The following is a 57,671-nucleotide window of genomic DNA, read 5'->3' as shown; positions in this document are numbered from 1 at the left end:
CGATCGCCAGTGCACCACCGGAACCGCCTTCACCAATCACAGTACAGATAACAGGTACCGTCAGGCGAGACATTTCACGCAGGTTGCGAGCGATGGCTTCAGACTGGCCGCGTTCTTCTGCACCGACACCTGGGTATGCACCCGGCGTGTCGATAAAGGTCACGATCGGCATGTTGAAGCGCTCAGCCATTTCCATCAGGCGCAGTGCCTTACGGTAACCTTCTGGCGCTGGCATACCAAAGTTGCGACGGATTTTCTCTTTGGTCTCACGGCCTTTCTGATGACCAATGATCATCACCGGGCGACCATCAAGACGCGCTATGCCGCCGACAATGGCTTTGTCGTCAGCATAAGCACGATCGCCAGCCAGTTCGTCAAATTCATCAAACGCCAGGCGGACATAATCCAGGGTGTACGGACGCTGTGGATGACGTGCCAACTGGGCAATCTGCCATGCGCCGAGATCGGCAAAGATTTTGCGCGTCAGTTCTACGCTTTTTTCACGCAGACGATGCACTTCTTCGTCGATGTTAATATCCAGTTTTTCATCCTGACGGCTCACCGCGGTCAGAGAATCGATTTTCGCTTCCAGCTCCGCAATCGGCTGTTCGAAATCAAGGAAATTCAGACTCATAGTATTCCTGTATTAGTCAAACTCCAGTTCCACCTGCTCCGAACCAATAAGGCCACGGAGATCGTTGAGTAAACGATCGCTCGGAGAGACACGCCACGTTGCACCAAAGCGCAACCGCGCGCGTGCATCCGCCCTCTGATAATAGAGATGTACTGGAATGGTCCCCGAACGATGGGGTTCCAGAGACTGACGGAGTCGGTTTAAAAGCTGGTCATCAATTTGCCTGTCCGTCAGCGAGATAGCAAGCCCGCGAGCATATTTTTCACGGGCTTCGTCAATATCCATCACTTCACGGGCCATCATTTTAAGCCCGCCGCTGAAGTCATCAAAGCTGACCTGTCCGCTGACGATAAGTATGCGGTCGTTTTCCAGCAAATGCTGGTATTTTTCCAGCGCTTCGGTGAATAACATCACCTCCAGCCGCCCGGAACGGTCATCCAACGTACAGATGCCGATGCGATTACCGCGCTTGGTGACCATAACCCGCGCTGCAATGACGAGCCCCGCTGCCGTAGTCATTTTACCACGTTCAGTTGGATGCATGTCTTTTAGCCTATTGCCGCCGACATAGCGCTCAATTTCTTTCAGATACTGGTTGATCGGGTGTCCCGTCAGATACAAGCCTAACGTTTCACGCTCCCCTTCCAGCACCGTATGTTCTGGCCACGGCTGGCAGTTGGCATAGGATTGTTCGATTTGTTCAGGCTCATCGGCGAGCACACCAAACATATCGGCCTGACCAATCGCTTCTGCTTTAGCGTGCTGATCGGCTGCTTTCAACGCCTCGCCGAGCGAATTCATCAGCGCTGCGCGATGCGGCCCGAGGCGGTCAAATGCCCCGGACATAATCAGTTTTTCCAGCACACGGCGGTTCAGCTTTTTGGTGTCAGTACGCGCACAAAGATCGAAAAGCTCACGGAAGTAGCCGCCATTATTACGCGCTTCCAGAATCGCTTCGATAGGACCTTCGCCCACACCTTTAATCGCCCCAATGCCGTAAACAATTTCACCGTCATCGTTAACGTGGAAATGGTACATCCCGGCATTAATATCCGGCGGCAGAATTTTCAGCCCCATTCGCCAGCATTCATCCACCAGACCGACAACCTTCTCGGTATTATCCATGTCGGCAGTCATTACGGCTGCCATAAATTCTGCCGGGTAGTGCGCTTTCAGCCACAGCGTTTGATAGGACACCAGGGCATAAGCCGCTGAGTGCGATTTGTTAAATCCGTAACCCGCGAATTTCTCCACCAGGTCAAAGATTTTTATCGCCAGTTCACCATCAATGCCGTTTTTCTTCGCGCCATCTTCAAAGGTGCCACGCTGCTTGGCCATCTCTTCCGGTTTTTTCTTACCCATCGCACGACGCAACATATCGGCGCCGCCAAGGGTATAGCCCGAAAGTTCCTGCGCAATCTGCATAACCTGTTCCTGATACAGGATAATGCCGTAGGTAGGCTCAAGCACCGGTTTCAGGCAATCATGCTGCCACTGCACATCAGGGTAGGAAATCGCTTCACGCCCGTGCTTACGGTCAATAAAGTTATCAACCATGCCCGACTGCAATGGGCCGGGGCGGAACAGCGCCACCAACGCGATCATGTCTTCGAAACAGTCGGGCTGAAGGCGCTTAATCAAGTCTTTCATACCGCGCGATTCAAGCTGGAATACCGCCGTGGTTTCCGAGCGCTGCAGCATGTCGAAACTTTTCTTGTCATCAAGCGGAATAGCAGCGATGTCAATCGGCTCCAGGCCCTGTTTGGCCCGACGCGGGTTGATCATCTTCAACGCCCAGTCAATGATAGTGAGTGTTCGCAAACCAAGGAAGTCAAACTTCACCAGGCCGGCGTACTCCACGTCATTCTTGTCGAACTGTGTGACCGGATGCTGTCCTGATTCATCACAATATAACGGCGCAAAATCGGTAATTTTGGTCGGTGCAATAACCACGCCGCCTGCGTGTTTACCGGCGTTACGCGTGACGCCTTCAAGCTTGCGCGCCATGTCGATAAGCGCTTTAACTTCTTCGTCAGCTTCGTAGATTTCCGGCAATTGCGGCTCGGCTTCAAACGCTTTTGCCAGCGTCATGCCCGGATCCGGTGGCACCAGTTTTGAGATGCGATCCACAAAGCCATACGGGTGACCCAGCACGCGGCCCACGTCGCGGATAACCGCTTTCGCCGCCATCGTACCGAAAGTAATGATCTGCGATACCGCATCACGCCCGTACATTTCTGCCACGTGATCAATAACCTGGTCTCGTTTCTCCATGCAGAAGTCAACGTCGAAGTCAGGCATCGAGACACGTTCCGGGTTAAGGAAACGTTCGAACAGCAGGTCGAATTCCAGCGGGTCAAGGTCGGTAATTTTCAGCGCGTAAGCCACGAGCGAACCCGCGCCTGAACCACGGCCCGGCCCCACCGGCACACCGTTGTCCTTCGACCATTGGATAAATTCCATCACGATCAGGAAGTAGCCCGGGAACCCCATCTGGTTGATAACCTGAAGTTCAATATCCAGGCGCTCATCATAAGGCGGGCGTTTCTCGTTGCGCTCAGCTTCATCCGGGAATAAAAACTCCAGACGATCTTCCAGACCCTCTTTCGATTTGAGGACCAGGAAATCTTCCGTACTCATCTCGCCGGTTGGGAACTGAGGCAAGAAATATTCACCCAGACGGACGGTAACGTTGCAGCGTCTGGCAATCTCGACACTGTTTTCCAGTGCTTCCGGAATATCAGCAAACAGCTCGCACATCTCATCTTCGGAGCGCATATATTGCTGCGCGGAGTAATTGCGCGGGCGTTTTGGATCGTCGAGCGTAAAACCGTCATGAATGGCAACACGGATTTCGTGCGCATCAAAGTCTTCAGCGTTAATAAACCGTACGTCATTGGTCGCGACAACCGGCAGGCCACGCTGCTCTGCAAGCGCCACCGCCGCATGAAGATAGTTTTCTTCATCGGGACGACCTGTACGAATCAGTTCCAGGTAGAAACGATCCGGGAAATGTTCTTCATAAAATGCAACGCACTGCTCAACCAAAACATTGTTGCCGCGTATCAGACTTTTGCCCACGTCACCCATGCGACCGCCAGAAATCAGCAGCAAACCTTCATTGAGTTCTGCAAGCCAGTCCCTGTCGATCCATGGCCCTGCAGCGCCATAGCCCCGCTGATAGGCGCGGGAAATCAGCAGCGTCAGATTCTGATAGCCGGTGTTGTTCATCGCCAGTACGGAAATTTGCGCCATTTCATCGCCGAGCAGCTCGCTCTGGACGTGAAAATCCGCACCGATAATCGGCTTAAGACCCGCGCCATGCGCCGCGCCATAGAACTTAACCAGACCACACAGGTTGGTGAAATCGGTGATCGCCAGCGCAGGCATGCCAAGAGCCGCTGCCTTTTTTACCAGCGGCCCGGTCTTCGCCAGCCCATCAATCATGGAGTAGTCGCTATGCACCCGCAGGTGTACGAAACGTGGTTCAGCCATCTTCAGATTCCGCGTGACTTAGTTGCTTGCGTATTGATTCAGCACATCAGTCCCAGTGCGCGTTTCACCGGACCAAAACTGCGTCGATGATGTTCAGTTGGGCCATGCTCAGACAGTCTTTCCAGATGGAAAGCGGTTGGATATCCCTTGTGCTGGGCGAAACCATACTGAGGATATGAAAGGTCCAGCGCCGCCATTTCGGCATCGCGTGTCACTTTGGCAATGATAGACGCTGCGCTGATCTCAGCCACACGGCTATCACCTTTTACGACCGCCAATGAACGCATCGGCAGTGCAGGACAGCGGTTACCGTCAATCAGCACATATTCTGGTACGATTTTTAGCCCAGCGACGGCACGCTGCATCGCCAACATGGTGGCGTGTAGAATGTTCAGCTCGTCAATCTCTTCGGGCTCTGCGCGGCCTAAACTCCAGGCCAGCGCTTTTTCTTTGATTTCATCAAAGAGCGCCAGACGGCGTTTTTCAGACAGTTTCTTCGAATCATTCAGCCCTACAATCGGGCGAGCGGGATCAAGGATGACGGCCGCCGTGACGACAGCGCCGACCAACGGCCCGCGTCCGACTTCGTCCACACCCGCCACAAGATGCGTGTGTGGGTAAACAAACTCAATCATTGCGCTAACTCCATCACGGCATCCGCTGCTTGCTCATCGGCGTTACAGCGGATCTGCTGATGCAGTTCCCGGAAGGTGTCGTGCATTTGATGACGGGTTTTACCGTCTGCCAGTAAAGGCAACAGCGCATCGGCTAATGCCTGCGGCTGACACTCATCCTGCAACAGCTCTTTGACTAGCTCACGGCCTGCCAGCAGATTGGGCAATGAAACATAATCCGTTTTGACCAGACGCTTCGCCAGCCAGAAGGTAAATGGCTTCATGCGATAGCCTACAACCATTGGGCATTTTGCCAGCATGCATTCCAGCGCAGCCGTGCCGGACGCCAGCAATGCGGCATCACTCGCCACCATCGCTTCACGCCCCTTGCCATCCAGAAGATGAATGTGCAGGTCAGGCGCGACTGCCGCTTTGATACGTTCAAACTGCTCACGGCGTTTGGCATTCACCAGCGGCACAACCACTTCCAGATCGGGATACGTCTGGCGAAGAATTTGCGCGGTTCTCAGAAAATCTGCGCTAAGCATTTCGACTTCTGCGCCACGGCTACCCGGCAAAAGAGCCAGACAGTGAGCGTCATGCGGAATACCAAGACTATCTCGCGCAGCATTTTTATCCGGATCAAGCGGCATGGCATCGGCCATGGTATGCCCGATAAAACGGCAGGGAACATTGAATCTGTCATAAAACGCTTTTTCGAAAGGCAGAAAAGCCAGCACCATATCGGTGGATCTGCCTATTTTGAAAACACGTTTCTGTCGCCATGCCCAGACGGACGGGCTGACGTAGTGAATCGTTTTAATACCCTGTTTTTTTAGGTTGCCTTCAAGGGTGATATTGAAATCTGGCGCATCAATGCCCACAAAGACATCGGGCTTAAGATCGGTAAAACGACGCGTGAGATCGGCGCGAATATGCAGTAAACGGCGTAAACGCCCCAGCACTTCAACGATGCCCATCACCGCGAGCTCTTCCATTTCGTACCAGACTTCACAGCCTTCGGCCTGCATTAGCGGGCCAGCAACACCCACAAAGCGAGCATTCGGTACGCGGGCCTTGAGTGCCCGGATGAGACCTGCACCAAGAATATCGCCGGAGGTTTCTCCGGCGACCAGGGCAATCGTTAGTGGACGGTTGTCGACCATTAACGAATCAGACCTCGAGTAGAGCGCTCAAAGAACTCAGTGAACGCTTTTACTTCCGGGTGCTGCTCTGCCAACGCTGCCACTTCTGGCTTGGCCTCTTCCAGCGTTTTGCCGCTACGGTACATCAGTTTGTACGCGTTGCGGATCGCTGTAATGGCTTCGCGGCTAAAGCCACGACGTTTGAGGCCTTCAATGTTAACGCCAAAAGGTGTTGCGTGGTTACCCTGCGCAATCACATACGGTGGCACGTCTTGCGCGACACCGGAGCAACCGCCGACCATGACGTGCGCACCAATAATGCAGAACTGATGGACTGCCGTCATGCCGCCAATGATCGCGAAATCATCAACCGATACGTGCCCCGCCAACGTTGCGTTGTTAGCGAGGATACAACGGCTCCCCACTGTACAGTCGTGCGCAATGTGCGCATTAACCATAAAGAGGTTGTCGCTGCCCACCTTCGTCAATCCACCACCCTGTACTGTGCCACGATGAATGGTGACGCTTTCGCGAATGCGGTTACGATCGCCGATTTCCAGACGGGTCGGCTCACCAGCATACTTAAGATCCTGGTTGACTTCGCCGATGGAGGCGAACTGATAGATCTCATTATCGCGGCCTATGGTCGTATGACCATTCACGACGACATGAGATTTCAGTACGGTACCCTCACCAATTACGACATGGGGTCCAACAATACAGAATGGGCCAATGTGAGCGTTGGCACCAATTACGGCACCCTCTTCCACAATGGCAGTTGGATGAATAAAGGCAGTTTTATCAATCACGTATCAGGCCTCCCGGCTACGCGCACACATCATGGTAGCTTCACAAACAACTTTGCCGTCAACTGAAGCAACGCCTTTGAAGCGCGTCAGTCCACGGCGCGTTTTTTCAAAAGTCACTTCCATGATCATCTGATCACCAGGTACGACTGGGCGCTTAAAGCGCGCTTCATCAATACCCGCGAAGTAATACAACTCACCTGGCTCAAGTTTGCCCACGCTTTTAAACGCGAGAATACCCGTAGCCTGTGCCATCGCTTCCAGGATCAACACACCCGGGAAGATAGGCTTACCAGGGAAATGTCCCTGGAAGAATGGCTCATTTACTGAAACATTTTTCACTGCGCGCAGAAAACGACCTTCTTCAAAATCCAGCACACGATCTACCAGCAAAAACGGGTAGCGGTGCGGCAGAAGTTCTAAAATCTCTTCAATATGCAGAGTATGAGTGTCGGTAGTCAAAATACTCTTCCTGTCAAAATGTACTGAATAGCAATAATAACACGGCCTGCCGGATTATAAGAAAGCCGACAGGCCGGGAAATTTAGCGTTAAAGGATGAACGCTTAGTCTTGTTGATTGATTTTGCGCTCAATAGACTTGAGGCGCTTACTCATATCATCAATATTCATCACCAGAGCTGCGGTTTTACGCCACATCTTATTCGGTTGCAACGGAATGCCGGAGGAGTAAACACCAGGTTCAGTGATAGGACGCATCACCATACCCATGCCCGTCACCGTGACTTTGTCGCATATTTCCATATGCCCATTGATCACGCTGGCTCCGCCGATCATGCAGTAGCGGCCAATTTTCAGGCTGCCTGCCATGATGACGCCGCCCGCAACTGCGGTATTGTCGCCAATCACGACGTTATGCGCAATCTGACATTGGTTATCGATGATAACACCATTACCAATAAGAGTGTCGTCGAGCGCGCCGCGGTCGATCGTCGTGCATGCACCGATCTCAACACGATCGCCGATAATCACGCGACCCAGCTGAGGGATCTTGATCCAATTACCACGATCGTTGGCATAGCCAAAACCATCCGAACCGATCACGGTACTGGACTGGATCAGGCAGTGTTCACCGATCTCAATTTCATGATAAACGGTGACATTGGCCCATAAGCGAGTGCCTGCACCAATTTTAGTGTGTTTGCCAACGAAGCAACCCGCACCGATCACCACGTTATCATCCAAAACAACATCGGACTCGATAACGGCGTTCGCACCAATTGATACGTTGCTACCCAGCTTCGCCGTTGAATCGATCACTGCACTTGGTGCAATGTTCTGTGCCGGCTGCGGCGTGGTATCTAAAATCTGAGCCATGCGCGCGTAAGTCAGGTAGGGATTTTTCACTACCAGCGCTGCACCTGTGGCAAAAGGAAGGTCGTCCTGTGTTAAAACCACAGCAGACGCCTGGCATTGTGCCAGGTGTTCACGGTACTTAGGACTTACGATGAACGTAATGTTGCCTGTTTTAGCAGATTGCATGGACGCAACAGCGGTGATGACGATATCGCCATCACCGTGTAATTCTGCATCCAACTGCTGAGCTAGATCAGCCAGTCGAATAGAAGGCATTACTTATTTAACCTGTTTCAGTACATCTGCAGTGATGTCTTTAACATCTTTGCTATTGAAAGCAACGGCATTCGCGTCAACAACCAGATCGATACTCTGATCGGCTGCCACGGATTTCACCGCAGACTGGATACGAGTGACCAGTTTGCCACGTTCTTCGTTAGAGCGACGCTGACGATCCTGCTCGAAAGCCTGCGCTTTCTGGGAGAAGGTCTGGCGCTGTGCCATCACGTCTTTTTCCAGCTTGCTGCGATCGCTTGCTTTCATGGTAGAACCATCACGCTGCAGACGCTGCATTTTGGACTGAAGATCGCTTTCCATACCTTGCAGTTCGCTAGCACGGCCTTTGAATTCATTTTCCAGCGTTGCAGAAACACCGGTTTTCTGTGCAACTTGCTGGAACAGGTTGCCCATGTTGACGATTGCAATTTTGTCCGCTGCCTGAGCAGAAGTCACCATCGCCAAACCAAGACCTGCCGCTAATAACCACTTTTTCACAATAAACTCCTTACCATCCCATTAGCACCCGAAGGTACCGTTCTTTGCGTGGCAAGGCGATCGTCTATGCGATCGCCGGTTGTCAGCGCTACACTGCAAACGCATTCCATCGCAACGGATTATTACCAAGTTTTACCAATGTTAAACTGGAATTGCTCCGCTTTGTCTCCATCGTATTTCTTAAACGGTTGGGCGTAAGAGAAGACCAACGGCCCCAACGGTGACATCCATTGTAATGCGATACCTGCAGACATGCGAATGTTGCTCGGATCGCTATAGTCCGGCACACCAGCCGCTTTCATCTGCGCAGTGTTTTCCCAGTTGGTATCCCATACCGTACCCGCATCCCAGAAGAACGAAGTACGCACTGAGTTCGCATACTTGTCGCTGATAAACGGCGTAGGTGTGATGATTTCCAGGCTGGCGACACCCATGGCGTTACCGCCTACTGCGTCATCAGAACTACATACTTCGCTGGAAGATGTCTTATTACAGTTATCTTTGTCGTTACCGCCGTAATACACCGCTTTCGGACCAATGTTATTGGACTGGAAGCCGCGCACCGTGCTGGAACCACCGGCATAGAAGTTTTCGTAGAATGGCAACTCTTTACCACCTAACCCGTCACCATAACCCCAACGCGTACGACCCAGAACCACCCATTTATGATCGTCATCGATCGGGAAATAGGATGCGGTATCAAGCGTCAATTTATAGAACTCGTTATCGGAGCCTGGGACGGTTACTTTACCGTTTAAATTGACACGAGAACCTTCGGTCGGGAAGAAACCACGGTCGAGACGGTTATACGTCCAGCCGTAGTTAAAGGTGAAGTCATCTGCAGCAAAACCATTGTTATCGCTGGATTTGCTGGCTGCTTGACCGATTGAGTCCAGATAACGCCACATCGCCACCTGCGGTTGCATATTGGACAGGTCGTTATGCACGTAACCTAAGCCAGCACGCAGGGTGTTGTATTCATTAATCGGGAAGCCAAGCGTTCCGTCTAAACCATAGCTTTTGTTGGTATAGGAAGACAGGTCCGCATCGTCAGCTTTAAAGTCGTTATAGAAAATACGACCGCCGAGACTCACACCATCAACAGTAAAGTATGGGTTAGTGACCGAGAATTCGGAATACGTCTGGTAATCGTTTTTGGTGCCGTTGATACCAACGGAATAGCCAGTACCTAACCAGTTATCCTGCTGAACGCCAACCTGGAAGCTAACACCACTCTCAGTACCGTAACCGACACCGAAGTTGAAGCTACCGGTGTTACGTTCTTTGACTTTGTAGACAACGTCTACCTGATCAGGACTGCCCGCAACACGCTGGGTATCCGTATCAACCGTTTCGAAATATCCCAAACGGTTCAGACGTTCTTTACCCTGATCGACCAGGTCGCTACCCAACCACGCGCCTTCCATCTGGCGCATTTCGCGGCGCAGTACGGAATCTTTGGAGGTATCGTTACCTTCAAAGCGGATTTTACGCACGTAGAAACGGTTACCGGCATCGACGTTGACGCGGAGTTTAACAGTCTTGTCGGTATCGTTGATTTCAGGCTGAGTCTGTACGCGCGGATAAGCATATCCATAACGGCCGAGCAGCTTTTTAATGCCGTCTTCCATTTTGGTTACTTTTGCACCGCTATACAGCTCACCCGGCTGAAGTTTAGTCAGACTCTCGATTTCAGCAGAATGACCCGCCAGGTTTCCACTCACTTCAACACCTGAAAGCTTGTATTGATCGCCTTCAGTGATGTTTACCGTAATGTAGATACCTTTCTTGTCCGGAGTCAGACTGACCTGAGTGGAATCGATATTGAAACGGGCGTAACCGCGATCCAGATAGTAGCTACGCAGGGTTTCAAGGTCGCCTGCAAGCTTTTGTTTCTGATATTTACGATCGCCAACCACGTTCCACCACGGCACTTCGTCGCGGAGCTGGAATGTAGAGATCAATTCGTCCGTAGTGAACGCGTGGTTACCCACGATATTGATCTGCTGAATTTTTGCGGAAACGCCTTCCTGGAAGACGAGCTTCAGATCGACACGGTTACGCGGCAGCGGTGTGACAACGGCTTTTACGCTCGCGCTGTATTTACCGACGCTATAGTAGAAATCTTCCAGTCCTTTTTCGATATCAGACAGGGTTGTGCGGTCAAGAGATTCACCGACACGAACACCCGATGCTTCAAGGTTTTGCTTGAGCATATCGTCTTTAACCGACTTATTACCGGAGAAAGTGATACTGGCAATCGTTGGGCGTTCCTTCACCTGTACCAGCAGCGTATCACCATCGCGAAGGACGCGGACATCCTCAAAGTTGCCAGTGGCAAACAATGCGCGAATGGTATTACTGATATCTTCATCATTAACCGTGTCGCCCTGGCGAACTGGCATGCTGAGGAGGGCCGCACCAACGGCGACACGCTGAAGACCTTCGAAATGAATATCCTTCACTACGAAACCTTCAGCACCGTATACGGTCGCGCTGCTAAACAGCAGCGACGCTATGAGCAACTTTTTCATCGCCATCGTTATTATGCGTTCTTCCTAACACTCTCTCTTACAACCGAGAGAAATCATTGAAAAGTGCAAGCCCCATTAACAACACTAGCAATATCGAGCCAATGCGATAACTAAAGTCTTGAACTCGCTCGGATACTGGTCCGCCTTTTAGCTTTTCAATCGCTAAAAACAGCAGATGCCCCCCATCTAAAACAGGAAGCGGGAACAGGTTGATTATCCCGAGATTCACGCTTATGAGCGCGAGAAACATGAGATAGTAGATCACCCCGAATTCCGCTGACATCCCAGCCCCTTGGGCGATAGAAATCGGCCCACTGAGGTTGTTCAGTTTTACGTCACCAGTTATCAATTTCCCCAACATAGTGACCGTAAGCTTCATCAATTGCCATGTTTTATCCGTGGCTTCAACGATTGCGCTAAACGGCCCATACTGGCGTATTGTCTTGTACTCATCTGGCAGTGGGATCACTTTTGGCACGACGCCAGCAAACCCCTCAGCCTTGCCACCGCCCGGTTTGGTATCAGGAATCAGCGTCAAAGAGAGCGGACTCCCCTGCCTTTCAACTTCCAGCGCTAACGGTGTGCCGGGATTATCGCGCACCAGATTAACAAAGGTTATCCATTGCGTTAAAGGCTGACCATCGACTTTAACGATCCTGTCGCCCGCTTGCAAACCTGCTTTTCGTGCCGCTGAATCATTTTGCACTTCAGCTAACACTGGCTCAATCTGCGCACCACGTGGGCGAATCCCCAACGCGGCAACGGGATCTTCTTTGTCTGGCTCAAAAGCCCACTGACGCAAATCTAGAATTTTTTCCTGACGCTGACTCTCACCCACCGGCGAAACGCTAACTGATGCTTTTTCATCGCCAATCTTAGAGACCAATTGCAGCCTTACGGCATCCCAATCAGGGGTTTCGATGCCATCGATCGCTTTAAGTTCCATGCCTGGCGTAATTTGCGCTGTTGCTGCGATGGAGTTGGCGGTAATTTCACCAACAACCGGACGAACACCAGGGACACCGATGATAAACACCAGCCAATAAGCGAAGACAGCAAAGATGAAGTTGGCTACCGGGCCGGCAGCGATGATAGCGGCGCGTTGGCTCACAGTTTTGTTGTTGAACGCGTAGTGTCGCATTTCGGGCGCGACAGATTCTACGCGTTCATCCAGCATTTTGACGTAGCCGCCAAGAGGGATCAGCGCGATGACAAACTCAGTGCCATGGCGATCGGTACGACGCCACAGCGATTTGCCAAAGCCAATAGAAAAACGCTCGACCCGCACTCCGCAGCGCCGGGCAACCCAGAAGTGGCCAAATTCATGCACGGTAATAAGTACACCCAGTGCAACTATGAACGCCGCCAGATTCCAGAGTATGCTCAGCATAAAACCTTCCGTTAAATCGTCCCGAATACCAGAAACAACAGGCATGCAAACACAGGAACCGCAGCCGTCAGGCTATCAATACGGTCCAATATTCCACCATGTCCTGGAATGAGGTGACCACTGTCTTTAATCCCTGCTTCACGCTTGAACATACTTTCGGTCAAATCACCTAATACGGATGCCAACGCAGCAAAGATAGAGCAAATCAGCAGTGTTGTCGGCGCGACGTCCAGATTCGCCCAGACGCCATATCCCCAGGAGATAATCGCTGCTGTGAACAGACCACCGATGAACCCCTGCCAGGTCTTACCAGGCGAAACTTTTGGCGCCAGTTTATGTTTGCCAAACAGTTTACCAAACATATAGGCACCTGAGTCAGCACCCCAGACGAGAATCATCACATAAAGTAGCCACAACGCGCCGCTGTAGTGGTTTTCGTCATAATGCCAGGCGCGCAACACGAGCATACCCCAGAAAAATGGAATAATAGTGAGCAGGCCAAAAATCAGACGCAGCGTTTTAGAGTTGCGCCAGATAGCCGCAGACTCAGGATAGAAAAGTACCAGCAGCAACGCGGCAATCCACCAACCCAGTGAGGCCCATAGCCAACCTGCCACCAACGGCTGATGAATATCGTGATGATACTCGGGCAACATAAACAGCATCAGGGCCAATAACAGACCACAGAGCACCGCCAGCCATACTCGCTGAGTGCGCGAGGTAAAGCCGCTAAGCTGTCCCCATTCCCACGCGGCAAGCATACACACCACCAGCGTGACAATAGCAAATCCCATCGGGGGCAGTAAAAACAGCGCCGCAATGACGATGGGTATTAATACAAAAGCGGAAATCAGGCGATACTTCAGCAAAAGCTACCCCCATCAGACTTTTTCGGTGCCTGGCTCAGTACCGCCGAAGCGACGCTCACGATTGGCAAAGGCATACAGCGCACCTTCAAAGTCTTGTTCATCAAAATCGGGCCAGAGCACATCCGTAAAGTAAAGTTCGGCGTAGGCAATTTGCCAAAGCAAAAAGTTACTGATGCGGTGTTCTCCCCCTGTCCTAATTACCAAATCCACGGGTGCGAGTTCATTCATGCAGATTTGCTGACCCAGCGCCTCTTCATCAATCTGGTCGGGTCTTAACAGCCCTTCCTGAACTTGCTCGGCCAGATGCCGAACCCCCTGGATAATATCCCAGCGTCCGCCGTAGTTCGCAGCGATATTGAGCGTCAGACCTGTATTATTTTCGGTCACCGCTTCCGCTTTGCGAATACGTTCCTGCAAACGTGAGTTAAAACGACTGGTATCGCCAATAATGCGCAAGCGAACGTTGTGGCGGTGCAGGCTTTTTACTTCGCTGTCGAGCGCCCACACAAACAGCTCCATCAACGCAGTCACTTCCTGCGGAGGTCGATTCCAGTTTTCACTGCTAAAAGCATAGAGCGTTAACGCATCAATGCCGTTATTGGCGGCAAATGAAACGGCGCGACGTACAGATTTCGCCCCAGCTTTATGCCCAAAGGCTCGTATCTTCCCTTGTCTTTTCGCCCAGCGGCCATTGCCATCCATAATGATTGCTACATGGCGACAGCCATGAGCTGGCAAGTTTTCGCTTATTGGTTGATTCGCAGACAACATAACGCGTTTTTAGTCCCTGATAGGATTTAACGGTACTCAGGAATACTGAAGCCATTACATAAAAAAGCCGTGTCAAACCACGGCTTACCTGACCACTTAAAGCCAAATACCTGCGATCAGGTGGCGCAGACTATATCACTGAAGCCTAACGCTAACAAACAACACAAGCACGAGTCGGTGGATTATCACCGGCTTGCGAGATACGTCACCGCTTTACGCGCCGCCATGCGAGCTTGTGAATCGACAGCTAGCACTTCTTCAACGCTCTGCGGTTCCCGTAAATCCATCTCTTCGAGAACCGACAGATTGAGCGCCGCAATATCCGTAAAGCGGATCTGCTGTTTCAGAAATGCCTCAACCGTTATTTCGTTAGCTGCATTCAGTGCTGTCGTTGCCGCTTGTCCCTGATCAAAAGCGTTCATCGCCAGCTTCAGACAAGGGTAACGATCGTAGTCAGGTTCGCTGAAAGTGAGTGCATTCAGCGCGCAAAAATCGAGTGGTTTAGCTCCCGACATTACCCGGTTAGGCCACGCCATCGAATGCGCGATTGGCGTACGCATATCCGGTTCACCCAACTGCGCAATTACGCTGCCATCTTGATAGCGCACCATGGAGTGAATCACCGACTGCGGGTGAATCAACACTTCCATCTGTTTTGCAGACGCGTTAAATAACCAGCGGGCTTCAATGTATTCCAGACCTTTATTCATCATGGTGGCTGAGTCGACAGAGATTTTTCGCCCCATCGACCAGTTCGGATGACGGCATGCCTGATCGGGCGTCATTGAGACCAGTTCAGACAATGGCGTTTCACGGAACGGGCCACCAGACCCGGTGAGCAAAACGGACACAACGCCATTTTGCTCAAGATCAGCGTACCCTAGGTTTTCCTGAAAAGGTTGCGGTAAACTCTGAAAAATCGCGTTATGTTCGCTATCTACCGGTAAGAGTCTCGCGCCTCGCTGTTTTACTGCGTCCATAAAAAGGCGTCCGCATGTCACGAGTGCCTCTTTATTTGCCAGTAAAACGGTTTTCCCGGCGTCAATTGCCGCGAGCGTGGGCAAAAGCCCTGCTGCGCCCACAATGGCCGCCATCACCTGATCGACGTCATCCAGCGCAGCCATATCACACGCGGCTTGTCGCCCACTCATGACTTCTGTACAACTTCCCCGATCCGCCAGCAACGCTTTAACCTGGCGAGCACTTTCCTCGTCATCCATCACCGCATAACGGGGAGAGAACTCAAGACATTGTTCAACCATGCGCTGCACGTTTTTCCCGGCCACAAGGGCGGTCACCGTGTAGTCTTCAGGATTGTGGCGAACAACGTCGAGAGTGCTGCAACCAATAGAGCCGGTCGAGCCGAGGAGAGTTAAATGCTTCATGAGATGCCCGGGAGATAGTTAAACCATATAAAAGCAAAACGCCGCCAGCAAAGTCACAAGGACTTTCTGAACGGCGTTTATCAGATTACGTCAGAAATCAGAACTGCATCAGTTCCGCTTCTTTATCTGCCAGCGCCGCATCAAGTTTTTTGATGGCTGCGTCTGTCAGTTTCTGCACGTCGTCCTGAGAACGGCGATCGTCATCTTCGCTGATTTCTTTATCTTTCAGCAGTGCTTTCACTTTGTCGTTCGCATCACGACGGACGTTACGTACCGCAACACGCGCGCCTTCTGCTTCACCACGAACTACTTTGATCAGCTCTTTACGACGTTCTTCTGTCAGCGCTGGAAGCGGAACGCGAATGTCGGTACCTGCTGAACTTGGGTTCAGACCCAAATCAGAAGCCATAATCGCTTTTTCAACAGCCGGGCCCAAAGAACGGTCAAAGACGTTGATTTTCAGCGTACGGGTATCTTCTACCGTGACGCTCGCCAGCTGACGCAGAGGTGTTGGCGTACCGTAATATTCTACGATAATGCCATCCAGCAGGCTTGGAGAAGCACGGCCAGTGCGCACTTTGCTAATTTGGTTTTTGAAGGCTTCTACGCATTTTTCCATGCGCACTTCAGCATCTTTTCTGATATCGCTAATCACGTTACGAATCCTTGAAAACTTGTTTCAGGCAGACTATCCGCCAACACAGCCACTTTAGGTGTGCTAAGTATAGTCGCGTTTAAATCATGACAACGCCTGAGGCGCGTCGAGGTAAGAAATCACTACAAAGTAAAGCGGAATCTTACCTGTATTTATCGTCAACGGAAATTATTCCGTGATCAAAGTGCCTTCTTTTTCGCCCATCACTACGCGACGCAGTGCTCCGGGCTTATTCATGTTGAAAACACGAATCGGTAATTTGTGGTCGCGAGCCAGCGTAAAGGCAGCAAGATCCATGACTTTCAGCTCTTGATCCAGTACTTCGTTGTAGCTCAGCTGTTCGTACATCGTTGCGGAAGGATCTTTTGCTGGATCGGCGGTAAACACGCCATCCACTTTGGTCGCTTTCAACACCACGTCGGCTTCGATTTCAATACCACGCAGACACGCTGCAGAATCGGTCGTAAAGAAAGGATTACCGGTACCCGCGGAAAGAATCACCACGCGGTTATTACGCAGCAGACTGATAGCTTCTGCCCAGCTGTAGTTATCGCACACGCCATTCAGCGGAATAGCGGACATCAGGCGAGCGTTCACATAGGCGCGATGAAGTGCATCACGCATTGCTAGACCATTCATCACGGTAGCCAGCATACCCATGTGGTCACCCACAACACGGTTCATACCCGCTTTCGCCAGACCAGCGCCACGGAAAAGGTTACCACCGCCAATTACCACGCCAACCTGGATACCCAGTTCAACCAGTTCTTTGATTTCCTGTGCCATGCGGTCAAGAATGCTTGCGTCGATACCGAAGCCTTCTGTTCCCTGCAGCGCTTCGCCACTAAGCTTAAGCAGAATGCGTTTGTACACGGGTTTTGCATTGGTAGCCATGTTTCTTTCCTGAGACTGTCAACGATTGAGATGGGGTTAATTCTGGCGACATAGTACGTCGCTTATCAGTGCAGAAACTACGGGTTTCTGTCTGATTTTTACATGACGGGCAAAAAGAAGCCGCCCTCAGGCGGCTCCTTCGCAATCCTTAAGACTGCTTGGACATTGCAGCAACTTCTGCTGCGAAGTCAGTTTCAACTTTCTCGATGCCTTCGCCCACTTCGAAGCGGATGAAACCAGTCACGTCAGCATTGTGCTCTTTCAGCAGCTGAGCAACAGACTTGGTTGGATCCATAACGAATGGCTGACCCGTCAGAGAAACTTCGCCGGTGAATTTCTTCATGCGGCCTTCAACCATTTTCTCTGCGATTTCTTTCGGCTTGCCAGACTGCATAGCGATGTCGAGCTGAACCTGGTACTCTTTTTCTACAACTTCAGCAGACACGTCTTCTGGCTTAACGAATTCTGGTTTGCTTGCAGCGATGTGCATAGCCAGCTGTTTAACCAGTTCTTCGTCAGCGCCTTTAGCAGCAACCAGAACACCGATACGTGCACCGTGCTGGTAAGAACCCAGTACGTCGCCTTCGATGGAAGCAACACGACGGATGTTGATGTTCTCACCGATTTTAGCAACCAGCGCAACACGTTCTTCTTCGAACTGTGCTTTCAGAACGTCAACGTCAGTGATTTTGCCAGCGATAGCAGCGTCAAGAACTTTGTTAGCAAATGCCTGGAAACCACCGTCTTTTGCTACGAAGTCAGTCTGGCAGTTAACTTCCAGAATGATGCCGTAGGTGCCGTCGATTTTGGTCAGGATTACGCCGTCAGCAGCAACGTTGCCTGCTTTTTTCGCCGCTTTGATCGCGCCGGATTTACGCATGTTTTCGATTGCCAGCTCGATGTCGCCGTTAGCTTCAACCAGTGCTTTTTTGCAATCCATCATGCCTGCGCCAGTACGTTCGCGCAGCTCTTTTACCAGGGATGCGGTAATTTCAGCCATTCTTAAATCCTCGGGAGAGATGACCTGCTCGGCTCATTGAACCAAACAGGTTTAAAAGTGAAAAAGGGGCCATTAAGAGGCCCCTATCCATACACGGTACTAATAAGGGGTAGAACCTTATTATTCAGCTTCTACGAAGCTTTCTTCCGCTTGAGAAGCCAGATCCTGAGAACGGCCTTCACGTACGGTAGCCGCTACAGCACCCAGGTACAGAGTAACAGCACGGATTGCATCGTCGTTACCCGGGATAACGAAGTCAACACCGTCCGGATCGGAGTTGGTATCAACGATAGCAAATACCGGGATACCCAGGTTGTTAGCTTCTTTGATTGCGATGTGCTCGTGGTCTGCATCGATAACGAACAGAGCGTCTGGCAGACCACCCATGTCTTTGATACCGCCCAGGCTGTTTTCCAGCTTGGCCAGTTCACGAGTGCGCATCAGGGCTTCTTTTTTGGTCAGCTTATCGAAAGTACCGTCCTGAGACTGGATTTCCAGATCTTTCAGGCGCTTGATGGACTGACGAACAGTTTTCCAGTTAGTCAGCATACCGCCCAACCAGCGATGGTTCACGAAGAACTGGTCGCAGTTGTTAGCAGCATCTTTCACAGCTTCGCTTGCAGCGCGTTTAGTACCAACAAACAGAATCTTACCTTTACGGGAAGAGATCTTGCTCAGCTCAGCCAGGGCTTCGTTGAACATTGGTACAGTTTTCTCAAGGTTGATGATGTGAACTTTGTTACGCGCGCCGAAGATGAAAGGCTTCATTTTCGGGTTCCAGTAACGGGTCTGGTGACCAAAGTGAACACCAGCCTTGAGCATGTCGCGCATGGAAACAGTTGCCATGGTAAAAACCTCTATATTAAATGTTGGGGTTATGCCTCCACGTATCCCATATTACCGACCCCTAGGGGCACCCCGGAATATGTGCCGATACGTGTGTGTAATTACACAAAGTGAGATTTGTCGCTTCTGGTCCATCTTGTGTATACGAAATGGATCGGAAGTCCGGCGCGCTTTATACCACAAAACACCAGCAGAAACCAATTATTGTTGGCCTGATGTGCTGTTACTGATTCTCAATTTGGCAGCGAGTGCGAGGGACTGATACCATTGACAACACTTAGACTAGTATCGTCGAAATAATCGACACTGATGGACAGATTACATGGCTATCTCTATTAAGACCCCTGAAGAAATTGAAAAGATGCGCGTCGCCGGTCGTCTGGCCGCCGAAGTGCTGGAAATGATCGAGTCGTTCATTAAACCGGGCGTGAGCACCGGCGAGCTGGATCGCATCTGTAATGACTATATCGTCAATGAGCAACACGCAATCTCCGCCTGTCTGGGCTATCACGGCTTCCCGAAATCCGTCTGTATCTCTATTAATGAAGTCGTCTGCCACGGCATCCCCGATGATGAGAAACTGCTGAAAGACGGTGATATCGTCAACATCGACGTGACCGTCATTAAAGACGAATATCACGGCGACACCTCAAAAATGTTTATCGTTGGTAAACCAACCATTCTGGGCGAGCGCCTGTGTCGCGTGACGCAAGAAAGCCTCTATCTGGCGTTGAAGATGGTGAAACCAGGCATTCGTCTGCGTACCCTGGGTGCCGCTATTCAGAAATTTGTCGAAGCGGAAGGTTTTTCCGTGGTTCGCGAATACTGCGGTCACGGCATTGGTCGCGTCTTCCACGAAGAACCGCAAGTCTTGCATTACGATGCAGATGACGGCGGCGTGGTTCTGCAAAAAGGCATGGCCTTCACTATCGAACCGATGGTGAACTCCGGCGACTACCGCATCCGCACCATGAAAGATGGCTGGACGGTAAAAACCAAAGACAGAAGCTTGTCTGCGCAGTACGAGCATACTATTGTGGTCACAGACAACGGCTGCGAAATTATGACGTTGCGAAAGGATGACACCATCCCGGCGATACTCTCGCACAACGAATAATAAGAAGCCGGCGAATGCCGGCTTTTTTAATGGCGATAGCTTTTACTTATGGGTGACGTAGATGAATAACCTTTTACCCGAACAGTATGCCAACACGGCACTCCCCACTCTGCCCGATCAGCCGGACAATCCGGGAGTGTGGCCGCAGCGTGAGCTGACGTGTGCGGATATCAAAGCGCACATTGAGGTCTTTCAGCGTTGGCTGGGTAAAGCCTTTGACGAAGGCATTTCTGCGGAAGCGTTGATCGAAGCGCGCACCGAGTTTATCGACCAAATGCTGCAACGGTTGTGGATTGATTATGGCTTTGGGCAAATCAGCGACGTCGCGCTGGTCGCCGTCGGGGGATATGGACGCGGCGAGTTACACCCGTTGTCCGATATCGACCTGCTCGTCCTGAGCCGTAAAAAGCTGTCGGACGAACAGGCGCAGAAAGTGGGCGAACTGCTGACGCTGCTGTGGGACGTCAAGCTGGAAGTGGGCCACAGCGTTCGCACGCTGGAAGAGTGCCTGCTCGAGGGGCTATCCGATCTTACCGTCGCCACCAATCTGATTGAAACACGTTTGCTGATTGGCGACGTCGCGCTGTTTCTTGAACTGCAGAAGCACATTTTCAGCGAAGGCTTTTGGCCTTCCGAAAAATTCTTTGCCGCCAAGGTCGAAGAACAAAATGTGCGCCACCAGCGCTATCACGGCACCAGCTATAACCTTGAGCCGGATATCAAAAGCAGTCCGGGTGGTTTGCGTGACATCCACACGCTTCAGTGGGTTGCCCGTCGCCATTTTGGCGCGACATCCCTTGATGAGATGGTCGGCTTTGGCTTTTTAACCGAAGCCGAACGCAACGAACTCAACGAATGTCTGCATTTGCTGTGGCGAATCCGTTTTGCGCTGCATCTTGAAGTCACCCGCTATGACAACCGTCTACTGTTCGACAGGCAGTTGAGCGTCGCCCAACGCCTGAACTACAGCGGCGAAGGCAACGAACCGGTTGAACATATGATGAAGGATTTCTTCCGCGTCACCCGTCGCGTGAGTGAACTCAATCAGATGCTTTTGCAACTTTTCGATGAAGCGATCCTGGCGCTGACGCCGGATGAAAAGCCGCGCCCGATTGATGACGAATTCCAGCTGCGTGGCACCTTGATCGACCTGCGCGACGAAACGCTCTTTATGCGCGAGCCGGAAGCGATCCTACGTATGTTTTACACCATGGTTCGCAACAGCACGATCACCGGGATCTACTCCACGACGCTGCGCCATTTGCGCCACGCACGTCGCCATCTGAAGCAGCCACTGTGCTACATACCGGAAGCCCGCTCGCTCTTTCTGAGCATGCTGCGCCATCCGGGCGCGGTCAAACGTGGCCTGTTGCCGATGCACCGACACAGCGTGTTATGGGCCTATATGCCTCAGTGGTCGCACATTGTCGGCCAAATGCAGTTTGACCTTTTTCACGCCTACACGGTCGATGAACATACCATCCGCGTGATGCTAAAACTGGAAAGTTTCGCGAACGAAGAGACGCGTTCCATGCATCCATTATGCGTGGATCTGTGGCCGCGCCTCAGCCATCCGGAGCTGATCCTGATCGCTGCGCTGTTCCACGATATCGCCAAAGGGCGTGGCGGCGATCACTCCGTGCTCGGCGCGCAGGATGTGCTGAAATTTGCCGAGCTGCACGGGCTCAATTCGCGGGAAACCCAGCTGGTCGCCTGGCTGGTGCGTCATCATTTGTTGATGTCCGTGACCGCGCAGCGGCGGGATATTCAGGATCCAGAAGTCATCAAGCAGTTTGCCGAAATCGTCCAGACGGAAAACCGGCTACGTTTTCTGGTGTGTCTCACAGTGGCGGATATCTGCGCCACCAACGAAACGCTGTGGAATAGCTGGAAGCAAAGCCTGTTGCGCGAACTCTATTTTGCCACTGAAAAGCAGTTGCGCCGTGGGATGCAAAACACGCCCGATATGCGCGAGCGCGTGCGCCACCACCAGCTTCAGGCGTTGGCGCTGCTGCGCATGGACAACATTGATGAAGAGGCCCTGCATCAGATCTGGTCGCGCTGTCGGGCGAACTATTTTGTGCGTCACAGCCCACATCAACTTGCCTGGCATGCGCGCCATCTTCTCGACCACGATCTGTCGGAACCGATGATCCTGTTGAGTCCGCAGGCCACACGCGGCGGGACCGAAATTTTCATCTGGAGTCCTGACAGAGCCTATCTGTTTGCCGCCGTGTGTGCCGAACTGGACAGGCGAAATCTCAGCGTCCACGACGCGCAGATTTTCACCACTCGCGACGGTCTGGCGATGGACACCTTTATTGTGCTGGAGCCAGACGGAAGCCCACTTTCTGCCGATCGTCACGAAGCCATCCGCTTCGGTCTGGAACAGGCTATCACTCAGCACAGCTGGCAGCCGCCGCAACCGCGTCGCCAACCCTCAAAACTGCGCCATTTTACCGTCGATACCGAGGTCAATTTCCTGCCGACCCATACCGATCGTAAATCGTTCCTCGAACTGATCGCCCTCGACCAGCCGGGACTGCTCGCACGCGTTGGCCAGGTGTTTGCGGACCTGGGAATTTCCCTGCATGGCGCCAGAATTACAACCATTGGCGAGCGAGTAGAAGATTTATTTATAATCGCTACTGCCGACAGGCGTGCGCTTAATAATGAGCTGCAACTTGAGGTGCAACAACGGTTGACAGCGGCCCTCAATCCAAACGATAAAGGGTGACGTGTTTTTTAGTGAAATGGAAAGTGTAAACAATGCAGCAGTTACAGAACGTTATTGAGTCCGCCTTTGAGCGTCGCGCCGATATTACTCCGGCAAATGTGGATACCGTAACCCGCGAAGCGGTTAATCAGGTGATTTCTCTGCTTGATTCCGGCGCGCTGCGTGTAGCAGAAAAAATTGACGGCCAGTGGGTCACGCATCAGTGGCTGAAAAAAGCCGTGCTGCTCTCTTTCCGTATTAACGATAACCAGGTTATCGACGGTGCGGAAAGCCGCTACTTCGATAAAGTGCCGATGAAATTCGCGGATTATGACGAAGCGCGTTTCGTGAAAGAAGGTTTCCGCGTCGTGCCGCCTGCGGCCGTTCGTCAGGGTGCATTTATCGCACGCAATACCGTGCTGATGCCTTCTTATGTGAACATCGGTGCTTACGTTGACGAAGGCTCAATGGTGGATACCTGGGCGACCGTCGGTTCTTGCGCGCAGATTGGTAAAAACGTTCACCTGTCCGGCGGTGTCGGCATCGGTGGCGTTCTGGAGCCATTGCAGGCAAACCCAACCATCATTGAAGACAACTGCTTCATCGGCGCACGTTCCGAAGTGGTTGAGGGCGTGATCGTTGAAGAAGGCTCCGTGATTTCCATGGGCGTTTACATCGGTCAGAGCACCCGTATTTACGATCGTGAAACGGGCGAAGTGCATTATGGCCGCGTCCCCGCAGGCTCCGTTGTCGTTTCCGGTAACTTGCCGTCGAAAGATGGCAAATACAGCCTGTATTGCGCGGTTATCGTGAAAAAAGTCGATGCCAAAACCCGCAGTAAAGTCGGTATCAACGAGTTGCTGCGCACCATCGATTAATCAGGTACAACAAAAAGCGGGGCTACCCCGCTTTTTTTACATCTGAAGGTGGCGAAAATAGATTTTTTCGTTAATTATTCATGGGTTATGTTGAGATCAAGGGTACCGCTATGTACGATAATCTGAAAAGTCTGGGCATTACCAATCCTGATGAAATTGATCGTTATAGCCTCCGCCAGGAAGCAAACAACGATATTTTGAAAATCTATTTTCACAAGGACAAAGGAGAGTTTTTCGCGAAAAGCGTGAAGTTCAAATACCCACGTCAACGTAAAACCGTCGTCGCTGATGGTGTCGGCCAGGGGTATAAAGAAGTTCAGGAAATCAGCCCTAACCTGCGCTACGTGATCGATGAACTCGATCAGATCTGCCAGCGCGACCGCACCGAAGTCGATCTTAAACGTAAGATCCTCGATGACCTTCGTCACCTTGAAAGCGTTGTGACTCACAAGATCAGCGAAATCGAAGCCGATCTTGAGAAATTGACCCGCAATAAGTAAAAACAAAAACGGCAACCTTGAGTTGCCGTTTTTAGTTTTTCTCACTCTCCCAGTGGGAGAGTGCATCAGGCCGCACGCCACATCATCTCTGCTCATCCAGTTGCAACGCGACGTACAACAATAACCTGTCGTCGAAATTACCCAAATCCAGCCCTGTTAATTCCGAAATACGGTTGAGACGGTATTCCAGGGTATTCCGGTGAATAAACAACGCTTTCGACGTCGCCAGCGGCTGAACGTTATGACGAAACCACGCCTGCAACGTCCGCCGCAGTAATCCATTATTATCCATTGCCTTCAGGCGCACTAATGGCCGCGCCAGCTCGTTGGCCTGCCAGCCACCGCGCAAGCTGTCGAGCAGCACCGGCAGCATCAAATCCTGATAAAAATATCCCCTGCTTTCCGGCATGCGCTGCTTGCCGACCATCATGGTAGTGCGCGCCGTTCGCCATGAACGGGCGATGCTGCCTGGGCCGGTAAAATAGTTGCCCAGCGCAACGCGAAAACGCAGCTGCCCGTTCTCTTTCATTCGCGCAATCAACTGCTCAACCCGACGGCGGTGATCTTCAGCATCCCAGCGGCCAAACTGATTCAGCGCGGGCTTCAGCACCACCATTTCAGTCAACGAAACAATCGCGACCAGGTTGTTACGCTCCGGGGTCGCCAGCGCGTTTTGCAGCTGTTGTAATTCCGCCATCGCGCTGTCCACGCCAAGCTGGCCGCTATCGACTTCGATAACCGCCACGACACGCGGCTGATTGAGGTCAATCCCCAGACGCTGCGCCCACTCTGTCAGCGCAGGGGTATGCTCTTCGGCCTGTATCAGGTTCATCACCAGCTCTTCGCGCAGGCGGCTGTCCTGCGCAAGAAGATGCATCAGACGCGATTGTTCCAGCATCATCTCGGCGGTCATGCACACCAGCTCACCGTATTTGCGCAGAGATTCTGGTTCGCCCGTCAGGCCAATGACGCCAACGATTTCCCCTTCCAGACGCAGCGGCAGGTTGATGCCCTGACGCACACCATGCAGATGCCGCGCGACGGCGTCATCAATATCCACGACGCGTCCCTGGGAAAGCACCAGCAGCGCGCCTTCGTGCAATTCACCAATACGCTCACGATCGCCGCTGCCAATGATTCGCCCACGGGCATCCATTACGTTGATATTGGTATCGATGATGCGCATGGTGCGCGCCACGATTTCCTGCGCCATTTTGGTATCAAGATGCCAGCCAGCCATGTAATCCTCCCGTGAGCAGAGCTCAAGCATAGGGAAGTTCAAAGACTGCTGCATTGTGCGAATGCACAAAGTCGGGGGAATAAGTATGGACTTGTGGGAAGGGTCACAGAAAAGGAGAAGCTCCAGCCTGATGTCAGGCTGGAGCGCAGGAGATTACTGCATCAACAGGTACAGAGTGGTATCACCACGCTGGATATTCAGCGCCAGCACGTTAGGTTTGCTGTCGAGAATTTTACGCAGTTCAGCAATGTTTTTCACTGGCTGCTGGTTAGCGCCAATAATCACATCACCTTTTTTCAGGCCGATACGGGCCGCTGGGCTGTTGGCTTTAACTTCACTCACCACCACCCCTTTATCAGCCCCTTTGTTGCTCATATCCGCACCTTCAATACCGCTGAAGATAGAGCTGGAATCGACCTGAGTCTGACTGCTCTGCTGCAGTTCAAGGTTAACGCTAACAGGTTTACCGTCGCGCAGCAGACCCAACGTCACTTTGCTGCCCACCGGCATTGAGCCGACTTCAGCGCGCAGCGCCGCAAAGCTGCTGATTGGCTTACCGTTCAGGGTGGTGATCACATCACCCGCCTTGATACCGGCTTTCGCGGCAGAGGAATTTGGCATCACCTGGCTGACAAATGCCCCGCGCTGCGCGTCAACTTTCATCGCCTTCGCCAGCTCGGAGTTCAGTTCCGTGCCCAGAATACCCAGCTCACCGCGTTTCACCTGGCCGAATTCAACCATCTGGCTGGTCAGGTTTTTCACCATGTTACTTGGAATCGCAAAACCGATACCGATGTTGCCGCCGTCCGGTGCCAGAATCGCGGTGTTGATACCGATCAGCTCACCGTTCAGGTTAACCAGCGCACCGCCGGAGTTACCGCGGTTAATGGCCGCATCCGTCTGGATAAAGTTTTCATAGTTTTCTGCATTCAGGCCGCTACGACCCAGCGCAGAAACGATACCGGATGTCACCGTTTCACCCAGGCCGAACGGGTTACCGATGGCTACGGTATAATCGCCGACGCGCAGGGCATCGGAATCAGCCAGCTTAATGGCCGTCAGGTTTTTTGGATCCTGAATCTGAATCAGAGCGATGTCAGAGCGCGGGTCTTTACCCACCACTTTGGCATCAAATTTACGCCCATCGCTCAACTGTACTTTGATGGTGCTGGCGTTATCTACAACGTGGTTATTGGTGACGACATAGCCTTTCGCCGCGTCAATAATCACGCCCGATCCCAGCGCCATGAATTTTTGCTGCTGACCGCCACCGTTACCGCCAGGGCTGTCATCGCCCGCACCACCGCCCTGACAGAACGGTGAGCTCTGGAATGGCGAACCGTCCTGGCAGAATGGAGAATTATCGCCAAAGAACTGCTGGAAGTTGCGCGGCATGCGCGGCGTATTAACGGTTGTGCTTCCCTCAACGTTAATACTCACCACCGATGGCATCACTTTCTCAAGCATCGGAGCCAGGCTTGGCATCTGCTGCACGGTTGTGGCCGAAGACGCGGTCTCGGCTGCGCTTGCAGACAGAGGTGACAACGCTAAACCTAAACTCAATGCGAGTGCACTCATTGCTAATGTTGTTTTTTTCATGTTCTCAATCTCGATTAATAGATTACGCAAAATTGCTGTGTACATCAGATTCGTTTTCAGCGCCTAAGTTCCGGGATTAAGTTTCTGGAAAAAGTAAAAATTTATTGGCCGTCTTTACAAAACTCATCAGTTATTCCACAGCCATCAGACGACGGTATTCATCCCATGCATACAAATCTGTCATTCCGCTGATATAGTCCTGAATAAGCCGACAGCGATAATAATATTCCATCACTGGCCACTGTGCAGTGGTGCGATCAATTTTACTCACGGCCTCGACATAGGCAAGACGATGGCGGGTAGAGAGTTTATGTAATAGCCGCGTTTCAATCGGCAGGCGTTTCACGCGATCTGTTTCGACCAGTTCAGTAAATTCCTCTACAGATAATTTCAGCAGCGGCTGATAAATATCCAGCAGACCGCTGATCACCCGGTAGCCTTGTAATTCCAGCTGTTCCACATCCGGGTGGCTAAACACATGGCGGATAGCGACATTCTTATACAACTCAAGCAGTTGACTGAAACTGCTGTCGTCCTCAAGCAACGCATGATTAAAGTCGCCAGAGAAAATATCGGGCAGATTGTCGATAAAACGCGCAGCGGAATACGGCACCAGTTTATTTAACGTGTTAACGCGCAAATACATAAAGAACTGATCTTCGGTGCTACGACTGAGGGTATTTGAACGCGATTTATCCCAGGCGTTTTCCACCACCTGAGAAAACAATGAACCTTTTTCGTGGGTGCCCCAGGCATCATAAAGATGCTGATAAAGTTCCTCGACGCTGAATATTCTTTTCTCTACGGCGTCTTCCAGATCGGCCACGCAATAGGAAATGTCATCGGCAGCTTCCATAATCCAGGTCAATGGAAAACGGCCGTGAGGCGTCAGTGAAAGTTCCTTACGCAGTCGTTCAATATAGGCCTCTTCAGACAAATAATAGCCGGGCTTTTTCATTAAATAACTGTGAGACGCGGGCGGTTCCCCCATCCACCATGCCGGACGGGTGTATTTCAGGATGCAACCCACCTGCGCCCAGGTCAGGTTCATCCGCATCAGGGAGTGCACCAGCCTGATCCCCTGCGCATTGCCTTCAAACTGACACAGATCCTGACGCACTTTGCGCCGCAGATCGTTTAGTGGCTCTTCGCCCTCGCGCAACCGTAAATCCCGGACGATGCAGCGATCGTCGCTTAACGGCTGGCTGGCAGCGTCCAACGGGAACAAACGCTGTTTAAACCAGTCGTTGATCGCCGCCTCGCCAAAGTGACCAAACGGCGGGTTGCCGATATCGTGCATCAGACACGCCATCTCAACGATGCTCTCGAACGGGCCGGTCAACTCATCCAGACCGTACGTTTCCAGCAGGCGCTGTTCTTTAAGGCGGCTTAAAATTTCTTTGGCGATATACCGCCCCACCTGCTGAACTTCCATGGAATGGGTCAGACGCGTGCGGACGGCAGCATTACGCTCGAGCGGGAACACCTGGGTTTTTTGCTGTAAGCGGCGGATGGCAGGAGAGTTAATGATGCGCCCACGATCGCTTTCGAAGATCCGCAGGATCTCATGCTCGCTCTTGCTCCCCTGTGGGGATCGGAATCGACGATGCCAGTTAATTTTGTTGCGAAAATCGATTGGTGCCATGTGCTCCCCCGCGTGAGAATGCGTTTCCCCTTAAGCGCATGATAGACTATGCATCTTAACAAGGCACATCGCGAGTAAATCTATGAAAATCGGCATTATTGGTGCAATGGAAGAAGAAGTTACGCTGCTGCGTGACAAAATTGAGAACTGTCAGACTCTGTCTCTGGGCGGCTGTGAAATCTATACCGGCCAACTGAACGGGACTGACGTGGCTCTGCTGAAATCAGGCATCGGTAAAGTCGCTGCCGCGCTGGGGGCGACGCTGCTGCTTGAGCGCTGCAAACCTGACGTGATCATCAACACCGGTTCTGCAGGCGGTCTGGCTCCGTCCCTGAAAGTGGGTGACATCGTGGTTTCTGATGAAGCACGTTATCACGACGCCGATGTGACCGCGTTTGGCTACGAATACGGCCAGCTTCCGGGCTGCCCGGCCGGTTTTAAAGCCGACGACAAACTAATTGCCGCCGCTGAAAGCTGCATTGCGGAACTGAACCTGAACGCCGTACGCGGCCTGATTGTCAGCGGCGACGCTTTCATCAACGGCTCCGTGGGCCTGGCGAAAATACGTCACAACTTCCCAAATGCCATTGCAGTGGAAATGGAAGCGACGGCCATTGCGCACGTCTGCCATAACTTCAGCGTACCGTTCGTCGTCGTTCGCGCCATCTCTGACGTGGCCGATCAACAGTCTCATCTGAGCTTTGACGAGTTCCTGGCCGTTGCTGCTAAGCAGTCCACGATTATGGTCGAAACCCTGGTGCAGAAACTGGCGCGTGGCTAAGTTTTTAGGGGCGCTGGTCGCCCTGTGTCTGCTCTCACCGGCGTGGCTTCTGGCCGCGCCGCGTGTGATTACCCTCTCCCCTGCCAATACTGAACTGGCTTTTGCCGCGGGGATAACACCCGTTGCGGTCAGCAGTTTTTCTGACTATCCCCCCGAAGCGAAAAAACTCGAGCAGATCTCCACCTGGCAAGGCATGAATCTTGAACGCATCGTCGCGCTGAAGCCGGATCTGGTCCTCGCATGGCGCGGCGGAAACGCAGAGCGGCAGGTCAATCAACTCACTTCACTTGGCATAAAGGTGATGTGGATTGATGCCATCAGCATTGAGCAGGTCGCTCAGGCGCTACAGGATCTTGCGCCTTACAGCCCGACACCTCAAAAAGCCAAACAGGCCGCGCAACAGTTGCTCAAAGAGTATGCGGCTCTGAAAGCCCGCTATGACACGCCCGTCAAAAAACGCGTGTTCCTCCAGTTTGGCAATCAGCCGCTGTTCACCACCGGAAAAGGCTCGATTCAAAATCAGGTACTGGAAGTGTGTGGCGGTGAAAATATCTTTGCAGCGAGCCGCGTTCCCTGGCCGCAGGTGAGCCGTGAACAGGTGCTGGCGCGTCATCCGCAGGCCATCGTCGTGGCAGGCAATGCGAGCGAGATCCCTAAAATTGCACAATTCTGGCAAAGTCAGCTAAAAATCCCGGTTATCGCCCTTCACAGTGACTGGTTTGAACGCGCAAGCCCGCGTATTATCCTCGCCGCAAAACAACTCTGCTCTGCGTTGTCGCAGAGCCATTAATTTAGCCCCTGGTCATTTTAGGACTCGACGATGCTCGTTTATTGGCTGGATATCCTTGGCACCGCCGTCTTTGCTATCTCTGGCGTGTTGCTTGCAGGCAAACTGCGCATGGACCCGTTTGGCGTGCTGGTGCTCGGTGTGGTAACGGCGGTAGGCGGTGGAACGATCCGTGATATGGCGCTCGATCACGGCCCGGTGTTTTGGGTGAGAGATCCCACCGACCTGGTGGTGGCGATGGTCACCTGTCTGCTAACCATCGTGCTGGTGCGTCAGCCTCGCCGTTTACCCAAATGGATCCTCCCGGTACTGGATGCCGTCGGATTGGCGGTGTTTGTCGGTATTGGTGTTAATAAGGCATTTATGGCGGGTACGGGTCCAATGGTCGCAATTTGTATGGGCGTATTGACGGGCGTCGGTGGAGGGATTATCCGCGATATCCTGGCGCGTGAAGTGCCGATGATTCTGCGCACCGAAATCTACGCCACGGCCTGTATTATCGGCGGGATCGTCCACGCCACGGCGTTTTATACCTTTGGCGTTGAGCTCGAAACCGCGGCGATGATCGGCATGGTGGTAACGTTGGCGATTCGTCTGGCGGCGATACGCTGGCACTTAAAATTGCCGACGTTTGCGCTCGATGAGAATGGAAGGTAAAAGCAAAACGGCAACCCACGGTTGCCATTTTTAATATTTTCTCTCTCTCTCCCGTGGGAGAGAGTTAGAGTATCAGACCGCTTTTCGTGTTTCTCCCTCTCCCGTGGGAGAGAGTTAGAGTTTCAGACCGCTTTTCGTGTTTCTCCCTCGCCCTGTGGGAGAGAGTTAGAGTTTCAGACCGCTTTTCGTGTTTCTCCCTCGCCCTGTGGGAGAGAGTTAGAGTTTCAGACCGCTTTTCGTGTTTCTCCCTCTCCCGTTGGAGAGGGTCGGGGTGAGGGCATCAGACCGCACCCCGAAGCAAAACCATTAGATGCTGAAGGAAGAACCGCAGCCGCAGGTACTTTTCGCGTTCGGGTTCGTCACCACAAAGCGTGAACCTTCCAGCCCTTCGGTGTAATCCACCGCGCCGCCCACCAGATATTGCAGGCTCATTGGGTCAACAACCAGCGCAACGCCCTGCTTCTCGATGGTCATATCCCCATCGTTGATCTGATCGTCAAAGGTAAAACCGTACTGGAAGCCACTGCAACCGCCGCCAGTAATATAAACTCGCAGTTTCAGCTCCGGATTATTTTCATCGGCAATCAGGACTTTCACTTTTTTGGCTGCTGCTTCAGTAAATTGCAACGGCAGCGCTACGTCATCACTCATTTTTTGCTCCCATGAATACTGCTATTGAGTAAAAATCACCCAATTCATATTTTCATTATCTAATACCCTGGTAATTCATTCAAGTATTCTGCTTCACGGCAAGCTCTGCCTCCTGCTTCGCCAGGGTGCGGGCAAGAATCGTGGAGTATAGCGGCTTTCCGCCCAGGAATTGGGCTAATAGTGTCGCGCCGAGGCAGGTAATGATCATTGGCAAAATGAGCTGATAATTGTCCGTCATTTCCAGAACCAGCAAAATTCCGGTCAACGGTGCCCGCAATGACGCGGCCAGCAGCGCCCCCATTCCGGCAATGGCAAACGTACCCGCTTCAAGATGATACGCCGGGAAACCCACTGCCGCCGCCATGCCAAACGCCGTACCGAGCAGCGTCCCTAATGCCAGCATAGGCGCGAAAATCCCGCCCGGTGCACCAGACGAAAAGCACAGTAGCGTGGTGATCACGCGAGTGAAAAACAGAAATAGCAGCATCCCGATGCTGAAATTCCCCGCCGCCGCGATGGGGATCAAACTGAATCCGCCGCCAGACGTCTCGGGTTCGATAACGCCCAACACGCCGCACATCCCGCCGAGCAGTCCGCCCACCAGCACCCACTTTGTCATATTGCCGCCGTGAATACGCTGGAACAGATCCTGAGTGCGCAGAATCAGCGTGTTAAATAGCGGTCCGACAACGCCAAAAATCATGCCCAGGATCAGATACAGCCAAAGCGTGTTGACTGGCGCATTGGTGAATTTCCCCACCTCAATCACTGCGCCTTCGCCGTTGAAAATGCGAAACACGATGCTCGACATGATCACGCCCGTGAAGACCGCTTTGATCGAGATAAGGTTGTAGCGAAACTGCGGGCGCATCTCTTCGATAATAAACAAGATCCCGGCCAGCGGCGCGTTAAACGCGGCGGAAAGACCCGCGGCGGCCCCCGTCGCAAGCAGCGTGTGCTGCGCTTCGCCGCTGCGCATACGGAAAATATCCGCCACCATGCGCCCGATATTGCCGCCCAGTTGCACCGTTGGGCCTTCGCGACCCAGCACCATTCCCGCGCCGAGGGTGCCCATCCCGCCAAGGAATTTGACCGGGATAACCCGCCACCAGCGAACCGGGCGCAGCTCTTCCAGCGCGCCCTCGATTTCCGGGATTCCGGAGCCGCCCGCTTCCGGCGCAAATTTCCGCACCAGAAAATAGCCCACCATCGCCAGCAGCGCCGACAATCCAAAAGCCAGCGGCCACACCAGCCACGGGTGATCCGCTGTCGCCGCCAACGTGCCGATACGCCAGTTAAGTATGACGTTAACGGCTTTCTCGAACGCAATACCCACCAGCCCCGCGAGCGTGCCGACGACCGCCGCCATAATCAGGATCATCAGCGGCGTTTTGTCACGATTGAGCAGGCGTCGGACGCTTATCCGGCGGCGCACGCGAGCCAATTGCTGTTCTTCAAATGAGGAATTGTTTGCTGTCATCACCAATTCTTATATTGATCATACAAATATTTGAGGGGATTTTAATGCGCCTGACACCGCACGTCGCCTGAAAAATCCTTAACGTTTGTTCTGTATCATTTGGGCAAAAATTTTATAACCATCCGCGAATCACTTAGAATAGCTGGCTTACCCTTTTTCTACGAACCAGGAACACGCTATGAGCAAGTCTGAAAACCTGTACAGCGCAGCACGTGAGCTTATCCCGGGCGGCGTAAACTCTCCCGTTCGCGCCTTTACCGGCGTCGGGGGAACGCCGCTGTTTATTGAACGTGCAGACGGCGCGTTTCTGTACGATGTCGATGGCAAAGCCTATATCGATTATGTCGGTTCCTGGGGTCCGATGGTGCTCGGCCACAACCACCCCACCATCCGCAACGCAGTGATTGAAGCCGCGCAGCGCGGGTTAAGTTTTGGGGCGCCTACCGAAATGGAAGTCAAAATGGCGGAACTGGTGACGGAACTGGTCCCGACCATGGATATGGTGCGCATGGTGAACTCCGGTACGGAGGCGACCATGAGCGCCATCCGTCTGGCGCGTGGTTTTACCGGACGCGATAAAATTATCAAGTTTGAAGGCTGCTATCACGGCCACGCTGACTGTCTGCTGGTCAAAGCCGGTTCTGGTGCTCTGACGCTCGGCCAGCCGAACTCGCCGGGCGTCCCGGCGGATTTTGCGAAGCACACGCTCACCTGCACCTATAACGATCTCGACACCGTGCGCGCGGCGTTTGAGCAATATCCGCAAGAAGTAGCCTGCATCATCGTTGAGCCCGTCGCGGGCAACATGAACTGTATTCCGCCACAACCCGATTTCCTCCCGGGCCTGCGTGCGCTGTGTGACGAATTCGGCGCGCTGCTGATTATCGACGAAGTGATGACCGGTTTCCGCGTCGCGCTGGCGGGTGCACAGTCTTATTACGATGTGGTGCCTGACCTGACTTGCCTTGGCAAAATCATCGGCGGCGGTATGCCGGTGGGCGCATTTGGTGGACGTAAAGATGTGATGGAAGCGCTGGCACCGACCGGTCCGGTTTATCAGGCAGGTACGCTGTCTGGTAACCCCATCGCCATGGCCGCCGGTTTTGCCTGTCTGACCGAAGTGGCGCAGCCTGGCATTCACGAAACCCTGACCGATCTGACCACCCAACTGGCCAACGGCCTGCTGGAAGCTGCGGAAGAAACGGGTGTTCCGCTGGTGGTGAACCACGTTGGCGGCATGTTCGGGATCTTCTTCACCGATGCCAAAACCGTGACCTGCTATCAGGACGTGGTGAAGTGCGACGTTGAGCGCTTCAAGCGCTTCTTCCATCTGATGCTGGAAGAAGGTGTGTATCTGGCGCCGTCCGCGTTCGAAGCGGGCTTTATGTCCGTGGCGCACAGCGTGGAAGACATCAACAAAACCATCGACGCAGCGCGTAAGGTGTTTGCGAAGCTTTAAGTCGTGTGCGGCCTGATGCCCTCACCCCAACCCTCTCCCACGGGAGAGGGCGCAAAGACCAAAACGGCAACCCAGAGGTTGCCGTTTGCTTTTACCCTGTGCGGCTTGATGCCCTCACCCCAACCCTCTCCCACGGGAGAGGGCGCCAACACTAAAAACGGTCACGGTTGTGACCGTTTTGCTTTTACCGTGTGCGGCCTGATGCCCTCGCCCCGAACCGAACACCCACCGGGAGAGGGCGCAAACACTAAAAACGGTCACGGTTGTGACCGTTTTGCTTTTACCGTGTGCGGCCTGATGCCCTCACCCTGACCCTCTCCCACTGTACGGTCCGGAGACATGGCAGACAGGGAGAGGGCGCAAAGACTAAAACGGCAACCCTGAGGTTGCCGTTTGCTTTTATTACCGACTCTGCTTTCTCAACAGATAAATAAAGTACGGCGCGCCGATAAAGGTCGATAGCAGCCCTGCGGGAATCTGATACGGGAACAGCACCATTCTGCCCAGCCAGTCCGCTATCACCAGCATCATCCCCCCCGTTAGCGCCGACATCACGATAAACGGCATCGTACGACGGAAGCCCATCATGCGCGCAATATGCGGTGCCATCAGGCCAATAAAGCTCAACGGACCGATTGTCATGGTTGCGACTGCCGTCAGACAGGCCGCCAGCAACAGTAGCTCCACGCGTGATGGCGTCAGCGCGACGCCCACGGCACGCGCGGTTTCACCGCCCAGCGGCAAAATGGTCATCCAGCGACGGCAGAGCGGCGTCACCGCCAGCAGCAACAGCATCGCCACGCCGGAATGAACCACCTGAGCGCCCGTGGCGTTATACGTCGAACCTGAAATCCACGTCAGGATCTGTGCCATGCGCGGATCGCCGCTGGCCTGCAGCATCATCAGCAGCATGGTAAACGCGGTACTCAGCGCCATCCCCGCCAGCAGCATGCGATGCGGCGAAAAACCGCCGCGCCCCGCCGCGATCATGATAATGAAAAGCGTCGCCGCCGCACCGAGACTGCCCGCTGGCATCAGCCAGCCAAAGGCATCGCCCGGCACAAAGAACAGCATCAACACCACGCCAAACGCCGCGCCGGAGCTGATCCCCAGCACTTCCGGGCTCGCCATCGGGTTGCCGGTTAAACGCTGAATAATACAGCCTGCAACGGCCAGCATGACGCCCGCAATCAGCGCGGAGGAGATGCGCGGCCAGCGCCACTGCGCCAGTTCGTTGAGCAGTGAACCGCTTGCCCAATGCCAGCCGCTGGCATCGCGTCCCAGAGACAGTGCCAACCAGCAGACGAGAATCAGCACGCCGACACCCGCCAGAGAAAACCACAGGATGTGCTGGCGCTCGGCATGAACTTTGTCCCCGGCATCCATCGCCGGTGCGCTCATGCTGCGAAGACGCGGCAGCAGCCAGAGCAGAAGCGGCGCACCAATCAGCGCCGTGACGGACCCGGTCGAAACTTCCATCCAGACACGTGCCAGCCAAAGAATAATTTGGTCAGAAAGCCAGAGGATCAGCGCCCCAATCATCGGAGCCAGTATCAGTCGCGCCAGCAATCGGCGCGCGCCGAGCATTTTCGCCAGCAGCGGCGCAAACAGCCCGATAAAGCCGATAATCCCGACGGCGTTGACCAGCAGCGCACTGATCACAATCGCCAGCGTCAGGGCCCCCAGACGAGCCAGCGACAGCGCCAGGCCGAGATTGCGCGCCACGCCGTCATCCAGCCCCATCAGCGTCAGCGGACGCAGCAGCAGCAAGGTCAGCAGCACGCCGCCGAGCAGCTGTGGCCACAGGCGTTGCACGATGCTCCAGTCGGTTTGCGTCAGCGTTCCGGTGCTCCAGAGGAACATGCTTTGCAGCTCGTCATGATGGAACAGCACCAGCAGCTGATTGATCGCCCCGCAGTACAGACTTACCACCAGGCCTGCCAGAATCAGCGTAACCGGAGAGAGACGTTTACCCCAGGCGACCCCAAATACCAGCGCACCCACAATGCACGCGCCCGCCAGCGCGGCAAACTGACTGGTTAACGCGCCAGGCAGCGCCCACAGCGTGGTGATCGTGATCCCAAGCTGTGCGCCGGTGGCGACGCCAAGCGTGGTCGGCTCGGCCAGCGGATTGCGTAATACCTGCTGGAAAAGCACGCCGACAAGACCCAGACCTGCGCCGACCAGCAACGAAATCGCCAGCCGCGGCAGCAGGCTGTAGTGGAAAATCATCTGCTGGATATTGTCGATATCCGGAACGGAAATCGCCTGCCCCCACTGCCCGCGCGGCAGCGCAATCGACATATTTGACCAGGTCAGAAGCAGCGCGACGATGAAGACGACGCTCAGCAGGATCGCAGGGAAAAGAGCGAAACGCGATTTCATGCTTTGCCTCCGAGCGCGGCGTCAAGTACGCGGGCGAAGTGCATCGCAGAGAGCGTCGCACCGTAGAACCACACCGCTGGCGCACGCTCGAAACGCTGCTCGCGCACAAACGGCATGGCCTGCCACAGCGGCGTCGCCATCAGGGTTTGCATTTCACGCTCATTACCATGATCAAAACAGAGCACGTCTACATCGCGGAACTGCGCCAGGCGATCGATGCCGATCGCGGTACTGCCCCAGAAGGTCATCTCGCCTTCCCACGCATTCGGGATCCCGTAACGATCGAGCACTTCCTGGAACAGGCAGTTTTTGCCAAACACCAGCATATGCCGCGCATCCAGCAGCGTGACCATCAGTAGCGGCCGATCGCCACGACTGGCAAAGCGCGGTTTTAAGGCGTCGATAGTGCTGTCGAAATGATCGAGATGCGCTTTCGCCGCCGCCTCTAAATCCAGAAGCTGAGCCATTTCAGACAGGGAGTGACGCGCCATGGTCAGCGGTTTTTTACCGTCGCTGAACGCGAAACCGCGGCCCGGCGCGATGCGTGCCAGCGTATCAGGAGACGGACCGTAGCCCGCGGACCAGACCAAATAAGAGGGTTTCATCTGGGTCAGCAGTTCAAGATTAGGTTCGGTTCGCAAGCCGATATCGATCACCGAGTCCGGAATTTTCGGCTCGTTGACCCACAGATTGTAATTGGGGATGTCCGCTACGCCGTACGGCGTGATGCCCAGGGCCAGCAGCAGTTCAACCGGTAGCCACTCCAGCGCCACGATTCGGTGCGGGTTGATGGCGGCGGCGTGAGCGGTGCCCATTTTCAGCAGCAGTGGCGAAAGCGCCATGGCCGTCAGTAAGCGACGGCGACTTATCATAGGATCCCGCATCAGTACACAAAGCTCACCGGTGCAGCGCCTGCCGGATGCGGCAGAATACCCATCGGAATGCCGTAAATCAGCTCCAGGGTTTCGCTGCGCATCAGTTCAGATGGCGTGCCCTGGGCGATCATTTCCCCGCCGCGCAGCGCCACCAGATAGTCGCAGTAGCGCGCGGCCATATTGATATCATGCAGAACCGCAATCACCGTCAGGCCTTTTTGCTGGCTGAGGCGATGGATTAACGCCAGGACATCCACCTGATGGGCAATATCCAGCGCAGAAGTCGGTTCATCGAGCAGCAGACAGTTGCTGTCCTGCGCCACCAGCATTGCGAGCCACGCGCGCTGACGCTCGCCGCCGGACAAACTATCAACCAGACGATGCGCCAGCGGTTTTAAGCCCACGAGCGTGATCGCCTCTTCCACTTTTTCTCTGTCAGCCACGCCGAAACGCCCGAGCGCACCGTGCCATGGATAACGCCCAATCGCCACCAGCTCGCGCACGGTCATCCCTTCGGCCTGCGGCAGTTGCTGCGGCAGATAGGCCACTTTGCGGGCAAACGCCTTGCTGTTCCAGCTGTCGAGCGGCTGTCCATCAAGCAGGATATCCCCCTCTGACGGCGGCTGATGTCGACCCAGCATTTTAAGCAATGTGGATTTACCCGAACCGTTGTGGCCAATAAGACCAGTCACTTTGCCAACAGGGAACGTCAGGGAGAGCGGATGCAGCAAGGTGCGTCCGGGTACGCGGAAGGAGGTGTTATCGAGCGTAAAGGTGGTATCGGATTGCGAGTTTTTATCCTGCATTGTGGCCAACGTCAACGTGTTAAAGGGCACGGCGAACCGTGCCCGAAGAGAGATTAGAAGCGGAAGGTCGCGGTAGCAACAACCTGACGTTCAGCACCCCAGAAACAGCCGTAGGTGTTAAAGCAGCTGGCGACGTATTCACGATCGAGCAGGTTGTTCACGTGAAGCGCCACGTTAGAGCCTGCCATACCCACGCGCGCCAGATCGTATCGGATCAACGCATCCACCACGGTATAGCTACCCACTTTGAAGGAGTTCGCCGGATCGCCATAGCTTGAGCCAGTTAAGCGTCCGCCAGTACCCAACGTCAGGCCAGACAATGCGCCATCATAGAAGGTGTAATCACCCCACAGGGACGCCATGTGTTTCGGCACCTGCGCTGGCGTGTTGCCTTTGTAATTAGTGTCAGTGGTGTATTCCGCATCGGTGTAGGTATAAGAACCGACGATATTGACGCTGGCAGACAGTGCCGCTTTCGCTTCGAATTCAAAGCCACGCGCACGAATTTCACCGCCTTCAACCGAGAAGAACGAGCCCGCAGGATCGGCCATCAGGTTGTTGGTTTTGGTAAGCTGATACACCGCACCGGTCAGCACAATCGGACGATCTTCAGGTACGTACTTCACGCCAGCTTCGTACTGTTTACCCTTAGAAGGTGAGAACAGTTTACCTTGAGCATCGGTCTGAGAAGCGGGTTCGAACGATTCGCTGTAGCTGAAGTAAGGGGTTACGCCGTTATCAAACAGGTAGTTAACGCCGCCACGCCAGGTGAACTGAGTGTCATCACGTTTTGAGGTTGTATTCGCAACGCGGTTGTAGGATTCCTGATCGGCCCAGTCATAGCGACCACCCAGCGTCACCAGCACTTTGTCCCACTGCGCTTGATCCTGAACATACAGGCCCGTTTGTTTTTGACGGTTAAGGATCTGATAAGCGCCAGAGTTTGCCGGATCTTTTGAACCGAAATCAAAATCGCTATACACCGGATTGTAGAGATCCAGCAACGGCACGGAGTCGTCGTAGCCGAACCACGAGTTGATATCATTGCGCATACGCATAAAGTCAACGCCGGTCAGCAAGACGTGATCCACCGCACCGGTAGCAAACTTACTCTGCAACTGCGTATCAACGGTGAGGTTTTGCAGCTTTTCATTGTCGACAACATACTTACGCGCCAGATAATGGCCTTTATCCGCAGGTGCTAGAGCCGCACATTGCTTGCTGTAGACGTTCGCCGGATCGGAACATACGCCATAACCGTAGACACTGTTCTGCGACGTTTTATTCTCGGCAAAACGCAGGTTCTGACGTACGGTAAAGGTATCGTTGAATTCGTGGTCGAAGCTATATCCCACCATTTTCTGGTTACGGGAATAGGTGTTGTTCTTCGCACCTTCATTGAAATCAGTTGGCAGACGATCGCCATTTGGCAGCGGATCGACCGTTCCCTCTTTCGGCAACCAGCCGTAGTAGCCTGTTTCAGGCTCATTCTGGAAGTAAGAGAGGAAGGTGAACGTCGTCTTATCACTCGGACGCCATGAGAAAGACGGTGCGATTGTGTAACGCTGCTCTTCTGCACGTTCCTGCTGCGCATTGTTAGAACGCGCCACGCCCGTTAAGCGATAAGAGTAAACACCGTCATCGTCAATCGCATCGCTGAAGTCAAAACCGGTCTGGAACAGACTATCCGTGCCGACTTTGAATTGGATCTCTTTCAGCGGTTCCGTAGTCGGACGCTTACTGACCATGTTCAACAAACCGCCGGGGCTGCTTTTTCCGTACAGAACGGAAACCGGGCCGCGCATGATTTCGGCGCGTTCAATCATATAAGGGTCGATCACCGCGTCGTTATAGAAGTTGCCCTGCATCTTCATACCGTCGAGGTAGTTATTCTGGCTCTGACCATCAGCCGCAAATCCGCGAATAATTAGATAGTCATAGGTATTGGACGCACCGCGGGTGCCAACGGCTACCCCTGGCGTATAGCTCAGCGCTTCTTTAACTGATCTAGGCTGATGCAGCGCCATCTCTTCGGCGGTCACGACTGAAATAGACTGCGGCACCTTTTGAATAGGCGTGTCCGTTTTGGTCCCAGTCGCCGATTGTCTTGCCGCGATCGTCGCCGCAGGACCCCAGGCGCTTTCCTGCGCAGCCGGTGCCGCCGTGACGGTGATAGTTTCTTCTTTAGGGGTATCTGCTGCATGTGCAAAAACAGACATGCCACTTACCGCTGTGGCTACAACGACTGCGATTTTACGCAGCGAAGCATTCATTGGCTGAGCAGTTTTAAGCGCCATTGGTATATCTCTGATGAAAGAGTGAATGATAACGTAAACGAGAATTATTATTATGACCGCAGAATAATATGCGAAACGCTGGCGGCATAGCAAGCAATATGCGGCCCTACAAGAATTGAGGGTTTAAGAATTAAACAAGTAGAAACGTGGGGTTACGCTGAGATGAAATTTAGGTTAGAGGAATGTATGGCGGAAGTGAAAAAATCCCCCTCACTGCGGAGGGGGATGAGCATGATTAATTGCTGCCGAACATATCTTTGATCCAGCCCGCGACGCCGTCGCTGTCTTTCTTCTCATTCTGCTGCTGCGGCTGTTGTTGCTGCGGCTGCTGAGGTTGCGAAGGCTGCTCAAACGGATTGCCCGTCGGTTGCTGCGTTGGGTTTTGCTGGCACAGCGAATCCGGGTCAGTCGTCCAGACAGGCAAGGTACGCACCCCGCCGCCGCACACGAAGTTACCGGCATCATCCACGCCCATATCGACGATATCTTCTGGCGCAGTCAGGTTCAGCGGAACCGGAGACTGATTAGCCAGATAGCGCTGATAAATCGACATCGCCCCGCTCGCACCGTACAGCTTGGTCGGCTGGTTGTTATCGCGGCCAACCCAGGTGATCACCACTTCGCGCCCGTCAATCCCGGCAAACCAGGTATCGACGTTATTGTTGGTGGTCCCGGTTTTACCCGCCAGATGCAGACCCGGATATTTCGCGCCAAGCTGGCGACCCGTACCGCGCTGCACAACCTGCTGCATGGTCCACAGCGTCATATATGCGGCCTGCGCAGGCACCGCACGCTCTGCCTGCGGGAAGCTCTGATACAACACCGATCCGTCTTCTGCAATCACTGAACGCAGCGAAGAGAGCTGAGCACGGTTACCGCCGCTGGCGATGGTCTGGAACGCCTGCGCCACTTCGATTGGCGTTAGGTTCAACGCGCCCAGAATCATCGCCGGAACCGGATGCAGTTGATCTTTTGCTACGCCCAGCTTCTGCCAGGTGTCCGTAATCGCAGGCAGACCCAGCGCCATACCGAGGTTAACGGTTGGCACGTTCATGGAACGGGTCAGCGCATCCACCAGCATCACCTGACCGCTGAACTGTTTATCATCGTTCTGCGGCGACCACACCTGGCCGTTAGGCTGGCGCAGGGCAATCGGTGCATCGGCAATCCAGGTGTTCAGTCGATACTGATTCGGCTGGCTCAGTGCGGTCAGATAGGTCGCCGGTTTTGCCAGAGAACCGATCGAACGACGCGCCTGCATTGCGCGGTTGTAGCCCGCGTATTGCGGCTCCGCGCCGCCGACCATCGCACGCACTTCACCGGTGTTACGATCGACCACCACCATCGCGGTTTCCAGATCGCTCAGCTTACGCTGCTTTTTCAGGACCGGAATGCCATCAACGGCGGCTTTCTCAGCGGCATCCTGCGCCACCGAGTCGAACGTGGTAAAGATCTTCACGCCGGAGAGATCTTTCACTTTATCGCCAAGCTTGGTTTGCAGCTCCTGACGCACCATCTGCATAAACGCAGGCTGCGGAGAGATCACCCCACCGCGAGGCTGAACGCCCAGCGGACGCGCACTCAGCATCTCGTAAAGTTCCTGATCGATAACCTGCTGCTGTTGCAGCAAACGCAGGACCAGATTACGACGCTCCAGCGCCAGTTTCGGGTTACGCCACGGATTATAGATTGACGCGCCTTTCACCATACCTACCAGCAACGCCTGCTGATCAAGACTCAGCTCTTCCACCGGGCGACCAAAGTAATACAGGCTCGCCAGCGGGAAACCGCGAATCTCGTTATCGCCGCTCTGACCGAGATACACCTCGTTCATATACAGCTCAAGAATACGATCTTTGCTGTAGCGAGCGTCCATCAGCACGGCCATGTACGCTTCGTTGGCCTTACGCCAGTAAGAGCGCTCGCTGGAGAGGAACAGGTTTTTAACCAGCTGCTGCGTCAGGGTACTCGCCCCCTGCACCGTACGTCCGGCCGTCAGGTTCGCCAGCACCGCACGGCCAATAGAGTACAAACTCACGCCGTCGTGCTCGTAGAAGTGACGGTCTTCCGTCGCCAGTAGCGTATCCACCAGCAGATCCGGGAAGCCGTTACGCGCCACAAACAGACGCTGCTCACCGTTTGGCGATGAAAGCATGGTGATCAGACGCGGATCGAGGCGGAAGAAACCGAACTGGCGGTTGCTTTCGAGGTTCTCGATTGTTTCCAGATGATCGCCGTCAAAGGTCAGACGCGCGCGCACCTGCCCTTCTTTACTGTCCGGGAAATCAAACGGACGACGGATCATCTCGATGCTTTTCGCCTGCACGGTAAACTCGCCGGGACGCGTCATCTTCGTCACCTGACGATACTGTGTCGCTTCCAGCAGTTTGACCATTTCGTTCTTGCTGATGGACATGTCCGGCTCAAGGTTCACCATGCGACCATACACCGCCGCAGGCAGCTGCCAGACTTTACCGTCGATACGGCTGCGGATTTTTTGATCCAGGTAGACGCCGTAAATCGCCATCAGGGCAACAAATACAATAAACAGCTTCAGCAGCAGCCAGAACCAGCCACGTCGTCCACGAGACTTCCGCCCTTTGCCTTTACCTTTACGCGGCATGGGTTCTTGATCCTCATCATCGTCTTCATAGTCATCGTCATAATCCTCATCTCTGAGGCGACGACGGCTCACTTTTTCCTTCGCCGGACGCGCAGGTTTCCCCTTACGTCCAATTGGCTCGCGGTCATTCCCCGCCATGCTTTTTCTCCGCAACTGTCAGGCGCAAGGGCCCGATTCTCTTTTCTTCCACCAGGCGGTGAAAGAAGAAATCTCTCAAAATAAACAGCAAGGCTTTCTTATCAAGAAAGCTTTTAGTGTTTTCGCCCTCTCCCCGTGGGAGAGGGCCGGGGTGAGGGCATCAGGCCGCACCACTCCGCACAAACTACGAATACTTCTTCGTACGCCTTGTCGGCGCGGTATTTGCCGGATCGTCAGGCCAAACGTGCTTTGGATAGCGCCCTTTCATCTCTTTTTGCACTTCACGGTAGCTTCCAGCCCAGAACGCACTTAAATCGCGCGTAATTTGCAGCGGGCGATGCGCAGGTGATAATAGCTCAAGTACCAGCGGAACACGCCCTTCCGCGATAGATGGCGTGGCAGATTCTCCAAACATCTCCTGCATCCGCACGGCCAGCGCCGGTGGATTATCTTGATGATAACGAATGGCAATCCGACTTCCGGTCGGCACAGTGTAATGCCCAGGAAGCTCTCTATCCAGACGTTGGCGCAATGACCAGTCGAGTAAATTCTGTAACGCTGTCTTAACATCCAGAGATTTAAGCGCTTTGAGCGAATGCACACCGCTCATTTCCGGCAGCAACCACTTCTCCAGCGAGGCCAGCAGCGTTTCATCATCAACAGCAGGCCAGTCATATTCCGGCAACCAGTGCGCCGCGCAGTGTAAACGCAGCCGATACTGTTCAGCCTCCGGCGTCCAGCTCAGGACGTTCAGGCCTTTATCACGAATACCGTTCAACATTGCCTGGTGCAATTCGTCCTCTGACGGTTTCGCCAGCGGTTTAACGCTTACCGTGAGTCGACCGATCTGGCTGCGGCGAAACGCCTTCAACGTGCCCTGCGCATCATCCCACTCGACGGTATCAGACTGCTGCAAAAGCTGCGGGCAGCGGCGCGTTAGCGCGTCAATATCCACCGCCACCGCCTGCAAAATGCGCGCATCGGGAGACTGACTGCCCTGCAACAGCAGCGGTGCAATAAGCCACTCATGGCGCGTTAAGGCGTCTTCGCTGTCCAGCATCGCGCCCATTCCGTTTGCAAGCTGATAGCGCCCGTCCAGGCCGCGCCGACGGGCAATACGATCCGGGAAAGCCTGCGCCAGCAGTTCGGTGATTTTATCGCTGTCCAGCGCCCCGCCACGGCTGTTAAGCCGCTGACAAATCCGCTGCGCGCGCTGCTGCCAGTTCGGCTGATTGCGGGAGAAAGCCGAAGCCAGATCGCTGCTCGCCCCGCGCGGCGGCTCCTCCAGAATCGCGGCGAGTTTTGCTGCCGTGGCAATCTCATCATCCCCTTTCGCGGCAATCAGCATCGCCGCCAGGCGCGGATCATTTCCCAGCGCAGCCATCTTCTGGCCGGCTGACGTTAACCGCTCGCCGTCCAGTGCGCCTAACTGCGTTAACAATCGACGTGCCGCCGTCAGATTCACCGCAGGTGGTCGATCGAGCCAGCAGAGCTGCGCCGGATCGGGGCATCCCCACTGCAACAGTTCCATCAGCAATCCGGAAAGATCGCTTTGCAGAATCTCTGGCGTACTTTGCGCGGCGGCGCGATCGGCCTGTTCCGCGCTTGTGAGATGCAAACAGATCCCCGGCTCCAGACGCCCGGCACGACCCGCGCGCTGCGTCATGGACGCCTGGCTGATACGCTGCGTCAGCAGTTTGGTCAGCCCGGTACGCGAATCAAAACTCGCCACCCGCTCCTGTGTCGTGTCGACCACCAGACGGATGCCTTCAATCGTTAAGCTGGTCTCGGCGATATTGGTCGCCAGCACCACTTTGCGCTGCCCGGCGGGCGGCGGAAGAATCGCCTTGCGTTGTTCATTCAGGGAAAGCGCGCCATACAGCGGACACAGCACAACATCGCTGCCCACGCGCGCAGCCAGCTTCTCCTGAACGCGCTGGATTTCGCCTACGCCGGGTAAAAACAGCAGCAATGATCCAGATTCGTGGCGCAGTAATTCAGCGGTCGCGATAGCAACTGCCTCGTCGAAGCGCTGATGTGAGGGCAACGTCTGATAGCGACGGTCAACCGGAAACGCGCGGCCTTCGGAGGAAATGACCGGCGCATCGGGCAGGATCTGTCGCAACCGTTCGTTGTCGAGCGTGGCGGACATGATCAGCAGCTTGAGATCTTCACGCAGCCCTTGTTGCACGTCGAGCAGTAGCGCCAGTGCCAGATCGGCTTGCAGGCTGCGCTCATGAAATTCATCGAGGATCACCAGCCCCACGCCGTTAAGCTCGGGATCGTTTTGCAGCATCCGGGTCAGGATCCCTTCCGTTACCACTTCCAGGCGCGTCGTCGCACCAACGCACGTTTCAGCGCGCATGCGATAACCGATCGTTTCGCCGGGCTTTTCCCCGAGCAGTTCGGCCAGGCGTTGCGCCACGTTACGCGCCGCCAGCCTGCGCGGTTCCAGCAGAATAATTTTCCCGGAAATATCGCCCTCTTTGAGGATCTGTAGCGGCAACCACGTCGATTTACCCGCCCCGGTTGGCGCGTTCAGCAGGACGTGAGGGGCATGGCGTAAGGCGGCAAGAAGCTCGGGAAGTACGGCGGCGACCGGCAATGAGGACACTAACTGCTCCAGAGGGTTAACATTCGTCGGCGTACATTGTAGCATCGGCGCATATCATTACCGAGTCCCCCTGAATGTCTGAGTCGAAACGCCTGTTTTTCGCTATTGAACCGCCCGCCAAAATACAGCGGCAAATCGTCCGCTGGCGCGCCGAACATTTCCAGCCGGAAGCCGGACGTCCGGTTGCAGCGGCGAATTTACATCTGACGCTGGCCTTTTTGGGTGACGTCAGCGCGGATAAACAACAGGCGCTGGCGAAGCTTGCCGGGCGTATCGTTCAGCCAGGTTTCACCCTGAATCTCGATGACGCCGGACAGTGGCTGCGCTCCCGTGTCGTTTGGCTGGGGACGCGTCAGCCGCCGCGCGGATTATTGCAATTGGCCAATCTTCTGCGAGCGCAGGCGGCGCGCAGCGGGTGCTATCAAAGTCCGCAACCGTTTCATCCTCATATCACCCTGCTGCGAAACACCAGCCATGCTGTCGCCATCCCACCGCCAGGCTTTCACTGGACGTTTTCGGTCACAGAATTCGTGCTTTACGAATCGGTTTTCTCAAACGGACGCACACGATACACGCCGCTTCAACGCTTTGCGTTGAGCGAACAACCAAGGATTTCCGATGAAGTTTAGCCCCGCCCTGCAATCCGCCACGCTTATCCTGCGCTATAAACGCTTCCTGGCGGATGTCGTGACGCCTGCTGGTGAACATTTAACGTTGCACTGCCCGAATACCGGCGCGATGACCGGGTGTGCGACCCCTGGCGATACGGTGTGGTACTCCACATCAGAAAATCTGAAACGCAAATATGCGCACACCTGGGAAATCACCGAGACCCAACAAGGGGCGTTTATTTGTGTGAATACCCAACGCGCAAATCAGCTGGTGAAAGAAGCCATCGCCACCCATACAATCCCGGAGTTAACCGGCTATGGTTCCATTAAAGGCGAAGTGAAATATGGCGAGGAAGGCAGCAGAATTGATTTTATGTTGCAGGCGGACGATCGCCCTGAGTGCTATATTGAAGTCAAATCAGTGACGTTAGCAGACAGGGATAATGGCTACTTTCCGGATGCGGTGACGCTACGCGGCCAAAAGCATCTGCGAGAGTTAATGAGTGTTGCGGCGACGGGGAAGCGCGCCGTATTGTTATTTGCGGTTTTGCATTCAGCCATTGAACGATTCTCCCCGGCCCGTCATATTGACCCGAAGTACGCACAATTGTTGAATGAGGCACAAAAGCAGGGGGTAGAAATTTTAGCTTATAAAGCTGAACTTTCTGCCGATAATATGACTCTGAAGTCGACTCTCCCCGTTGTGTTATAAGGGGTTAGAAGATGGCGATTTGGTGTTCTGGCCGCGTGCGCAAATACGCTTTTCCTCACAGGCTTGTCAAGTGTTACGTTTAGATAATTGCCTTACGGAAAAGCATCTGCTATTTATAGCGACCTGATTTTTCCCCCACACGGGGATCGATAGTGCGTGTTAAGGAGAAGCAACATGCAAGAAGGGCAAAACCGTAAAACATCGTCCCTGAGTATTCTCGCCATCGCTGGGGTGGAGCCATATCAAGAGAAGCCGGGCGAAGAGTATATGAATGAAGCCCAGCTGTCTCACTTCAAGCGTATTCTTGAAGCATGGCGTAATCAACTTAGGGATGAAGTCGATCGCACCGTTACCCACATGCAGGACGAAGCAGCAAACTTCCCGGACCCGGTTGACCGTGCCGCTCAGGAAGAAGAGTTCAGCCTCGAACTGCGTAACCGTGACCGCGAACGCAAGCTGATCAAGAAGATTGAGAAGACGCTGAAGAAGGTTGAAGACGAAGATTTCGGCTTCTGCGAATCCTGCGGTGTGGAAATTGGCATTCGTCGCCTTGAAGCGCGTCCGACTGCCGATCTGTGCATCGACTGCAAAACGCTGGCTGAAATCCGCGAAAAGCAGATGGCCGGTTAATTCCAGCCCTGTTATCACGATCATAAAGGCGGGAGTCTCTCCCGCCTTGTTACTTTTTGTCTGCCATGAATATGCCTCAATCAGACTATATCGGGCGCTTTGCGCCATCCCCCTCCGGTGAGCTTCACTTCGGATCGCTTATTGCCGCACTGGGCAGCTACCTGCAAGCGCGGGCAAATAACGGCATCTGGCGCGTTCGTATCGAAGATATTGATCCCCCGCGTGAAGTTCCCGGTGCTGCAGAAACCATTCTGCATCAACTGGAACATTACGGCCTGAACTGGGACGGAGATGTTCTCTGGCAATCCCAGCGCCATGACGCTTATCGCGAACACCTGGCGTGGCTGCACGCACAAGGTTTGTCATATTACTGCACCTGTACGCGCGCACGCATTCAGAGCGCAGGCGGCGTGTACGATGGCCATTGCCGGCACCTGAATCACGGTCCGGAAAATGCCGCCGTCCGTTTACTACAGCATTCACCCGTGACGCATTTTAACGATCTGCTGCTCGGTGAAATTCACGCCGATAAACGCCTGGCGAATGAAGATTTTATTATTCACCGCCGCGATGGTTTATTTGCGTATAACCTGGCCGTAGTGGTGGATGACCATTTCCAGGGTGTGACGGAAATTGTGCGCGGCGCCGATCTGATTGAGCCGACGGTGCGTCAAATTTCACTGTATAACGTCTTCGGCTGGGACGTGCCGGATTATATCCATCTGCCGCTGGCATTGAATGCGCAAGGGAATAAACTCTCGAAACAGAATCACGCGCCTGCACTGCCAAATGGCGATCCGCGGCCAGTTTTGATCGACGCATTGCGATTTCTAAATCAGAATGTCACAAGCGAATGGCAGGATTTAGGTCTTGATGAATTACTGAAAACAGCCATTGATAATTGGGTGCTTTCGGCGGTGCCTAAAATCCAGCATTCTCAAACGCATCTTGCTGAGCTATGATTAGCCGCTTTTTTCATAACAAAACACACTACGAGGTGTACTATTTTTACTCGAGTTGCTAATTTTTGCCGTAAGGTGCTAAGCCGCGATGAAAGCGTAGCGAATGACGCTATTGCTCAATCCCATATGTCGGTTATTCCGCGCGAGCAGCACACTATTTCCCGCAAAGATATCAGTGAAAATGCCCTCAAGGTGCTCTATCGTCTGAATAAAGCAGGCTATGAGGCCTATCTCGTGGGCGGTGGGGTTCGCGATTTACTGCTCGGCCAAAAACCAAAAGATTTTGACGTGACGACCAGCGCCACGCCTGAACAGGTGCGCAAGTTATTCCGTAACTGCCGTCTGGTGGGCCGCCGTTTCCGTCTTGCTCACGTCATGTTTGGCCCCGAAATCATCGAAGTGGCGACCTTCCGTGGTCATCACGAAGCGGGCGCGCCAGCGGATCGCACCACCTCGCAGCGCGGCCAGAACGGCATGCTGCTGCGCGACAATATCTTTGGTTCTATCGAAGAAGATGCCCAGCGTCGCGATTTCACCATCAACAGCCTTTACTACAGCGTGGCCGATTTTTCGGTGCGTGATTTCGTGGGCGGCGTACAGGATCTGAAAGAGGGCGTGATTCGTCTGATTGGTAATCCTGAAACGCGCTACCGCGAAGATCCGGTGCGCATGCTGCGCGCCGTGCGTTTCGCCGCCAAGCTGAATATGCAAATCAGCGCCGAAACGGCAGAACCGATCCCACGTCTGGCGACGCTCATCAACGATGTGCCTCCTGCGCGTCTCTTTGAAGAAGTGCTGAAGTTACTGCAGGCGGGTTATGGTTACGAAACCTATAAACTGCTGCGTGAAAATAGCCTGTTCCAGCCGCTGTTCCCGTCCATCGTTCGCTACTTTACCGAAAGCGGTGATAGCCCGATGGAGCGCATGATTGCACAGGTGCTGAAAAATACTGACACCCGCCTTCACAATGATATGCGCGTTAACCCGGCGTTCCTGTTTGCGGCCATGTTCTGGTATCCGCTGCTGGAAACCGCGCAGAAAATTGCCCAGGAAAGCGGACTGGCTTATTACGATGCCTTTGCGCTTGCCGCGAATGATGTGCTCGACGAAGCCTGTCGTACTCTGGCGATCCCGAAACGCATCACCACGCTGGTGCGTGATATCTGGCAGTTGCAGTTGCGTATGTCTCGCCGTCAGGGCAAGCGCGCATGGAAGCTGATGGAGCACCCTAAATTCCGCGCCGCGTACGATCTGCTGGCGCTGCGTGCTGAGATCGAAAATAACAAAGAGCTGCAAAGTCTGGTGCAGTGGTGGGGTGAGTTCCAGGTCTCCGCGCCGCCGGAACAAAAAGGGATGCTCACCAATCTCGACGAAGAGCCGGAACCGCGCCGTCGTCATCGCCGCCCACGCAAGCGCGCACCGCGCCAGGGCAGTGCATGACCCTCGCTTACATCGCCATCGGCAGCAATCTGACCTCTCCGCTGGAGCAGGTCAACGCTGCCGTTCAGGCGCTGGCTGATATCCCACAGAGCCGCGTGATGGCGGTTTCTGCGTATTACCGCACACCGCCGCTGGGCCCACAGGATCAACCCGATTACCTGAATGCGGCCGTGGTGCTGGACACCGCCCTTGACGCCGAAACGCTGCTGGATAACACCCAGCGCATTGAGCTACAGCAAGGGCGTGTCCGTAAAGATGAACGTTGGGGACCGCGCACGCTGGATCTCGACATCATGCTTTTTGGCGATGAGATCATTCAGACCGAACGCCTGACCGTCCCGCATTACAACATGAAAAATCGTGGATTTATGCTCTGGCCGCTGTTTGAAGTCGCCCCCGCACTCACCTTCCCCGACGGCACCTCATTACAGGCCGTATTGCAGCAGCTCAACGCCAAAAAACCCGCGCTCTGGTAATCCTCTTTTTCTGCCGATTCGCCATCCTGAGTTTGTGATTAATCGGTTGCCTAAAATCATTGTTCCCCCGAATGTTACTGTTAGAATGCGCAAAGAATCGCTTAGGGCCATCAGGAAACATTATGAAACCAACCACCATCTCCTTACTGCAGAAATGCAAACAGGAAAAAAAACGCTTCGCCACGATCACGGCCTACGACTTCAGCTTTGCAAAACTGTTTGCTGAAGAAGGGATAAACGTCATGCTGGTCGGCGATTCGTTAGGGATGACGGTACAGGGACATGATTCCACTCTGCCAGTGACGGTAGACGATATTGCTTATCACACTCGCGCCGTGCGTCGCGGTGCGCCTCACTGCCTGCTGCTGTCTGATTTGCCGTTTATGGCCTACGCCACGCCAGAGCAGGCATTCGAGAACGCTGCCGCCGTGATGCGCGCCGGGGCTAATATGGTCAAAATTGAAGGCGGTGCGTGGCTGGTTGATACCGTCAAAATGCTGACCGAACGTGCCGTACCCGTTTGCGGACATCTGGGGCTCACGCCGCAGTCGGTGAACGTATTTGGTGGCTATAAAGTTCAGGGCCGTGGCGATGCGGGACAGATCCTGCTTGATGATGCGCTGGCGCTGGAAGCCGCAGGCATTCAGCTGTTAGTGCTGGAATGCGTGCCGGTTGAGCTGGCAAAACGCGTGACCGACGCGCTCACGATTCCGGTCATCGGGATTGGCGCAGGTAACGTTACCGACGGGCAGATTCTGGTGATGCATGACGCCTTTGGCATTACCGGCGGTCACATTCCCAAATTCGCGAAGAATTTCCTCAGTGAGGCGGGCGACATGCGCGCCGCAGTCAGGCAGTATATTGCCGACGTCGAATCCGGTGTTTACCCGGGTGAAGAACACAGTTTCCATTAAGGAGTCTCGTTGTGCTAATCATTGAAACCCTGCCGCTGTTGCGCCAGCACATTCGTCGCCTGCGTCAGGAAGGTAAACGCATCGCCCTGGTCCCTACCATGGGCAATCTCCACGACGGCCATATGAAACTGGTCGACGAAGCACGAGCCCGCGCGGATGTGGTCGTGGTGAGTATTTTCGTTAACCCGATGCAGTTTGACCGTGCCGACGATCTGGCGCGCTATCCGCGCACGTTACAGGAAGATTGCGAGAAGCTGAAAAAACGCCACGTTGATTTCGTCTTCTCCCCTGCGCCTTCAGATATCTATCCACAAGGGACAGAAGGCGCAACCTATGTCGACGTCCCGGGGATCTCGACCATGCTTGAGGGTGCCAGCCGCCCGGGGCATTTCCGTGGCGTTTCAACGATTGTCAGCAAGCTGTTCAATCTGGTCCAGCCGGACATCGCCTGCTTTGGCGAAAAAGATTTTCAGCAGTTGGCGCTGATCCGCAAAATGGTAGCCGATATGGGTTATGACATTGAGATCGTGGGCGTGCCAATTGTTCGCGCCAAAGACGGTCTGGCGCTCAGCTCACGCAACGGCTATCTGACTGCAGACCAGCGTAAAATCGCGCCGGGTCTTTGCAAAGTGATGCACGCGATGGCGGAACAACTGAAGGCGAAAGAGCTAACAACAGAAGAGATTGTCGCGCTGGCCGAGCAAGAGTTGAACGACAAAGGTTTGCGCGCTGACGATATTCAAATCCGCGACGCCGATACGCTGCTGGAGCTTTCAGCCACCAGCAAACGCGCGGTGATTCTGGTCGCAGCGTGGCTCGGCCAGGCACGACTCATAGACAATAAAGTGGTTGAGCTGGCGGAGTAGACACCGACTAAAAATCGGGCAATACTGCGCCGATATTTGCCTGGGAAATATCCCTTCACCCTGCCCTCTCGGCCTTGAGAGGGTAAAGCATGATGATTAAAGGTAGACGTAATGATTCGCAAAATGCTGCAAGGTAAGCTTCACCGCGTAAAAGTCACTCAGGCCGATCTGCACTATGAAGGCTCCTGTGCGATTGACCAGGATTTTCTCGACGCAGCCGGAATTCTTGAGAACGAAGCGATTGATATCTGGAACGTCACCAACGGCAACCGCTTCTCAACCTATGCGATTGCAGGCGAGCGCGGCTCCAAAATCATCTCTGTCAACGGTGCGGCAGCACACTGCGCGTCCGTGGGTGACATTGTGATCATCGCCAGCTTTGTCATGATGTCTGACGAAGAAGCGCGTCGCTGGCAGCCAAAAGTGGCCTATTTCGAAGGCGACAATGAAATGAAACGTACGGCAAAAGCCATTCCCGTTCAGGTTGCCTGATTTACCCTTGCGGCTGGTTACTGATCAGCCGCGACATCGTCTCTAGCGAATCCGTTCTCAGAATATATAAACGTTTCAGTAGGAACGGATTATCGCCCGGCTTCACCTTCCCTTTCACCGTCGTCACTGCCATATGGAAACCCGCATCATTCGCCGCTTTCACCGCTTTGTCATCATAGCCGCCGAACGGATATGAGACGTAGAGGACGCGGGGGTTGAACTGTGCCAGCGCGCGTCGTGAGCGTTCAAAATCGAACAAAATGACGTGATAGCTACGGCTCAATAAAATCGGGTGTTTATTGGCATCCACACGATGCAAGAAATGGGTGTGGGATTGAATATCAAAGACATCCTGAATCTCTTTCAGTTCCGATACGCTCATAAACTGAAGCGATTTCGGATCCCATTTCTGGGGATGGCCTTTAATCCGCGATGAAATAATAAACGCCGTTGCCTTAAAGCCGTACTCCTTCAGGATCGGCCAGGCATAACGACTGACTGACTTTAAACCGTCGTCGAAGGTAATTACCACCGCACGTGCCGGGAGGTTCATTTTGTTACGCACATACCCTTCGAGCTGGTACATCGTCAACGTGGTATAGCCCTGATCGCGCAGCCAGGTCATTTGGTTGCTGAACGCACGCACGCTGGTGGTGGTAGAGGTGTGGCGGAAGCGGGTATTTTCTTCATCATGCAGAATATGGTGATACGTGATAACCGGAATGCCGCTGTCTTCCTGCGCATCCAGACTACTCACCCACGCCAGCCGATTGCCGATGCGGATTTGAAACCAGGTTTGGTTCAGCCGATCTTTGAGTTTATTCAGAATGGGATAGCGCAGATTGTCGCTGAGCGTCCCGAAAGGCGCACTGCCGTTGTTCGGGGCGTTGTACACCGGCGTGTCTTTCCAGGTGATTAAATTCTGATTACTCAGGGGCTTATTCAGATCGCCGAGGCTATCTTCAACACGCTGTTTGCCCTGCACTTTTTCGAGATGGCCTTTATCGATAAAACCCGTCCCAAAGCCAAAACGAAATTCGTAGTAATCGGCATTGGTCGGCACCACGGCGATAATCTGTCCTGCGCGAACGTTGCCGACGTTAACGACATTATTCCCCACCTGCGCCCAGATCGCCGCATCTTCGGTAGTTTGCATGTACTGAGCGGGTAAGCCTTGCTGGCTTAATAAACTGGCAGAAACACCGCCGGAGACCAGCAGAAAAAGCAGGAAAATAATACGCGTGAGCATGAGGTTTGTGTCGAAGCGGAAAACTGGCGTTATTGTAACAAAAGCGGCATCAATACCAATGTTTAATTCTTATACAGGTCGTGCAGCAGGACAAAAGGCGGGTTTTTCTGTTGCTGATGCCACAGACTACTCACCCCGGGGATCTCCTGCCCGACAATCATATCGCGAAATTCAGCGCTGCTGAGCGTTTCTCGCAGCGGATACATCATTTCGAGTAGCGCATAATTGATGCCGGAAATGACTTCGCAATTCTCATGCTTATGGCTCAACAATGCCGCCGCACGATAGGGGGCCGCACCGGATTTGTCGGTGAGGAAAATCACGCCTTCCCCCGTATCCGTTTGATGCTGCGCATCACACATCATACGACTGAGCATATTGGTGCTTAGCCCACGCCAGTAGTTCACCGCCAGACATTGCGGCAGCGGACCAAAATTCTTCTCCAGGCGTTCGAGAATAGCCTGAGCGTTGTCATCGTGACAGGTAATCACCCAACCCAGCATAGCGTCTCCTTAGCAGGCAAGTAGTTTAGCGGAGTGATGATGAGTTTACGGTGATAACAGTCAAGAAAATGTCCCGGCAGACGCAGTGCTGCCGGGATATCGAGCTTAGGTACGCAGTCCGCGTCCACGCTGGATGAGATACCAGCACAGCATGTAAAAGGCGATAATAAAGACGCCCAGCACCATCACGGTGGTAAAGAGCGGTACGTCGGATATGCCCAGGAAACCAAAGCGGAAGCCGCTGATCATGTAGACAATCGGGTTCAGGTGCGACAGCGCCTGCCAGAACGGCGGTAGCAGCGTCAGCGAATAGAACACCCCGCCGAGATAGGTCAGCGGTGTTAACACGAAGGTGGGGATCAGGCTGATATCATCAAACGTCGTGGCGAACACGGCGTTCAACAGACCCGCTAACGAGAACAGAATCGCCGTTAGCAGCAGCGTTAACGCGACGAACAGCCACGAATGCACCTGGAACGGCACAAAGAACAGCGAAATGGCCGTCACCAGAATCCCGACGCACAGGCCACGTGCCACGCCACCGCCGACATATCCGGCGATAATCACGTGCGTAGGAACCGGCGCGACCAGCAGCTCTTCAATGTTGCGCTGGAATTTGGCGCTAAAGAAAGACGATGCCACGTTCGCATATGCGTTGGTGATCACCGCCATCATGATCAAACCCGGGACAATAAATTGCATATAGGTAAAGCCATGCATTTCACCAATGCGGGAACCAATCAGATTACCGAAAATGATGAAATACAGCGTCATGGTGATGACGGGCGGAACCAGCGTCTGGATCCAGATACGCATAAAGCGGTTAATTTCTTTCGCCCAGATACTTTTCAGCGCCACCCAGTAAAGATGCGTCATGCCTGCTCTCCTCTTTTATCATGGACCAGCGAGACGAACAGTTCTTCCAGTCGGTTGGCTTTGTTACGCATACTCAATACCTGCACGCCCTGCGCGCTCAGCTGTGAAAACACGCTGTTAATGCCCTGCTCACGCAGGACTTCCACTTCCAGCGTCGACGTATCCACCAGACGATACTGGTAGCCCTCCAGCTTGGGCAGCGGGCTTTTCGATGCCAAATCGAGAATAAAGGTTTCCGACTTCAGCTTGGACAGCAGATTCTTCATCGACGTGTTTTCCACCAGTTCACCGTGCTGGATGATACCGATGTTACGACACAGCATTTCGGCTTCTTCAAGGTAGTGCGTCGTTAGAATGATCGTGGTGCCTTTGTCGTTTAAATCCTTCAAAAAGCCCCACATTGAGCGGCGAAGTTCGATATCCACGCCTGCGGTCGGCTCATCCAGGATCAGCAGTTTTGGCTCGTGCATCAGCGCACGCGCGATCATTAAACGGCGCTTCATCCCGCCGGATAACATCCGCGCACGTTCGTCGCGTTTTTCCCACAGATCGAGCTGTTTCAGATACTTTTCGCTACGTGCGACGGCATCCTGGCGTTCGACGCCGTAGTAACCCGCCTGATTGACCACAATCTGCTGCACGGTTTCAAAGGGATTGAAGTTAAACTCCTGCGGCACCAGCCCCAGTTGGCGCTTGGCGTTGACCACGTCTTTTTCGAGATCATAGCCAAACACCGCGACCTTGCCGGAGGATTTATTCACCAGCGAACTGATTATTCCGATAGTGGTGGATTTCCCCGCGCCGTTCGGCCCCAGCAGGGCATAAAAATCCCCGGCCTCTACTTTCAGATCGATACCCCGTAGCGCCTGAACGCCACCCGGATAGACTTTTTTAAGCTGCTCAAGCTCCAGTGCAATTGTCATGAAATACGCTTACCTATAGTTCTGACACACGTTGTGTAGTTTCAATAAAAGTCGAGTTACCCTATATTAGCGCAACGCTATTACTCGGTTACAGGTCGTTAACCTCTATGAATGACATAGATACACTCATCAGCAACAATGCACTATGGTCAAAAATGCTGGTAGAAGAGGATCCGGGATTTTTCGAAAAACTGGCGCAAGCGCAGAACCCGCGCTTTCTATGGATTGGATGTTCCGACAGCCGCGTCCCGGCAGAACGCCTGACAGGTCTTGAACCCGGCGAACTGTTCGTTCACCGTAACGTTGCAAACCTGGTGATTCACACCGATCTCAACTGCCTGTCCGTTGTTCAGTACGCGGTGGACGTTCTGGAAGTTGAACACATTATTATTTGCGGCCATTACGGCTGCGGTGGCGTACAGGCCGCAATCGAAAATCCGGAACTGGGTTTAATCGATAACTGGCTGCTGCACATTCGCGATATCTGGTTCAAACATAGTTCACTGCTGGGCGAAATGCCGCAGGAACGGCGTCTGGATACGCTGTGTGAACTTAACGTGATGGAACAAGTGTACAACCTGGGGCACTCGACCATCATGCGTTCAGCGTGGAAACGCGGGCAGAAGGTGTCAGTTCATGGCT

50 protein-coding genes (2 of these 50 cut by a window edge) are annotated in these 57,671 nt (G+C 53.8%); 18 read left to right on the top strand and 32 right to left on the bottom strand.

What is annotated here, in order from left to right; genetic code table 11:
• From accA to rpsB, 17 genes are all read right to left on the bottom strand, one after another.
• Window positions 1–634, bottom strand: the 5' portion of a protein-coding gene (accA, locus tag AC07RN_RS12955; protein WP_012016131.1) for an acetyl-CoA carboxylase carboxyl transferase subunit alpha. 326 nt of this gene lie to the left of the window's left edge; only the first 634 of its 960 coding nucleotides appear in the window; its start codon is at window positions 632–634; its stop codon lies off the left edge, out of view.
• A 12-nt stretch (window positions 635–646) separates the two neighbouring features.
• Entirely contained in the window at window positions 647–4,129 is a 3,483-nt protein-coding gene (gene dnaE, locus AC07RN_RS12950; RefSeq protein WP_478336537.1) for a DNA polymerase III subunit alpha, read from the bottom strand.
• A gap of 38 nt (window positions 4,130–4,167) precedes the next feature.
• Window positions 4,168–4,764 carry a ribonuclease HII gene (rnhB, locus tag AC07RN_RS12945; protein ID WP_478336536.1) on the bottom strand — a complete coding sequence of 199 codons (597 nt, stop codon included), beginning with the start codon at window positions 4,762–4,764 and terminating at the stop codon, window positions 4,168–4,170.
• Window positions 4,761–5,909 carry a lipid-A-disaccharide synthase gene (lpxB, locus tag AC07RN_RS12940; RefSeq protein ID WP_478336535.1) on the bottom strand — a complete coding sequence of 383 codons (1,149 nt, stop codon included), beginning with the start codon at window positions 5,907–5,909 and terminating at the stop codon, window positions 4,761–4,763. The genes rnhB and lpxB overlap by 4 nt, the downstream gene beginning before the upstream one ends.
• Window positions 5,909–6,697 (bottom strand): acyl-ACP--UDP-N-acetylglucosamine O-acyltransferase, encoded by a 789-nt coding sequence (gene lpxA, locus AC07RN_RS12935; protein WP_235134787.1) that lies wholly within the window; start codon window positions 6,695–6,697, stop codon window positions 5,909–5,911. Before lpxA ends, lpxB begins: the two co-directional genes overlap by 1 nt.
• A gap of 3 nt (window positions 6,698–6,700) precedes the next feature.
• On the bottom strand, window positions 6,701–7,156 hold the full coding sequence (fabZ, locus tag AC07RN_RS12930; protein WP_012016126.1) for a 3-hydroxyacyl-ACP dehydratase FabZ: 456 nt from the start codon (window positions 7,154–7,156) through the stop codon (window positions 6,701–6,703).
• A 103-nt stretch (window positions 7,157–7,259) separates the two neighbouring features.
• Window positions 7,260–8,285 (bottom strand): UDP-3-O-(3-hydroxymyristoyl)glucosamine N-acyltransferase, encoded by a 1,026-nt coding sequence (lpxD, locus tag AC07RN_RS12925; protein ID WP_478336534.1) that lies wholly within the window; start codon window positions 8,283–8,285, stop codon window positions 7,260–7,262.
• Between the two features lie 3 nt (window positions 8,286–8,288).
• Window positions 8,289–8,783: a molecular chaperone Skp gene (skp, locus tag AC07RN_RS12920; protein ID WP_012016124.1), complete on the bottom strand. Its 495-nt coding sequence runs from the start codon at window positions 8,781–8,783 to the stop codon at window positions 8,289–8,291.
• 122 nt (window positions 8,784–8,905) lie between these two features.
• The gene (gene bamA / locus AC07RN_RS12915) at window positions 8,906–11,323 is read right to left on the bottom strand and encodes an outer membrane protein assembly factor BamA (protein WP_012016123.1); all 2,418 of its coding nucleotides are present in this window, start codon (window positions 11,321–11,323) and stop codon (window positions 8,906–8,908) included.
• A gap of 31 nt (window positions 11,324–11,354) precedes the next feature.
• Window positions 11,355–12,707: a sigma E protease regulator RseP gene (rseP, locus tag AC07RN_RS12910; RefSeq protein WP_478336533.1), complete on the bottom strand. Its 1,353-nt coding sequence runs from the start codon at window positions 12,705–12,707 to the stop codon at window positions 11,355–11,357.
• A gap of 11 nt (window positions 12,708–12,718) precedes the next feature.
• Entirely contained in the window at window positions 12,719–13,576 is an 858-nt protein-coding gene (cdsA, locus tag AC07RN_RS12905) for a phosphatidate cytidylyltransferase (protein WP_012016121.1), read from the bottom strand.
• A 12-nt stretch (window positions 13,577–13,588) separates the two neighbouring features.
• The gene (ispU, locus tag AC07RN_RS12900; RefSeq protein WP_279061344.1) at window positions 13,589–14,347 is read right to left on the bottom strand and encodes a (2E,6E)-farnesyl-diphosphate-specific ditrans,polycis-undecaprenyl-diphosphate synthase; all 759 of its coding nucleotides are present in this window, start codon (window positions 14,345–14,347) and stop codon (window positions 13,589–13,591) included.
• Between the two features lie 185 nt (window positions 14,348–14,532).
• Window positions 14,533–15,732 (bottom strand): 1-deoxy-D-xylulose-5-phosphate reductoisomerase, encoded by a 1,200-nt coding sequence (gene ispC, locus AC07RN_RS12895; RefSeq protein ID WP_478336532.1) that lies wholly within the window; start codon window positions 15,730–15,732, stop codon window positions 14,533–14,535.
• Between the two features lie 97 nt (window positions 15,733–15,829).
• Window positions 15,830–16,387 carry a ribosome recycling factor gene (gene frr / locus AC07RN_RS12890; RefSeq protein WP_012016118.1) on the bottom strand — a complete coding sequence of 186 codons (558 nt, stop codon included), beginning with the start codon at window positions 16,385–16,387 and terminating at the stop codon, window positions 15,830–15,832.
• Between the two features lie 168 nt (window positions 16,388–16,555).
• Entirely contained in the window at window positions 16,556–17,281 is a 726-nt protein-coding gene (gene pyrH, locus AC07RN_RS12885; protein WP_012016117.1) for a UMP kinase, read from the bottom strand.
• 148 nt (window positions 17,282–17,429) lie between these two features.
• Window positions 17,430–18,281, bottom strand: coding sequence for a translation elongation factor Ts (tsf, locus tag AC07RN_RS12880; RefSeq protein ID WP_012016116.1), 852 nt, complete (start codon window positions 18,279–18,281; stop codon window positions 17,430–17,432).
• Window positions 18,282–18,401: 120 nt separating this feature from the next.
• Entirely contained in the window at window positions 18,402–19,127 is a 726-nt protein-coding gene (gene rpsB, locus AC07RN_RS12875) for a 30S ribosomal protein S2 (protein ID WP_012016115.1), read from the bottom strand.
• 322 nt (window positions 19,128–19,449) lie between these two features.
• Here rpsB and map point away from each other — a divergent pair, with 322 nt between their 5' ends.
• The 4 genes from map (at window position 19,450) to AC07RN_RS12855 (ending at window position 24,338) form a co-directional block, all read left to right on the top strand.
• The gene (gene map, locus AC07RN_RS12870; protein ID WP_478336531.1) at window positions 19,450–20,244 is read left to right on the top strand and encodes a type I methionyl aminopeptidase; all 795 of its coding nucleotides are present in this window, start codon (window positions 19,450–19,452) and stop codon (window positions 20,242–20,244) included.
• Between the two features lie 61 nt (window positions 20,245–20,305).
• Complete coding sequence (gene glnD, locus AC07RN_RS12865) at window positions 20,306–22,981, top strand: bifunctional uridylyltransferase/uridylyl-removing protein GlnD (protein ID WP_478336530.1); 2,676 nt, start codon at window positions 20,306–20,308, stop codon at window positions 22,979–22,981.
• A 32-nt stretch (window positions 22,982–23,013) separates the two neighbouring features.
• On the top strand, window positions 23,014–23,838 hold the full coding sequence (dapD, locus tag AC07RN_RS12860; RefSeq protein WP_012016112.1) for a 2,3,4,5-tetrahydropyridine-2,6-dicarboxylate N-succinyltransferase: 825 nt from the start codon (window positions 23,014–23,016) through the stop codon (window positions 23,836–23,838).
• A gap of 110 nt (window positions 23,839–23,948) precedes the next feature.
• A complete protein-coding gene (locus AC07RN_RS12855; protein ID WP_012016111.1) occupies window positions 23,949–24,338 on the top strand; it encodes a DUF3461 family protein in 390 nt (129 codons plus the stop codon).
• A gap of 82 nt (window positions 24,339–24,420) precedes the next feature.
• On the opposite strand, the gene cdaR is transcribed toward AC07RN_RS12855, so the two are convergent.
• From cdaR to dgt, 3 genes are all read right to left on the bottom strand, one after another.
• The gene (gene cdaR, locus AC07RN_RS12850; protein WP_012016110.1) at window positions 24,421–25,578 is read right to left on the bottom strand and encodes a DNA-binding transcriptional regulator CdaR; all 1,158 of its coding nucleotides are present in this window, start codon (window positions 25,576–25,578) and stop codon (window positions 24,421–24,423) included.
• Between the two features lie 153 nt (window positions 25,579–25,731).
• Window positions 25,732–27,177, bottom strand: coding sequence for a serine endoprotease DegP (gene degP, locus AC07RN_RS12845; RefSeq protein WP_478336529.1), 1,446 nt, complete (start codon window positions 27,175–27,177; stop codon window positions 25,732–25,734).
• A 130-nt stretch (window positions 27,178–27,307) separates the two neighbouring features.
• Window positions 27,308–28,822: a dGTPase gene (dgt, locus tag AC07RN_RS12840; protein ID WP_478336528.1), complete on the bottom strand. Its 1,515-nt coding sequence runs from the start codon at window positions 28,820–28,822 to the stop codon at window positions 27,308–27,310.
• An 82-nt stretch (window positions 28,823–28,904) separates the two neighbouring features.
• Between dgt and mtnN the strand changes: the two genes are divergently transcribed.
• From mtnN to AC07RN_RS12825, 3 genes are read left to right on the top strand one after another with little or no spacing between them, the layout of a single operon-like run.
• Window positions 28,905–29,603, top strand: a complete 699-nt coding sequence (mtnN, locus tag AC07RN_RS12835; RefSeq protein WP_407437085.1) for a 5'-methylthioadenosine/S-adenosylhomocysteine nucleosidase — start codon at window positions 28,905–28,907, stop codon at window positions 29,601–29,603.
• Window positions 29,596–30,393 (top strand): vitamin B12 ABC transporter substrate-binding protein BtuF, encoded by a 798-nt coding sequence (gene btuF, locus AC07RN_RS12830; protein ID WP_478336527.1) that lies wholly within the window; start codon window positions 29,596–29,598, stop codon window positions 30,391–30,393. The genes mtnN and btuF overlap by 8 nt, the downstream gene beginning before the upstream one ends.
• A 30-nt stretch (window positions 30,394–30,423) precedes the next feature.
• Window positions 30,424–31,047 (top strand): TRIC cation channel family protein, encoded by a 624-nt coding sequence (locus AC07RN_RS12825; RefSeq protein WP_012016105.1) that lies wholly within the window; start codon window positions 30,424–30,426, stop codon window positions 31,045–31,047.
• A 306-nt stretch (window positions 31,048–31,353) separates the two neighbouring features.
• Here the strand turns inward: AC07RN_RS12825 and erpA are convergent, their stop codons facing one another.
• Complete coding sequence (erpA, locus tag AC07RN_RS12820; RefSeq protein ID WP_012016104.1) at window positions 31,354–31,698, bottom strand: iron-sulfur cluster insertion protein ErpA; 345 nt, start codon at window positions 31,696–31,698, stop codon at window positions 31,354–31,356.
• Between the two features lie 79 nt (window positions 31,699–31,777).
• Window positions 31,778–33,178 carry a H(+)/Cl(-) exchange transporter ClcA gene (clcA, locus tag AC07RN_RS12815; protein WP_407437083.1) on the bottom strand — a complete coding sequence of 467 codons (1,401 nt, stop codon included), beginning with the start codon at window positions 33,176–33,178 and terminating at the stop codon, window positions 31,778–31,780.
• A gap of 178 nt (window positions 33,179–33,356) precedes the next feature.
• Here clcA and hemL point away from each other — a divergent pair, with 178 nt between their 5' ends.
• A complete protein-coding gene (gene hemL, locus AC07RN_RS12810; protein ID WP_133631655.1) occupies window positions 33,357–34,637 on the top strand; it encodes a glutamate-1-semialdehyde 2,1-aminomutase in 1,281 nt (426 codons plus the stop codon).
• Window positions 34,638–35,039: 402 nt separating this feature from the next.
• Here hemL and fhuB read toward each other — a convergent pair whose 3' ends face one another.
• The 6 genes from fhuB to hrpB all read right to left on the bottom strand — a co-directional run bounded on the left by fhuB (window position 35,040) and on the right by hrpB (window position 46,375).
• Window positions 35,040–37,022: a Fe(3+)-hydroxamate ABC transporter permease FhuB gene (fhuB, locus tag AC07RN_RS12805; protein WP_478336526.1), complete on the bottom strand. Its 1,983-nt coding sequence runs from the start codon at window positions 37,020–37,022 to the stop codon at window positions 35,040–35,042.
• The gene (fhuD, locus tag AC07RN_RS12800; protein WP_478336525.1) at window positions 37,019–37,906 is read right to left on the bottom strand and encodes a Fe(3+)-hydroxamate ABC transporter substrate-binding protein FhuD; all 888 of its coding nucleotides are present in this window, start codon (window positions 37,904–37,906) and stop codon (window positions 37,019–37,021) included. Before fhuD ends, fhuB begins: the two co-directional genes overlap by 4 nt.
• Window positions 37,906–38,703, bottom strand: coding sequence for a Fe3+-hydroxamate ABC transporter ATP-binding protein FhuC (gene fhuC / locus AC07RN_RS12795; RefSeq protein ID WP_478336524.1), 798 nt, complete (start codon window positions 38,701–38,703; stop codon window positions 37,906–37,908). The genes fhuD and fhuC overlap by 1 nt, the downstream gene beginning before the upstream one ends.
• Window positions 38,704–38,756: 53 nt before the next feature.
• Window positions 38,757–41,000 (bottom strand): ferrichrome porin FhuA, encoded by a 2,244-nt coding sequence (gene fhuA / locus AC07RN_RS12790; protein WP_012016098.1) that lies wholly within the window; start codon window positions 40,998–41,000, stop codon window positions 38,757–38,759.
• A 235-nt stretch (window positions 41,001–41,235) separates the two neighbouring features.
• On the bottom strand, window positions 41,236–43,761 hold the full coding sequence (gene mrcB, locus AC07RN_RS12785) for a bifunctional glycosyl transferase/transpeptidase (protein ID WP_478336523.1): 2,526 nt from the start codon (window positions 43,759–43,761) through the stop codon (window positions 41,236–41,238).
• 184 nt (window positions 43,762–43,945) lie between these two features.
• A complete protein-coding gene (hrpB, locus tag AC07RN_RS12780; protein WP_478336522.1) occupies window positions 43,946–46,375 on the bottom strand; it encodes an ATP-dependent helicase HrpB in 2,430 nt (809 codons plus the stop codon).
• Between the two features lie 74 nt (window positions 46,376–46,449).
• Between hrpB and thpR the strand changes: the two genes are divergently transcribed.
• From thpR to panD, 9 genes are all read left to right on the top strand, one after another.
• Complete coding sequence (gene thpR / locus AC07RN_RS12775) at window positions 46,450–47,004, top strand: RNA 2',3'-cyclic phosphodiesterase (RefSeq protein WP_449554680.1); 555 nt, start codon at window positions 46,450–46,452, stop codon at window positions 47,002–47,004.
• A complete protein-coding gene (sfsA, locus tag AC07RN_RS12770; RefSeq protein ID WP_012016094.1) occupies window positions 46,994–47,698 on the top strand; it encodes a DNA/RNA nuclease SfsA in 705 nt (234 codons plus the stop codon). Before thpR ends, sfsA begins: the two co-directional genes overlap by 11 nt.
• 174 nt (window positions 47,699–47,872) lie before the next feature.
• On the top strand, window positions 47,873–48,328 hold the full coding sequence (gene dksA / locus AC07RN_RS12765) for an RNA polymerase-binding protein DksA (protein ID WP_012016093.1): 456 nt from the start codon (window positions 47,873–47,875) through the stop codon (window positions 48,326–48,328).
• A 71-nt stretch (window positions 48,329–48,399) separates the two neighbouring features.
• A complete protein-coding gene (gene gluQRS, locus AC07RN_RS12760; RefSeq protein WP_478336521.1) occupies window positions 48,400–49,290 on the top strand; it encodes a tRNA glutamyl-Q(34) synthetase GluQRS in 891 nt (296 codons plus the stop codon).
• 42 nt (window positions 49,291–49,332) lie between these two features.
• The gene (pcnB, locus tag AC07RN_RS12755) at window positions 49,333–50,730 is read left to right on the top strand and encodes a polynucleotide adenylyltransferase PcnB (RefSeq protein WP_071818716.1); all 1,398 of its coding nucleotides are present in this window, start codon (window positions 49,333–49,335) and stop codon (window positions 50,728–50,730) included.
• Window positions 50,727–51,206: a 2-amino-4-hydroxy-6-hydroxymethyldihydropteridine diphosphokinase gene (gene folK / locus AC07RN_RS12750; protein ID WP_478336520.1), complete on the top strand. Its 480-nt coding sequence runs from the start codon at window positions 50,727–50,729 to the stop codon at window positions 51,204–51,206. The genes pcnB and folK overlap by 4 nt, the downstream gene beginning before the upstream one ends.
• A 122-nt stretch (window positions 51,207–51,328) precedes the next feature.
• The gene (panB, locus tag AC07RN_RS12745) at window positions 51,329–52,120 is read left to right on the top strand and encodes a 3-methyl-2-oxobutanoate hydroxymethyltransferase (protein WP_012016089.1); all 792 of its coding nucleotides are present in this window, start codon (window positions 51,329–51,331) and stop codon (window positions 52,118–52,120) included.
• 11 nt (window positions 52,121–52,131) lie between these two features.
• The gene (panC, locus tag AC07RN_RS12740) at window positions 52,132–52,986 is read left to right on the top strand and encodes a pantoate--beta-alanine ligase (protein ID WP_478336519.1); all 855 of its coding nucleotides are present in this window, start codon (window positions 52,132–52,134) and stop codon (window positions 52,984–52,986) included.
• 111 nt (window positions 52,987–53,097) lie between these two features.
• A complete protein-coding gene (gene panD / locus AC07RN_RS12735; RefSeq protein WP_012016087.1) occupies window positions 53,098–53,478 on the top strand; it encodes an aspartate 1-decarboxylase in 381 nt (126 codons plus the stop codon).
• Window position 53,479: 1 nt separating this feature from the next.
• Here the strand turns inward: panD and AC07RN_RS12730 are convergent, their stop codons facing one another.
• From AC07RN_RS12730 to AC07RN_RS12715, 4 genes are all read right to left on the bottom strand, one after another.
• A complete protein-coding gene (locus AC07RN_RS12730; protein WP_012016086.1) occupies window positions 53,480–54,727 on the bottom strand; it encodes a polysaccharide deacetylase family protein in 1,248 nt (415 codons plus the stop codon).
• 62 nt (window positions 54,728–54,789) lie between these two features.
• Entirely contained in the window at window positions 54,790–55,230 is a 441-nt protein-coding gene (locus AC07RN_RS12725) for a PTS sugar transporter subunit IIA (protein ID WP_012016085.1), read from the bottom strand.
• A gap of 105 nt (window positions 55,231–55,335) precedes the next feature.
• Window positions 55,336–56,106, bottom strand: a complete 771-nt coding sequence (locus AC07RN_RS12720) for an ABC transporter permease (RefSeq protein ID WP_235134765.1) — start codon at window positions 56,104–56,106, stop codon at window positions 55,336–55,338.
• Complete coding sequence (locus AC07RN_RS12715; RefSeq protein WP_012016083.1) at window positions 56,103–57,029, bottom strand: ABC transporter ATP-binding protein; 927 nt, start codon at window positions 57,027–57,029, stop codon at window positions 56,103–56,105. The genes AC07RN_RS12720 and AC07RN_RS12715 overlap by 4 nt, the downstream gene beginning before the upstream one ends.
• A 107-nt stretch (window positions 57,030–57,136) precedes the next feature.
• Here AC07RN_RS12715 and can point away from each other — a divergent pair, with 107 nt between their 5' ends.
• Window positions 57,137–57,671, top strand: the 5' portion of a protein-coding gene (gene can, locus AC07RN_RS12710) for a carbonate dehydratase (RefSeq protein WP_012016082.1). The gene runs 128 nt beyond the window's last position; only the first 535 of its 663 coding nucleotides appear in the window; it begins with the start codon at window positions 57,137–57,139; the stop codon falls past the right edge of the window.

The organism is Lelliottia sp. GFLA7, from assembly GCF_056490165.1.
Note: the sequence above shows the minus strand (reverse complement) of the source record. Positions and strands in the feature narration are given on the sequence as shown.

Excerpts from the sequence above, each read along its gene's own strand:
- dnaE (WP_478336537.1), bottom strand. The coding sequence starts at position 4,129 with ATGGCTGAACCACGTTTCGTACACCTGCGGGTGCATAGCGACTACTCC.
- rnhB (WP_478336536.1), bottom strand. The coding sequence starts at position 4,764 with ATGATTGAGTTTGTTTACCCACACACGCATCTTGTGGCGGGTGTGGAC.
- lpxB (WP_478336535.1), bottom strand. The coding sequence starts at position 5,909 with ATGGTCGACAACCGTCCACTAACGATTGCCCTGGTCGCCGGAGAAACC.
- lpxD (WP_478336534.1), bottom strand. The coding sequence starts at position 8,285 with ATGCCTTCTATTCGACTGGCTGATCTAGCTCAGCAGTTGGATGCAGAA.
- bamA (WP_012016123.1), bottom strand. The coding sequence starts at position 11,323 with ATGGCGATGAAAAAGTTGCTCATAGCGTCGCTGCTGTTTAGCAGCGCG.
- rseP (WP_478336533.1), bottom strand. The coding sequence starts at position 12,707 with ATGCTGAGCATACTCTGGAATCTGGCGGCGTTCATAGTTGCACTGGGT.
- ispU (WP_279061344.1), bottom strand. The coding sequence starts at position 14,347 with ATGTTGTCTGCGAATCAACCAATAAGCGAAAACTTGCCAGCTCATGGC.
- ispC (WP_478336532.1), bottom strand. The coding sequence starts at position 15,732 with ATGAAGCATTTAACTCTCCTCGGCTCGACCGGCTCTATTGGTTGCAGC.
- pyrH (WP_012016117.1), bottom strand. The coding sequence starts at position 17,281 with ATGGCTACCAATGCAAAACCCGTGTACAAACGCATTCTGCTTAAGCTT.
- tsf (WP_012016116.1), bottom strand. The coding sequence starts at position 18,281 with ATGGCTGAAATTACCGCATCCCTGGTAAAAGAGCTGCGCGAACGTACT.
- rpsB (WP_012016115.1), bottom strand. The coding sequence starts at position 19,127 with ATGGCAACTGTTTCCATGCGCGACATGCTCAAGGCTGGTGTTCACTTT.
- map (WP_478336531.1), top strand. The coding sequence starts at position 19,450 with ATGGCTATCTCTATTAAGACCCCTGAAGAAATTGAAAAGATGCGCGTC.
- glnD (WP_478336530.1), top strand. The coding sequence starts at position 20,306 with ATGAATAACCTTTTACCCGAACAGTATGCCAACACGGCACTCCCCACT.
- dapD (WP_012016112.1), top strand. The coding sequence starts at position 23,014 with ATGCAGCAGTTACAGAACGTTATTGAGTCCGCCTTTGAGCGTCGCGCC.
- AC07RN_RS12855 (WP_012016111.1), top strand. The coding sequence starts at position 23,949 with ATGTACGATAATCTGAAAAGTCTGGGCATTACCAATCCTGATGAAATT.
- cdaR (WP_012016110.1), bottom strand. The coding sequence starts at position 25,578 with ATGGCTGGCTGGCATCTTGATACCAAAATGGCGCAGGAAATCGTGGCG.
- degP (WP_478336529.1), bottom strand. The coding sequence starts at position 27,177 with ATGAAAAAAACAACATTAGCAATGAGTGCACTCGCATTGAGTTTAGGT.
- dgt (WP_478336528.1), bottom strand. The coding sequence starts at position 28,822 with ATGGCACCAATCGATTTTCGCAACAAAATTAACTGGCATCGTCGATTC.
- mtnN (WP_407437085.1), top strand. The coding sequence starts at position 28,905 with ATGAAAATCGGCATTATTGGTGCAATGGAAGAAGAAGTTACGCTGCTG.
- AC07RN_RS12825 (WP_012016105.1), top strand. The coding sequence starts at position 30,424 with ATGCTCGTTTATTGGCTGGATATCCTTGGCACCGCCGTCTTTGCTATC.
- erpA (WP_012016104.1), bottom strand. The coding sequence starts at position 31,698 with ATGAGTGATGACGTAGCGCTGCCGTTGCAATTTACTGAAGCAGCAGCC.
- clcA (WP_407437083.1), bottom strand. The coding sequence starts at position 33,178 with ATGACAGCAAACAATTCCTCATTTGAAGAACAGCAATTGGCTCGCGTG.
- hemL (WP_133631655.1), top strand. The coding sequence starts at position 33,357 with ATGAGCAAGTCTGAAAACCTGTACAGCGCAGCACGTGAGCTTATCCCG.
- fhuB (WP_478336526.1), bottom strand. The coding sequence starts at position 37,022 with ATGAAATCGCGTTTCGCTCTTTTCCCTGCGATCCTGCTGAGCGTCGTC.
- fhuD (WP_478336525.1), bottom strand. The coding sequence starts at position 37,906 with ATGCGGGATCCTATGATAAGTCGCCGTCGCTTACTGACGGCCATGGCG.
- fhuC (WP_478336524.1), bottom strand. The coding sequence starts at position 38,703 with ATGCAGGATAAAAACTCGCAATCCGATACCACCTTTACGCTCGATAAC.
- fhuA (WP_012016098.1), bottom strand. The coding sequence starts at position 41,000 with ATGGCGCTTAAAACTGCTCAGCCAATGAATGCTTCGCTGCGTAAAATC.
- mrcB (WP_478336523.1), bottom strand. The coding sequence starts at position 43,761 with ATGGCGGGGAATGACCGCGAGCCAATTGGACGTAAGGGGAAACCTGCG.
- thpR (WP_449554680.1), top strand. The coding sequence starts at position 46,450 with ATGTCTGAGTCGAAACGCCTGTTTTTCGCTATTGAACCGCCCGCCAAA.
- sfsA (WP_012016094.1), top strand. The coding sequence starts at position 46,994 with ATGAAGTTTAGCCCCGCCCTGCAATCCGCCACGCTTATCCTGCGCTAT.
- dksA (WP_012016093.1), top strand. The coding sequence starts at position 47,873 with ATGCAAGAAGGGCAAAACCGTAAAACATCGTCCCTGAGTATTCTCGCC.
- gluQRS (WP_478336521.1), top strand. The coding sequence starts at position 48,400 with ATGCCTCAATCAGACTATATCGGGCGCTTTGCGCCATCCCCCTCCGGT.
- folK (WP_478336520.1), top strand. The coding sequence starts at position 50,727 with ATGACCCTCGCTTACATCGCCATCGGCAGCAATCTGACCTCTCCGCTG.
- panB (WP_012016089.1), top strand. The coding sequence starts at position 51,329 with ATGAAACCAACCACCATCTCCTTACTGCAGAAATGCAAACAGGAAAAA.
- panD (WP_012016087.1), top strand. The coding sequence starts at position 53,098 with ATGATTCGCAAAATGCTGCAAGGTAAGCTTCACCGCGTAAAAGTCACT.
- AC07RN_RS12730 (WP_012016086.1), bottom strand. The coding sequence starts at position 54,727 with ATGCTCACGCGTATTATTTTCCTGCTTTTTCTGCTGGTCTCCGGCGGT.
- AC07RN_RS12725 (WP_012016085.1), bottom strand. The coding sequence starts at position 55,230 with ATGCTGGGTTGGGTGATTACCTGTCACGATGACAACGCTCAGGCTATT.
- AC07RN_RS12720 (WP_235134765.1), bottom strand. The coding sequence starts at position 56,106 with ATGACGCATCTTTACTGGGTGGCGCTGAAAAGTATCTGGGCGAAAGAA.
- AC07RN_RS12715 (WP_012016083.1), bottom strand. The coding sequence starts at position 57,029 with ATGACAATTGCACTGGAGCTTGAGCAGCTTAAAAAAGTCTATCCGGGT.